Genomic DNA, 57671 nt, shown 5'->3' on the forward strand with positions numbered 1-57671 from the left:
TTTTACATCAGGGTTAACGCTTTTTGCGCCCATGTAAGCTGCGTTGATGTCACGAATAACTTCTGGGATTGGGAAGGAGCCGATATAACCAATGGTGTTGGTTTTTGTCATCATACCTGCAGTGACGCCGGAGATGTATCGACCTTCATAAGTACGAAGAACATAAGTACCTAAGTTTTTATCAAGCTTGTAACCTGTAGCATGTTCAAATTTTACTTTAGGAAAGCGTTTTGCAACTTTCACCGTTGGGTTCATAAAACCAAAAGATGTGGTGAAGATTAGGTCATTACCTGCTTTTGCTAGTTGAGTAATAACTCGCTCAGCATCCGCACCTTCTGGAACGTTCTCAACGTAAGTGGTTTTTACTTTGTCGCCAAAATATTCTTCTAAGCCTTTTCTACCCATATCATGTTCGTAACTCCAGCCTAAATCACCCACGGGTCCAACGTAGACAAAACCCACTTTCAATGGCTCTTCTGCTTGGGCAATACTTGCTCCGGCTAAAAGCCCTAGACTAACCAGTAAACTTTTAAGTTTCATTGCTTGCTCCTTTGTGCCCGAGGGCGTTTCATTTAATGTTTAAATTTTTATTTAAAATCAGGCCATTTGTCTTGGATCAAAAGGTTTTCCTAGCGCTCTAGGAGCCAGTAATTTCTCTTTAAACTTGTCAGCGCTGATAATAACCATAACAACCACCGTTGCAACATACGGCAACATAGCGAGTAAGTTTGGTGAAATAGACCAGCCCAAACCTTGAAGAACTAAATGCATAATACTGGCCAAACCGAAGAGGTAAGCACCTAACATAATTCGACCAACACGCCATGAAGCGAAAACGACCAGAGCAAGTGCGATCCAGCCTCGTCCCGCCGTCATGTTTTCTACCCACATTGGTGTATACACCAAGGACATATAAGCACCAGAAATACCTGCCATTACACCACCAAACATAACGGCTAAGTAGCGAACCCTTAGCACTTTTATGCCAATGGCGTTGGCTGCATGAGGGTTTTCACCAACTGCTTTAAGTGTTAGTCCAATTCGGGTTTTGTTGACCACAAACATAAGTGCAAAGGTCATTGCAAAAGAGGAATACACCAATATGTCATGACTAAACAAAATCTTGCCAATAAACGGGATGTCAGACAGCAATGGAATGGCGATAGGTTGGAAGCCTTGAATGGTTTGACCAACCACACCTGAGCCAATAAAAGCGCTTAACCCTGTGCCAAATATCGTTAAAGCAAGCCCTGTGGCCACCTGATTTGCACCTAGATGCAGAACGAGCACGGCAAAAATCAAGCTCATTACGCAACCCATTATCATGGCGGCTAGAACGCCTAAACCCGCGCTCCCTGTGCCGTAAGCGGCTAAAAATCCAACCACCGCACCCATTAGCATCATGCCTTCTTGGCCTAGGTTTAACACGCCTGATTTTTCACAAATCACCTCGCCTAAGGCGATGAAAAGCAGTGGAGTACCGGTTTTTACAGCGGCAAACAATATTTGTACAATTAGATCTGAGTCCAAAATAATCTCCTAGTTTGTCGCTTGGTTAGAAAAGGCAAGGCGATTGTTAATGAAAAAATCACAAGCCAATAGAAAGAATAATAAAACGCCTTGAAACATACTGACCACTGCAACGGGAATGCCCATTTCAATTTGAGCTAAGTCTCCGCCCATATAAAGTACCGCCATAAAAACTGCCGCTAGGATAGCGCCAAGAGGATGTAGCCTTCCCAAGTAGGCTACAATAATCGCTGAGTAACCGTACCCTGGTGACACATTGGGTACTAATTGTCCTATTGGCCCTGTTGTTTCACTGACACCGGCTAGCCCTGCTAATGCACCTGCAAATAACATAACAAACCAACTCAATTTTTTACTACTAAACCCTGCGTATCTCGCTGCTGGCTCATCGGAACCAAAGACTCTAATTTGAAAACCAAGATGGGATTTGCTCAAAATGAACCAAGCAATAAAAGCAGACACAATAGCGAAAGCAACACCAAGATGAATTCGACTGCTCTCAAATAGGGTTGGTAATAATGTTGAGTCTGCAAACATCGCAGACTCAGGGAAACCAAAGCCTTGAGGGTCTCTTAAAGGTCCGTGTACAGCCCAAATAAGCAGATACAATGCAATGTAGTTAAACATGATGGTGGTTAAAATTAAGTTTGAGTTAAAACGTAACTTTAAAAAAGTGGGAATGGCTGCCCAAATCATGCCAGAAGCTACGCCGGCTAATAGTGTGATGGGTAGGGCGAAAGCGGATTCTGAATCGATAAAGTAAAGCGCCATTGTAGAGCCACCCAATGCGCCAGCAAGTAATTGCCCTTCCGCACCGATATTCCACATGTTGGCCCGATAACATAGAGATAAACCAACGGCACAAAGTAGTAATGGCCCCATTTTGACGAACATTTCACCAATGTTATAACTGTCCGCTAATGGCGCAATCAGCAACACATGTAAGGCTTGTGAAGGTGATTTACCAATGGCCGAAAAAAGAATGCAGCCGAAAATTAACGTTAATGCGATAGCAAGAAGTGGCGAGGCTACTTTCATTAATGAGCTTGGCTCGGTACGAGCTTGAATGCGGATCATGCCTTGGCCTCTTGAGTGTGAAGCGATGAGTTATTAATAAAAGTTCCCGCCATCCATTGTCCGATTTGGTCTATGTTGGTTGCTTCCGTTCTTACCACTGGAGATAAGTGGCCATCGCAAACTGCAGCCATACGATCTGCTAGTAAAAACAATTCGTCTATATCTTCAGAAATGAGCAAAATGGCAGCACCTTGATCACGAAGCTCCAGTAAGGCTTGGTGAATGGCGAGTGCCGCACCAACGTCTACACCCCAGGTCGGATGTGCACAGATAAGCACTTTAGGGTTTTGTCCTATTTCTCGTCCCATAATGAATTTTTGTAAGTTGCCACCACTTAAGCTTTTGGCTTCTGAGAACTCGCCATGGCATTTGACTTTGTATTTAGCGATGAGTGCTGAGGTGTATTCTTTGATGCTTTGCCATTCCACTAGGCCGTTTTTTACAAAGCCATCGCTGTGAGTTAATAAGGTGTTTTCTGTCAGACTCATATCTGGAACAGCTCCTCGACCTAATCGTTCCTCAGGGACGTAGGCCATGCCAAGCTTACGACGTTCTCCGGCATGTAAATGACCAATGTCTAAGCTGTCGAGTGATAAGCTGTTTTTTACATTACGTTCATCTTCACCGCTGATAATCGCCATTAACTCGTCTTGACCATTACCAGCAACACCAGCAATGCCGAGAATTTCGCCAGACTTTAATTCAAAATTGATGTTCTTTAGAGATGTACCAAAAGGTTGCTTGGCTGGGAGAGATAAATTTTCAACATTAAAAGCGCGTTCAGTGCCTTCTTTTTTTGCGTAACCTGCATCTTGCTCAGCAAGATCGCCAACCATCATTTTGGCGATAGAGGCTGGCGTTTCCTCGTTTGGCACGCAAGTGTCGACCACTTTCCCACCACGCAATATGGTTGCTTTGTGGCAAATTTCCGTCACTTCATGAAGTTTGTGGCTAATAAATAGAATGCTGCAACCTTCTTCTGACAGAGTGCGCAAGACGCCAAACAATCCAGAGACTTCTTGTGGTGTGAGAACGGAGGTAGGTTCATCCAATATAAGCAGTTTTACCGATTGAACTAGGCAGCGCATGATTTCAACACGCTGTCTTTCGCCAATGGACAGTGAATGCACGTATCGGCTTGGATTAACGTTTAAACCATATTCTTCAGAAAGTTGAGTAATTCTTGCTGCTAAATCCCCAATTTTATTTAACTGAGTTTTACTTAAACACAATTCTATATTCTGACTAACTGTCAACGTTTCAAATAAAGAAAAGTGCTGAAACACCATGCCAATACCTAAATCACGGGCAATGGATGGAGATTTAATATTCACTTCTTTACCATCCCAAATGATATCGCCCTTATCTGGGGCGACAACACCATAAATGGTTTTTACCAAGGTGCTTTTTCCAGCGCCATTTTCTCCTAACAGGGCATGAATTTCACCTGGCATCAGCGTTATGCTGATGTTGTCGTTGGCAAGGCAGCCAGGATACTGTTTGGTAATGTTTACAAGCTCAAGGCGTGATACCAAATTGTGTTTTGTCAATGTTCCGGCACCTTATTTCTAGAGGTTGAGTGAGTGGAATTGCTCATTTTCTAATTTTTTTTATCTTTGGTTTTTATGTTAGTTCAAAAAAATAAAACAAAACGCTCTTTTTTGGTGCGGTATTTGCACTTTTTTTGGGCGATAATCATGTCTGTTTTTATAAATTTGACCGACTAGTTAATAAAATCGATTGTCTTGTTGATATATTGGTTTATCTAATCAATATTCATGCCAACGAAGTGTACAGTTGTAATGGCTTACAATACGTAAAATTAAAGTGCGTGTCTTTATTTAGAAGGATTTTCTAGGTGGGGTTTGATGTGTTTAATATTTATACTTAAAGGGGCTTTTCCTTGTTTGAATTGTAGGAAAAGTGATTGATATTCTGTAGAATATTGCGTTTAACTTCAGCTTTATAGAAGCCATGTTTTATGGAAAATATAGCGATTCAAGCTTAATTGCTTTTAATGTGACAATAAGTGTAGGGTACTGTGTTTTCATCGATAAAAAAAATCATAGGTAAACTATTAAATATCGGCTTTGAGGATGAGTTTGGAAATGACCTCAATCAGAAACATGTAGTGAATTTTTCCTACATGATGTTCTGTATAAGCTGTTTGTTCATGCTTATTGTGTTCTCGCTGCGTCAAATGTCCTCGGTTGCTATTTTTTCTTTGGTTGGTTTATTAATCGGTTTGGTTGGTTTACGTTACAGCTATATTGGGCATTTTTCTCGTGCTCAATTATTAATCCCCATTCTTAAAATTTCTCAAATATCCATTCTTAGCTTGTTTTACTTCGGCACTAACAGTGGTTTTCATTGGTTTTTTGTCAGTGTCATTGCTTATTCCTTTGTTGTCTTCAGGGCAGATCAGAACTTAGCTAAGTACTGGATAGTTAGCATTTCTATTGTTTTATTTCTGATGTGTGAGCTTTTGAATACGCGAGGGATTTACCTCACTTCGTTTGATCAAAGTGTGGTTGTTATTTTTGTATTTCTTGCACTCTCGTTCAATTTCGCCATGGTCATTAATCTTGTAATAAACCGACTGAAATCGGTTAATAGTCACTTGCGAACCTTAGCAGAAATGGATGAGCTTACTGGTCTTTCAAATCGAAGAAAGGTCTTGGCGGATGCTGTTAATATTTTTGCAGATTCTGTTATCAATAGAGAGTCATGTGTCTTTGCTATTGTTGATTTAGACCACTTTAAAAAGATCAATGATACTTTTGGGCACGAAGCAGGCGATTTGGTTCTGGCAAAAGTATCAGCCATGATGGCGTCTGTTATAAGACCTCAAGATGAAATAGGTCGTTATGGTGGTGAAGAATTTATTGTCATCATGTCAGACACTTCTTTAAAAGACGCAGAGGTTGTTATGGAGCGGATGAGGCAATCGGTCGAAAATATGCTGATAGAAACCGAGCATGGTATTGTTATTCCAGTTACTGTCAGTATTGGTGTTGCTGCTATTGCACCAAGTGTTTCGCGCTATGAAGAAATATTGGCGCAAGCGGATAAAGGTTTGTATGCGGCTAAGCGTAACGGCCGAAATCGAGTTTCTGTACAATCAGACTATCAAAGTTAGAATATATTTACTTATCTGTATTGACATATGAGTTGTCCACTTTCTCTGTGGATAAACTTGTTGGCTAATCTATTTTTCCTTTATTTTTCGTGATGAGGCTCATTTGCTCCAGATACTATTTCGCTCTGTTGATTATTGGATTGTTGAAAAACCTGCAGGTATGAGTTTTCATGCTGAGTCGGAAGAGCTGGGGGTAATGCAAACCCTGGCGATTTCTTATCCAGATCAAAGTTTTTACCCTGTTCATCGTTTGGATAAAATGACATCGGGTCTTCTGATAGTGGCTTGCCATGCAGTAGCTGCTGCAGAATTTGGAAAGATGTTTGAAAACCATGAGATGGAAAAACGCTATTTGGCCTTGTCTGTAAAAAAGCCAAAAAAGAAACAAGGAACGATCTCGGGTGGTATGGCGCCGAGCCGAAGAGGTCAGTGGAAGCTTACACAAGATAATGAAAATTTAGCAGTTACACAGTTTTTTTCTTCAGCATTTCAAGGGCTTAGGGTTTTTATTGTTAGGCCTTTAACAGGTAAAACGCACCAAATTCGTGTGGCATTAAAGAGTTTAGGGTCGCCTATTTTAGGAGATCTTAGGTACAGCGGAGAAGGAGCTGACAGAGGGTATTTACATGCCTACTCTTTGCAGTTTAATTGGCGGGGTGAGATGAAAAGTTATCTCAGCCTTCCTATATCAGGGGAGCATTTTTCGTCTGAGTTGTCTGATTTTGTCACGACTCAATTTGATGAATCTTTATTAAAATGGCCCGGTAAAAAGTAATTAATATAACTCAGCAGAGTTTTGCTTTGGCTGAGAAGGAATTTGAATGAAAAATGTTTTGGTTTACTGTCGTCAAGGCTTCGAAAAAGATTGTGCGGCGGAATTGTCAGAAGTGGCTAGTAGCAAAGGTTTTTATGGCTACGCTAAGGTTGTTCCTGATGCGGGTTACATTGTGTATAACTTTGATCAGGCGGACGCTGGTGAAACATTGATCCAGCAATTAAATTTTAATCGTCTGATTTTTGCTCGCCAGATTATTGCTGTTAATGATGTGATTGAATTAGAGCAAGGTGGTCGAGTTGAATCCTTGCTTGAAGCGGCTCGTGAGTTGCCATTAGCGGAAGAAATTTGGATTGAAACAGCCGATACAAATGACGCTAAAGCCCTGTCTGGTTTAATAAAGAAACTGGAAAAACCTTTGCGTGAAGGTTGGAAAAGGTCAGGCGTTTTGCGTAACAAGGCGGTAGGTGTTCGCCACCATGTATTTATGCTGGATGGTGAGGCTGCTTATTTGGGTGTGTCTTATGCTGCCTGTCGTAGTGAATTTCCTATGGGTATTCGTCGTTTACGTTTTCCAGCAGCAGGTCCGAGTCGTTCAACGCTTAAGCTGGAAGAGGCTTTTCTTCAATTTGTGCCAGAGCAAACGCTAGAAGCGGATTTGACTGAAGGCATGACGGCAGTTGATCTTGGCGCGGCGCCTGGTGGTTGGACTTATCAATTTGTTAAAAAGGGCATTCATGTTATCGCAATCGATAATGGTCCTATGCAAAAAGAATTGATGTCTACTGGGCTGGTTGAGCATGAAAAGGCCGATGGCTTTAAATACGAGCCGCCTTACACAGTGGACTGGTTAGTTTGTGATATGGTCGAGCGCCCAATAAAGGTCGCAGAATTGATGGCTAAATGGCTGGCGAGCGGTTGGACTAGAAGGGCTATTTTTAACCTGAAGCTACCAATGAAAAAGCGTTATCAAGAAGTAACTTTATGCTTGCAGACCATGGAGGGCTTGCTGAGAAAAGCTGGGGTAAGCTATCAGTATCAAGTTAAGCATCTTTATCATGATAGAGAAGAAGTGACTGTTTGCATTATGGTTAAATAATTTTAAGTTAAATCTGATTTTGAATCACTAAAAAGCCCCATATACAAATTTTGTATATGGGGCTTTTTAGTGATTTGGAGAAACTTAAAACAACAATTAAAGAAGTGATGCTTTCTATTAAATGGAGTCTCTGGAGCCGAAAGCAGAATATCCCATTGCTTCTTCCATAAGAGCATCTCTTTCGTAAATGTCGTTACGGAATTCCAGCATGCCATTAGCATTCGGAACAACGGTGAAATAGACCAAATAAACAGGAATGTAGGTTGGTAAGGTGATAACGGTATTACTTCCTGTTTTTAAGGAGTTATTCATATCATTGAACTGTTTGCTGCCTTTGGTTATTTCTTTGGCAAACTCTGTTGGGTTTTCTAGGCGAACGCAACCAGAACTAAAGGCTCTATCTTCTTCACGAAATAGATGTTTTGCAGGTGTGTCATGCAAATAAATCTCGTTTTTATTAGGGAACATAAACTTGAATTGGCCAAGTGCGTTGCCTTCATCTGGTTCTTGTTCGAAACGAAAAGCCAGCTTGTCTTCACTAATCGCTTTCCAATTGATTTTGGTTGAATCCAGTTCTTTTGCGCCAATGCTCCAACTTGAATACACCTTGTAGCCGTGCTTAACCAGATAATTTGGATCAGCTTGTAGCTTAGGCAATAGGTTCTCTCTGGCTATGCGATGTGGCACGCGCCATGTAGGGTTGGTTACCATGTAAGTCATCAAGCCTTTGAATACAGGTGTTTTTCTATCGGGCTTGCCGATGACGGCTTTCATTGAGGTAAGCTCACCGTTTAGGTACATGTCTACCGTGTAATTTGTTAGGTCAACCCAGACGCGGTTAGCTTCTAGTTCGCTTGGCAACCAGCGCCATCTTTCTAGGTTGTAAACTATTTGTTTTGCGCGTGTTTTTAGTGGCACATTGAGCATTTCAATGGTTTTAGAGCCTGCAGCGCCATCGGCTGTAATGTGATGGCGTTGTTGGAAGCGAATGAGGGCTTCTTTTAGGGGGGCATCGAATTGCTCTTCATTCACCTTACGAGTTGAAAAACGAATATCCCCAAGCTGAACTAGTCTTGCTCTAAGTTGTGCAACTCGTGGACCTTCATCGCCTGCTGATAAGGGGACGCCAGCGTTAACAAAAATATCTTTTTCTTTCGCTGCGAGGTCTTGGTAATACACTAACCATTTTTGCAGGACTTGATATTGTGGGCTGCGAGGAGCTAGTAATGGTAGGGAGTTTACCATGTCTGTTGCTGAATCAAGATACAGTAAGTCTTTCCAATTATTATTGGGTGCATCCAGCTGCCAATTTGGGTCAATTAGCTGCGGCTCGTAGCGACCGTTGCTTAGGTCATGGGCGTAACTGGTTAAAGCGATTGTGCTAATAACGTCCATTTCAGCCAGTTGTTGTGGTGTTGGTTGTTTAAGGGCTAAATATTCTTTAATAGTGCCAGTATGGTAGTGAATTGGATTCAGACCATGAGTATAAGACTGCTCAAGTATGTCGACCAACTTGTATATAGACATGTTTATTTTTTTGTCTTTTATCCAAATTGGGTCGTAACCGCGGTTTTCGTAAGCCTCAAGTACAGTGTGATTAGGCAGGGCCTGGCCAGCTACCGGAGTGAATGCGTTTAGTGTTAATGACACCTGATCTTTCACGCTATTTTTTATTTGAGATTCACTGGGCGGAACGACAACAAACTGTTTGTTTGAGCCAGATGATGAGCAAGCGCTAAGCAACAAGCTGACGCAGAGTAGAGAGAGTAGTTGTTTCGCGGATGTCATTGATATTTCCTTTTTAATGAACTGGTATTTTGGGGGCTAGTTGCATCTTCTAATTGGGATAATATGTTGATGGCTTCTTCTCTACTGTTGCCACAGGCATATTCTTCAGCAGAGAAATCTGCGCATACTTTTGGTCTTGAGGGATCTCCAAATATAGCGCAGCGATAGTCATCTAGCAGTTGTATGCAAGGTTCTCCTGCCGCTTTTCCATTGGGCATTCCTGGGATTGGAGACGTGATGGAGGGTGCTGTGCAACATGCACCACAACCTGACCGACATTGCATAATAAACAACCTTGCTTGAAATAGGTGAGCGTAATCTTTATGTTATTAACTTTGCTGTTTATTTACAAAACAGCAATTTGAGAGTCATTTTAGAGTATCGTAATCGTGGGTCATAGGGGATAATTGAAAAATATAGTCAAAAAAAGCACTGATATCGCTTTTTAGGATAGGATTTTACAAATTATGGTAGAGAAAAAAATATTGGTGGTTGAAGACAGTCCTGTTGTGTTGAAGGTTCTTCATCATCTATTGTCTCAAAACCCTATTTTTACGCCGGTATTGTGTGCCAGTTATAAAGAGGCGGAAGATAAACTAAAAACTTCAAGAGATGCTTTTTTTGCTGCCATTGTCGATCTGAATTTACCAGATGCTGAAAATGGTGAAATTGTTGATCTTGTGTTATCGACAAAAATTCCATGTGTTGTTTTGACGGCAAACTTTGATGATAAGTTGCGACTTAGTCTTTTAAATAAAGGCGTTTTGGATTACATCACCAAAGATAGTCGATATTCGTTTAACCATGTTATTAAAGTGATTGAACGTTTAAATAGGAACCAAGGTATCAAGGTTTTGGTGGCGGAAGATTCCTCAACGAGTCGCTTGTTTATTCGGATTTTACTTGAACAATATCGCTTTAACGTTATAGAAGCTGAAAATGGTCAAGAAGCTTTAGCTAAGTTGGAGGAAGACTCGGAAATTAGGATGCTGATTACTGATCATAATATGCCTTTGGTAAGTGGTTATGATTTAGTGCGCATGCTTAGGTTTAATTCCCGTTTTCAGGATTTGGTAATTATAGGTTTGTCGGCAGAAGGGGATAATGCTTTGTCGGCGAAATTTATTAAGGCTGGCGCTAACGATTTTCTGAAAAAGCCGTTTTACCATGAAGAGTTTCATTGTCGCGTAGTTCATAGCTTGGAAGCGCAAGAAATGCTTGAGACTATTCGCGATCTAGCAAATGTTGACCCGCTAACTAAGCTTAAAAATAGGCGTTACTTATTTGATAAAGGTGAGCAGCTGCTTCGCCATAATCCATCTGGTGTTGTGTTGGCTATATTGAATCTCGATCATTTTAAGAGTGTAAATGATATATATGGTCATATTGTTGGTGATAGCTTGTTGGAAGTCATAGGGCGAGAAATTCAGAACGCCTTTCAAAATATGCTGGTGTGTCGTTTTGGTGGTGATGAGTTTTGTATTATTGCTAAATTGGATGGGCAAAATCTAATTAATAGGCTAAATGCTTTTTTAAAGTTTCTTCACCAGAAAGAATTTACAGAAGCTAAAATATCGTTAACGTGTAGTGCAGGAATATGCTGCCAACCTATGAATTCGCTTGAAGAGTTGATTCGAAAGGCTGATAGTAATTTGCAAGAGGCAAAGCTATTGGGTCGAGATAGGATGGTTACTGATCTATAATGTTCTTATTCTTAATAAAAAAATCCCGCAGCAAAGTGCGGGATTTTTTGGTTTCTGGTTAAAGTGCTATATCTAATCGATTAGCCTTTCAGCATTTTTACCAGGATTGGATTGACTAAGCCTGGGTTGGCTTTACCTTGTGATGCTTTCATTACTTGCCCAACAAAGAAGCCTATCATTTTCTTCTGCTTATCTTCGTCTGCGGCCCGGTATTGTTCAACCTGAGCTGCGTTAGCATCCAAGATAGTCTGGATCATAGTTTCAATCGCACCGGTATCTGTTACTTGTTTCAGGCCTTTTGCTTCGATAATTTTATCTGCTGAACCTTCGCCATCCCACATTGCTTGGAAAACATCTTTCGCTGTTTTGCCATTGATGGTGTCGTCTTTGATTCGAACCAATAATTCACCAAATGCCTGAGCACTAACTGGAGAGTTTTCTATGTCTAGCTGATCTTGGTTTAGAAGCTTGCTTAGCTCACCCATTACCCAGTTTGCAGTCAACTTTGCATCGCTAACGACAGTATTAGCTGTTTCAAAATAGTCTGCCATGGCACGAGAAGACGACAGTACGTTTGCGTCATATTCGCTTAGCATATGCTCGCTTTGGAAACGCGCTGCTTTTTGGCTTGGTAGCTCAGGTAAGGTTGCCTTGATACCGTCAACATATTCTTGTGTTAACACAATAGGAAGTAGGTCTGGGCATGGGAAGTAGCGATAGTCGTTTGCGTCTTCTTTAGAACGCATGCTGCGAGTTTCGTTCTTCTCTGGATCGTAAAGGCGAGTTTCCTGAATGATGCGTCCACCGTCTTCTAAAATGTCTGCTTGACGCTCGATCTCCGTGTAGATTGCTTTTTCGATAAAGCGGAACGAGTTGACGTTTTTGATTTCGGTGCGTGTACCGTATTCTTTTTGGCCTTTAGGGCGCAGTGACAAGTTGATGTCACAACGCATTGAGCCTTCTGCCATGTTGCCATCGCAAATGCCAAGGTAAGTCACAATAGAGTGAATCATCTTTACGTAAGCTACGGCTTCTTTTGCAGAGCGAATGTCTGGCTCAGACACAATTTCTAGCAATGGTGTGCTGGAGCGGTTTAAATCTATGCCTGTCATGCCTTGGAAATCTTCATGCAAAGATTTGCCGGCGTCTTCTTCAAGGTGGGCGCGAGTGATGCCAACACGAGAAGTGGTGCCGTCTTCTAGCATTACGTCTAGGTAGCCTTTACCAACAATAGGATGATCCATTTGGCTGGTTTGGTAGCCTTTTGGAAGATCTGGATAAAAGTAGTTTTTGCGAGCAAAAATCGATGTCATGCCAATTTCAGCATTGATAGCGTGGCCAAACATCACGGCCATGCGCAAGGCTTCCTTGTTGAAAACAGGTAATGCGCCAGGCATTCCTAAATCGACAAGTGTGGTTTGAGTGTTTGGCTCAGCACCAAAGCCAACCGCTGCGCCAGAAAACAATTTTGATTTTGTAGAGAGCTGAGTATGAATCTCAAGGCCAATAACAACTTCCCAATTCATGCTTATGCTCCTTTTGCCATAGTTGGTGTTTGTAAATGCCAATCAGTGTGTTGTTGATACTGATGCGCTATGTTTAATAGCTTGGCTTCGGCAAAATAGTTACCCATTACTTGAAGTCCGACAGGCATGCCATCAGCAAAGCCTGCAGGAACAGACATGGCAGGGATGCCAGCAAGGTTAACGGATAAGGTGTAGATGTCTTCTAGATACATAGCGACAGGATCGCTGGTTTTGCTGCCAAGACTAAACGCGGTGGTTGGTGCAACAGGGCCCATGATGACATCCACTTCTTCAAATGCTTTGACAAAGTCTTCTTTAATAAGGCGACGAATTTTTTGTGCTTTCAAGTAATAAGCGTCGTAGTAGCCTTCTGATAATGCGTAAGTACCAACCATGATGCGCTTTTGTACTTCTGTACCGAAGCCTTCAGCGCGAGAGCGCGTGTACATATCGAGCAAATCTTTTGGGTCGTCACAGCGATGGCCAAATCGAACACCGTCAAAGCGGGATAAATTTGAAGAGGCTTCAGAAGGTGCAATGACATAGTAAGATGGAATGCTAAGCTGTAGATTTGGTAGTGAAATCTCTTTTACTGTCGCGCCTAGTTTTTCAAACTCTTTGACGGCCGCCATAATGACGTCAGCAACCTTAGAGTCTAGTCCTTCACCGAAGTATTCTTTTGGAAGACCGATTTTCAAGCCAGTCAACGGGGTATTCAAATTCGCTACATAATCATCGACTTGTTGATCGGCAGATGTAGAGTCTTTTTCGTCAAATCCTGCCATAGCTTGCATTAAATGTGCGCAATTTTCGGCGCTTTTTGCCATTGGGCCGCCTTGGTCGAGGCTTGATGCGTACGCAATCATACCAAAACGAGAAACACGACCGTAAGTCGGTTTAAGGCCTGTGATACCACAGAAAGAAGCTGGTTGGCGAATTGATCCGCCAGTGTCGGTACCTGTTGCGGCAACAGCCAATCCCGCGGCAATAGCTGCAGCTGAGCCGCCAGATGACCCACCAGGAACCATGTCTAAGTTCCAAGGGTTTTTCACCGCACCGTAAAAGCTGTTTTCGTTAGAAGAGCCCATAGCGAACTCATCCATGTTGGTTTTACCCAACATGACGGCGCCAGCTTGTTGAATGCGGCTGGTGACAGTGGATTCATAAGGTGGAATGAAGTTATGCAGCATCTTGGAGCCGCAAGTTGTTAACGTGTCTTCCGTACAGAATAGATCTTTATGGGCAACAGGGATGCCTGTCAAACTGGTGCCTTTTCCGCTTTGAAGAAGTATGTCGGCCGCTGCTGCTTGTTCTAAGGCGCGTTGTTCGCTGACGGTGATGAAACTATTTAGTTGTGGGTCAAGTTTGGCTATACGCGCTAAGAAAAGGCGGGTTAGCTCAACACTGGAAATATCTTTGTTGCGTAATTTTTGTGCTAATGTCGAGATGCTTTGTTCGAACATGCTTGTCTCTCTTAATCGATCACTTTTGGTACAAGGAAAAGGCCGGCTTCAGTCTGCGGTGCGTTCGCTAGGAATGCGTCACGGCGGTTTTCTTCGGTGACTATGTCCTCTCTCAATCTTTGGGTCATTTCAAGCGGATTGGAAAGTGGTTCAACGCCATCGGTATTAACAGATTGCATTTGTTCAACAAGTGATAAAACGCTAGAAAGCGATTGCTGGTATTGATCGGCATCAGCCTCAGTAAGAGCGAGGCGTGCCAAGTGTGCAATTTTTTGCACGTCTTGTTTGTCTATGGACATGTTCCACCTGATATTTTGATTATCGTAAATGGCCGCCATTGTATCTCTTAGTTGTATTGCTATAAAGCGAAGAGGGGGAAAAACAGGGCTTATTTTTTATTTATTAAATTTTTTTTAGTAAACAATGAAATACATAGGAACTTTTTTAAGTTTTACACTGAATCAACTTGCCCATTGGCCCCGTGGTTGTTACATTTTGACGCTGTTCGTATCGTATTATCAGGGTGTAAGAATTCATGTTTAAGAAAATCAGGGGAATGTTTTCAAGCGATTTGTCCATTGACTTAGGAACGGCAAATACCCTTATTTACGTTCGTGGCCGTGGGATTGTGCTTGATGAGCCATCAGTAGTTGCCATTCGTCATAATGGAAATCAGAAAACAGTAGCATCAGTTGGTACCGATGCGAAGCGTATGCTAGGCCGTACTCCAGGTAACATTACGGCTATTCGCCCGATGAAAGATGGCGTTATCGCTGATTTTCATGTCACAGAAAAAATGTTGCAGTATTTTATTTCCAAAGTTCACGAAAATAGTTTTTTGAAACCAAGCCCGCGTGTTTTGGTTTGTGTACCTTGCAAATCTACACAGGTTGAGCGTCGAGCCATCAAAGAATCTGCGTTGGGCGCAGGCGCTCGTGAAGTTTATATTATTGAAGAACCAATGGCTGCGGCGATTGGTGCTGGCCTTCCTGTTGCGGAAGCATCAGGTTCTATGGTGATTGATATCGGTGGTGGTACTACTGAAATCGCTATTATTTCCTTGAATGGCATCGTGACATCTGAATCCATTCGTGTTGGTGGTGATCGCTTTGATGAAGCAATTACAACTTATGTTCGTCGTCAATATGGCAGTTTGATTGGTGATGCAACTGCAGAACGAATCAAGACTGAAATCGGTATGGCTTACCACACTGGTGAAGAGTTACAGATCGATGTTCGTGGTCGTAACTTGGCCGAAGGGATTCCACGCTCTTTTGTTTTGAGCAGTACTGAAATTCTAGAAGCACTACAAGAACCTTTGGCGCAAATTGTTCAGGCTATTAAAGGTGTTCTTGAGCAGTCTCCACCAGAATTGGCTGCAGATATCGGTGAAACTGGTTTGGTGTTAACTGGCGGTGGTGCGTTGTTACGTGAAATCGACCGTTTAATCAGCGAAGAAACTGGCTTGCCAGTTATTATTGCTGATGATCCACTAACTTGTGTTGCTCGTGGTGGCGGTATGGCCCTAGAGTTAATGGATAAGCACGCATCTGAGCTTTTTACTGCAGACAATGAGTAAAAGTTAGGAGCGCACCATTAAAAATTCGCTTCAGTATAGTGGCAAGGTGTCTAGCACTCGTTTTGTTGTGCTGGTTATTTTGTCTATGGCGATGATCATTGCAGATGTTCGTTACTCTGTTTTCTCACAAGCAAGGCCTTATTTGACCTTGCTTGTGACTCCTATCCAGGTTGTGGTGAATACGCCTCAGAAAATGCTTAATTGGGCTGGTGAGCATCTTGCAAGTAGAGAAGGATTGGTAAAAGAGAATCAATCCCTGCAATCAGAAATTTTGTTACTGCGCAGTCGCCAGCAGCGTCTCGATTCCCTCCAAGCAGAAAACGTTCGTTTGCGCGAGTTGCTAGATGCTTCTCAACGTGTAGATGAAAAGATTGTTATGGCGGAAGTTATTGGTTTTGATCAGAATGCGTACAGCCATAAATTAATGATAGATAAAGGCTTTTCCTCTGGTGCCTACGTTGGTCAGCCTGTTTTAGACGCAACTGGTGTATTGGGACAGGTTGTAGAAACAGCGGCATACAGTAGTCGAGTATTATTGATTGCCGATGCGAGCCATTTTGTTCCTGTACAGCTTACTAGAACAGGGTTTAGAGGCATTTTGAGAGGCACAGGAAGCTTGAAACGTTTAGAGCTAATGAGTGTTCCTCGATCTGTTGATATAAAGAAGGGCGATATTTTAACCACTTCAGGGTTAGATAAACGTTTTCCGAGTGGCTACCCTGTAGGTGTGGTTAGAAGTGTTAAGTACACGCAAGGTAAGGCTTATGCAGATGTTGACGTCGTTCCTTTAGCTCAGTTGGGACGTAGCCGTCATGTCATGCTCATTGAAAAGCCGAAGGCAGGGCGATAATGAAACCGATTTTTGTTTTTTGTATTACTCTGTTGACGGCTTTAATGCTTGAAGCTATGCCTTTTCCTGAAGAGCTTGTTTGGTTCCGCCCTGAATGGGCATTGCTGGTTATTCTTTATTGGGTTATTGCTTTGCCATTCCGCGTAGGTGTTGGCTTGGCTTGGTTTCTGGGTTTAATGGTCGATTTATTGCAGGGCGGCATAATAGGTCAACACTCGTTGACGTATGTCATTATTGCCTATACATGCGCTGTGTTTTACAAGCGATTGCGAATGTATCATCGTTGGCAACAGGGCTTTTTTATCTGCTTGCTAGTCAGTATTAATCAGCTTGTTGATTTCTGGATCGATCACTATCTTGGTCATGCTGAGCCGACCTTAATGATCTTTATGCCTGCGGTTATTACTGGGCTATTGTGGCCTTGGTCATTTATTATTTTGCGTAGCGTACGGCGCATTTATGCTATCCGTTAGGCCGTTTTTAGGGAAAGTTTATGCTTGTTTTGGCTTCAGCTTCGCCAAGAAGAAAAGAGCTACTTAGCCTCTTGGTGAAAGAGTTTGAGGTTTTGCCTGCCGATATAGATGAAACTCCAAATCATCAAGAAAAGGCTGAAGAATATGTTGTGCGTATGGCGATTGAAAAAGCGAAAGCGGCATCATTGACATATCAGCAGCAAGCAGACGTTAACACGTCAGCTATTTTTATAGCCTCAGACACAAGTGTTGTGGTTGATGGTTGTATCTTAGGTAAACCCGCGTCTCTTGAAGACTCCAGATCGATGTTAAGGCTGCTTTCCGGCCGCTCTCACCAAGTTATTACCTCTCTTTGTCTTTGTAATTTAGAACATGAGCATGTCGCAACAAAATGTGTTACCAGCGACGTGCTTTTTCGTGAAATCTCAGATGTTGAAATAGATCAATATTGGAAAACTAACGAACCTAAAGATAAAGCTGGCTCTTATGGCATCCAAGGGCTAGGGTCAGTGTTTGTTCGCTCTATTTCAGGATCTTACTCTGCAGTCGTTGGGCTACCACTTTATGAAACGGCGCAATTATTAACCCAATTTGGAATTCATTCACTAGAGGAAATGTCTCATGAGTGAAGATGTACTCATTAATGTTACTCCTATGGAGATTCGGGTTGCTCTAGTTGAAAACGGTGTATTGCAAGAAGTTTACATTGAGCGCTCAAGTCGTAAAGGAATTGTCGGTAATATTTATCAAGGTAAGGTGGTTCGTGTCCTACCTGGTATGCAGGCAGCTTTTGTAGACATTGGTCTTGAAAGAGCGGCGTTTATCCATGTATCAGAAGTCGTAAATCGTGATGCTGTTAACCCAAGTGATCAGATAGGTGATTATTTGCGTGAAGGGCAATCGCTTGTGGTTCAAGTGACAAAAGACCCTATTAGTTCTAAGGGGGCGCGTTTAACCACTCATCTGTCTATCCCTTCTCGTTACCTAGTTTATATGCCAGATCAAGCGCATGTCGGTGTAAGCCAAAGAATAGAAGACGAAGTTGAGCGCGAACGTCTTAAGTCACTAGTATCAGAAGCTCTAACGGATGCTGATGAAAACAGTGGCTATATATTGCGAACCGCTGCCGAACGAGCCGGCGAAGAAGAGATTCTTGCTGATATCAAATTTCTAACACGATTATGGCAGTCTGTTAAACGCCGCATGCAAAATGCAAAAGCGCCTTCTATTATTTATGAAGATCTACCTCTGCATTTGCGTACTATGCGAGATTTGGTGGGATTAACAACGGAAAAAATCCGCATAGATTCTAAAGAAAACTACGCCAAGCTTCGGGCATTTGCCGAAGACTTTATACCTGAGTTGAGAGATCGTATTGAGTACTATCCAGGTGAACGGCCGATTTTCGATTTATACAGTGTAGAAGATGAAATTCATAAAGCGTTAGACCGTAAAGTACAGTTGAAATCAGGTGGTTATTTGTTGGTTGAGCAAACCGAATCAATGACCACTATAGATGTGAATACCGGTGCTTTTGTGGGTAGTCGTAATCTTGAAGAGACTATCTACAAAACCAATCTTGAAGCTGCGACAGCAATAGGGCGACAGCTCAGATTAAGAAACCTTGGTGGCATTATCATCATCGACTTTATTGATATGGAAGATGAAGAACATAAACGTCAAGTGCTGCGTATGCTCGAAAAAATATTAGACGCGGATCATGCCAAAACCAAAATCACTGGTGTCTCGGAACTTGGTTTAGTAGAAATGACAAGGAAAAGAACTCGCGAGAGTCTTGGTCAGACTTTGTGTGAGCCTTGTCGGTCTTGTCGTGGCAGTGGTTTGGTAAAAACGCCTGAAACCGTTTGTTATGAAGTATTTCGTGAAATTTTAAGAGCAGATCGTGCTTATAATTCTCAAACCTATACCGTTTTGGCGGCAAGTACAGTAGTTGAACGTTTCCTTGACGAGGAAAGTGCTGCCGTTGCTGAATTGGAAGCTTTTATTGGTAAGACGATTCGTTTTCAAGTGGACTCTGTCTACACGCAAGATCAATATGATGTTGTTTTGCGCTAGCAAAAAAAGGCCTTAAGATGCGTTGGTTGTTGCGTAAACTGATCCTTTTTATTTTTTGGGGAGCAATTGCTTTATCGGCATTGCTTGCTATTTTTGCCGTCAGTGTTGGGCAGTTGCTGCCTTATCTAGACCATTATCGTCCTCAAATAGAGCATAATCTTCAACAAATTATGGGCTATCCCGTTACGCTAGAAGAAATTGGTGGTCGCCTTGAAGGTGTTGATCCAACGGTTTCTATTAGTGGATTTCATTTGCAAGCAAATGGCCAATCTGCGATCACTGTTAATGAAATGCGAGTGCGATTAGATACGGTTAAGTCACTTCTTACTTTGAGTCCTCAGTTCACCTACATTCGATTTGTACGGCCTAAAGTTGGTTTGCAGGAAAGCGATGGTCAGTGGCGACTAAATGGCGCGACACCTTCGCGTAATGTCGGCAATGAAGTAGGTGTTGAACGTGTTTTAGATTATTTATCCGCACAAAGAAATTTTTCTATTTATGACGCTGAATTGGAAATTGACAGTGATCAATTTGGTCAGCATTCAGTACGCATTCCGCATGTATATATATTTCAAAAGTCGTTTGAATCGTTATTAACGTCAGAGCTCTATTTAGACGACTATCAATCACCTTTTCATTTAGACGCTCGCATTGATCAGACTCGTAGTTTACTGGGTAATTATCGAGTTAAAGCATCGATTAAAGCACCATTATTTTCCATTCCTTTAAATGATATGTTACCAGATAATCCTTATTCGCTATCTTCTATAGAGTTTGGTGGTGATATTTGGTTGGATGCGTTAGTTGGCAAGGAACTAGAAGTAAGAACTGAGGCAACGCAGTTAAATGTGGCGTTTGATGATGGCCAGAAATATGAGGTGACATCCTCTATTAAGCTTCGATATTCTCAAAAGCATCCGAGTGTACGGATGGATGTTCACGACATGCTCGTCAAAGATAAAGATGGCTTAAATTATCCGACAACGGATCTATTATTTGACTGGTCGTCGGTGACTAATCGCTCGAATATCAGCTTTGCGCGAGCGGATTTAGGTTTAGCATATAAAATCGCGGCTCATTTTTTGCCTGAAGATACAAATGCATCAAAAATTTTGAACGGACTTGAACCAAGTGGAATGGCCAAAAATGGTTCTGTTAGCTTATGGCGTGAAAATGATGAATTGTCTTTTCAATTTTTAAGTAATCTACAGTCCGCTTCTATCAAAGGTTATAACGGTATTCCCAAGGCAAGTAATATTAATGCTGTGCTTAGCCTTTCTGATGAAAGCGGCTATGTCGATTTTCGCGGCAGAGACAGTGAAATAGCTTTCGACACTATATATGACGAGTCTTGGCGTACCAGCTTTTTGTCAGGTTATGTTAGCTGGCAGCAACAGCAAGATGTTTTCTTGGTCGAAGGTCGTGATTTAGTCGTCCAACGTAATGGCGCGAATGTAAGTGGTGGTTTTCGATTAGAAGTGCGTGACACTGAACCTGATTGGATTGCATTGGATTTACATGGCAGTAATCTCTCGGTTACGGATCGTTTAACGTATCTTCCTCCAAAAGCTCTTAGTGATGATGTCATGTCATGGATAAAAGGGGCATTTGCAGATACAGGTAAAGTAGACAATGTTGATGTCTTAGTTCAAAGCGAATTATCTGATGATGCTGAACCACATGTTCGTGTACAGTTAGATGTAAGTAATGCAGATGTGACGTTTGATGAAAATTGGCCTACAGCAACTAACGTAAATGGCTTTTTTGAATTTGATGAAGTTGGTGTTTCGGTTCAGGTCAAATCAGGTAATTTACTTGATTTACCTGTCAACAATTTATTATTAACGGTTCCTATTTCGAATGGCTCTGCTGATTGGTTAAACCTTAAAGGGAAGGTTAGTAATAACGCGCCGCTTATATTAGCAACCTTGAGGGCAACTCCACTGGCAGACTCAGTTTTACAGCCATTTGCCAATTGGCAATTGGACGGTAAAGTCAAAGGTAGTTTTGATGTTGCCGTTCCCTTTAAAGAAGGCGCTGAACCAAAAGTGCAATTGGATCTTGATTTCAAAGACAACCTTTTAGCGATCAATGATATTGACCTTTCTACCCACGTTACAAATGGGCAATTAAGCTATAGTTCAGAGCAAGGTATAACCAATTCAGAATTTGATTCTCAGGTCTTGGGCGGCTCATCACATCTTATACTATCGTCGGCTGTAGCATCTAACGGTGGGCTTGCTGTCTTCGGCGATTTTTCAGGTGACGTTGATGTAAAGCAGGTAGCAGCTTGGCAGAAATTACCAGAAGCAGCACTCAAAAAAGTATCTGGTAAGGCAGCTTATACTGGGCGCTTATCGGTTAATCAGTCGCAAGATGGTCAAGTTGATTTAGTGATTGATAGTGATTTGCTTGGTGCAAACATTAACTTGCCTGAGCCTGTTGGTAAAAATGCAGTAGAAGCCAAAGCATTGCATATAAAAGTGATGCAGCACGAAAAAGATATTGTTATTGATGCGGATTATGCGACCTTATCCAAGGCAAGAATTTTGCTGCAAGATAGTGAATTTGCGGGTGGAGAGGTGATTTTAAATGGCGGAAAAGACCAAACTTTAAATGCCAAAATTCCGAAAGGATTGGTTCTAACCGGTGACTTTGATCGATTCTATGTTCAAGATTGGCAATCCGCTTTTACTGATTTATCCAGTGATGTATCAACGTCTTCGGAGGGCGCTGAGGTTCCAGATGTCCCTGAATGGCTAAGTAAAGTAGACCTAATTGTTGATGAAGTAATCGTTAATCCTAGTAACACTTGGCACAACTTTAAAGTAGCTTATAACTCGGCGACAAATAAGTCGTTATTTGTTAGTTCTGATGAAATGAACTTTTCTTTACTTAATAAAGATGGAACTCCAGATCTGCATTTTGGATTTTTAAGTTGGAACACTTCACCAGCTGACCCTTCTGAGCCTGAATCTAAGTCATCGCCGATTTCAGCAAAACAAATACCTAATATGACCTTGTCAGTTGATCAGCTATATTTTAATGAAAATCCTTATGGTGATTGGCAATTAGCTATTTTCAGAGAGGGCGATGTTGTTCGCATAGATCCTATTTCGTCTAAATTACAAACAGGTAGTCTTAAAGGTAGTTTATTTTGGCAAGACAAAGGAGACAATTCCAGTGTCGAGCTAGCAATGGCGGCAAGTGGTGCTGACCTAGCAGAATTGACGAAAAAGTTTTCGAATGATGCATTTGTATCCTCTAAAAAATACAAATTTGATGTCGGTTTGAGCTGGAAAGGGCATCCGTTCTACTTTGATCGTGAGTCTGTTTCGGGCCGTATTAGCTTCTCGGCTGAAGATGGTAATTTTAGTAAAGTAGATGAGTTACCGGCATTCTTAAAAGCATTAGGTATCTTTAATATTGGCGCGCTTAGTCGACGTTTATTATTAGACTTCTCTGATGTGTACGAACCAGGTTTAACTTATGACAAATTTAGTGGCGCACTTTCTCTTGATAAGGGAATTTTAAAAACCACATCACCTATTTCAATTATTGCTCCTTCAGCTGAGTTGGTTGTTACTGGGGAAGCTAATATTGTGACTGAAACATTAAATGAAAAGCTGACCGCAACTTTTCCTTTAACAGGAACTCTTCCATTGGCTGGATTGTTATGGGGCACACCACAATTAGCTGGATTACTATTTATTACTGACAAATTAATCGGTGATCAGTTGTCAAAAGTAACCAGTGTGCAATACAAAGTAGAAGGCTCATTTAATGACCCTGTTATGACGCCGATCCGCTATCAACCATTAGAGAAAACGAAATAATGAGTACTTTATGTGTTGCTGCTATTCAATTAACTAGCACGATAAGTTGGCAAGACAACTTACATGAAGTGAAGCATATTGTTGCTTCTGCAGCAAGAGACGGTGCTCGATTGGTTGTATTACCAGAAAACGTATTTTTGTTTCATGGTAAAGGAATGCGAAGCCTAGCTGAATCTGATGATCAGAGCGTCATATTCAAAGAAATATCAGCACTTGCTCAAGAACACTCAATCTATCTTGTGGTTGGATCACATCCTTCGCTATTAAGACCTAGCGGCAATCTGGTTGCAGATGAACGAGTAAGACAAACATGTTGGGTTATTGGGCCTGACGGTCTCTTACATGAGCGCTATGATAAAATTCATTTGTTTGATGTAACCGTTGATGATAAAGCGACGTCTTACAAAGAGTCCGGAGTTATTGAACCGGGAGAGTTGGCTTTAAAAGTAATTGACGTAGATGGTTTTAAAGTAGGTCTGAGCATTTGTTACGACCTGCGCTTTCCGGAGCTCTACCGAGAATTGACTAAGTTAGGCGCTGAAGTATTGTTAGTACCAGCAGCATTTACTTATGTAACTGGAAAAGCCCACTGGGATATTCTTTTGGCCGCACGAGCGATCGAGAATCAGTGTTACGTTCTTGGCGTTGGTCAATGTGGTTGGCATAACGAAACCAGACAAACCTATGGTCACAGTGTTCTGTACTCTCCATTCGGCGAACGTCTAGCCTCTTTAGAAGAAGAGCCTGGGTATTTCGTTTTTAATATGACAAAGACGGCATTAAGTAATTGTAGACAAAAAATGCCTTGTCTTTCACACCGTAGACTCCCATAACAAGCCTTCCCCTAAGCCTTCTTAAGACCTTTGAGAGGGCATCAATTTTAAAATAATCACTATAGATTATAGAAATATTAATTCAGATTATTTGCTTTTACCAAATCAGATATTCCCTGCTAAGCTTAGTATTCCTGCTTGATTAGCCTGAGAATGGAGGGCTGTCTGATGTATCTACAAACTACACAAACCATAACACTACCAAGTACTATTTTTATCTCAGAGTCAGCCATGGCTAGCCATTATTCTCTTAGTGATGAATACAGCGAATATGATGAATACGACGACGAAGGTGATGATGAACCATATTATGGTGACCCAAGTGATAGCGATGATGACTTCTGGGATGACTCAAACGACGATTGATTATTAAAGAACTGTCGATAAGTATTTTTTAGTTCTGACAGGGTATTGCTGTCGCGCAACTTATTATACTAAGAGCCTCTGTTGAGGCTCTTTTTTTACCTTTTTAGCCGGTTTTTCGTTGATCGATAAGCGTAGATTTATTGGAGTAACATCTAATAATCATTAGACGTTACTCTTTGGAAAATGTTATCTGTACATTTCTCCGCCCCAATTCTTGTGGTAGATCGGCAGCCTCTTCTATATGCCCAATACGTGTGTATGAGTATGAAGTATTAAACGTTTTATAGAAGACAACCATAGTGCGCGAACCCCATAACATTAGATCCCCGTTATTAATTGTGCCAGGTTGATAGGTATCAGTTGACAGTGCTTTTGGTAAATCGGCTTCCTTCTCGTTACCGTTAAGATCAGCCATGTCTAGTGTCAGTGGTAACATAGCTAAAAATTCACGTGCGGCCTCGGTGTCGGCTAAGACAGCGGCGAAACGATGTTCTCCAATGGTTATCCACATCTGTGATTCTTCCAAGTTTATGGATGCTGGTTGAGCAGTGACAGGTTTTGTTGTTGACTGCGCTGTATAGCCTTTACCGATCGTCAGTAAAAGCAGCAATGAAAGGCCAACTCGCTTCAGAATTCTTACATGCTGACGGCCCGCAATTAAGATTGAAATGTTTGCTTTATCCGAATAGGTTTGAAAGGATTTATTCATAATAGGGTCCTCATTATTTTATTTTTGTATATAGATAGGTACGTTACTGTATTGGCATGCGAGATGCGTGAAACGTCAGAAAGGCGCTAATGAGTAAGACAGCAGCACTGGCAATAAAGGTGCTTTGGTAGCCGTCTGCGTCGAAGAGTATGCCGCCTATTGTCGAACCCAATGCAATGGATAATTGAACCACTGCAACCATCAGACCGCCGCCAGCTTCTGCGTTATGTGGCATTGCTTTCGCCAGCCAAGTCCACCAAGCGACAGGTGCAGCAGTTGCGACTAGCCCCCACATTGCCAGTAGTAAAGCGACAGGTGCAACATCGCTTCCAGCAGGAATCAGCATTACAGCAATTGCTGCCATAAAAACGGGAATGCCAATAAGCAGACCATATAAAGTACGTTTTAGTATTGAGCTGATGATTAACGTACCGATAAACCCTGAAAATCCAATAGTGAGTAATAGAAGCGATAGTGTTGATACGCTGGTTTGTGTGACGGTTTCAAGGAAAGGGCGTAGATAAGTGAAGAGGGCAAACTGACCCATAAAGAAGGCGCCACATCCAGCCATACCATAGGCAACCGCGCGGCTTTTTAGTGCCTTGAGAATATTGCCGGAACCCGGTGTACTTGCTTTCCCTTTCCCTTTCCCTTTCATAGAAGGTAATGCCATCCACTGCCAGATTAAGGTGATCAGTGCGATGGGAATGATAGCTAAAAATGCGCCTCGCCATCCTACTATAGAGCCCAAATAACTCCCCAATGGTGCGGCAATTACTGTTGCCAGTGCATTGCCACCATTAAAAATGGCCAGAGCTTTAGGTACTTTATTAGATGGAACTAATCGAATCGCCATGGCGGCGGACATCGACCAAAATCCACCGATGACTACACCGATGAGCGCACGACCAAGCATATAGGTCGGATAATTTGGCGCTAGCGCGACAATGCTTCCAGAGATCCCCATCAAGACTGTTAGCATCAGCATTAACTTTTTGCGGTCCATAGTGCCAATTAGCATAGGCAGTAAAAGGCTGGTTAGTACGGCAAAGGCGCCAGAAATCGCAATACCTTGGCCAGCCATTCCTTCCGTAATTTGTAAGTCGCTGGCAATGGGTGTTAGCAGACTAACAGGCATAAATTCGGACGCTATCAGCGTGAATACGCATAGCGACATGGCAAAAACGCCACTCCAATGAGCCGTGTTATCAGTCTTGTCTATTGATGTTCCATCATGAATATCAGATGTGGTGAGTGCCATAGTTTTTTGTTACGCCTCGGTTTTTACAAAAAAAGCACCACGCGAGCTCAAAGAGCCGCATGGTGCAGAAGTTACTTCAACTATTTTGATGCCGATTAGGCTAGGTGTTGCTTAAAGAAGCTTGTTAGCTTGTCGAATGGGATGACATCTACTTGATCATATAAATCAACATGGCTTGCCCCAGGAATGATCATCATCTCTTTTGGTTCAGCCGCATTTTCATAGGCTGTTTTGCCCATATAAAGCGAGTGCGCCTTTTCGCCATGGATGAACAAAACCGGGCGAGGAGAAATCTCAGATATATAGGTTAGTAACGGCATATTCATAAAGGATAATGGCGTCGTCTGTGACCAAGCGTTACCAGAATTCACCGCACGTGGGTGATAGCCACGAGGTGTCATGTAGTAATCATGATAGTCGACCATGAATTGCGGCTCGCCACCTTTTAATACGTTGTAGGGTGCTTGGTAAGCTGGAGCTGCTTTACCTGCATCTTCCCAACGTTGTTGGCTTAATTGTTTCAGTCCTTGGGTACGCTGTTCTACGGTAACACTGTCGTTATAGCCTTTTGACATAACACGAGTCATGTCATACATAGTGCTGGCGACTACTGCTTTGACACGTTTATCGACAGCAACGGCATTCAATGCCATACCACCCCAACCACAGATGCCGATTATTCCGATACGTTCACGATCCACATTGGCTTGCATCCCAATACAATCAACTGCCGCGCTAAAGTCTTCTGTATTGATGTCTGGCGAAGCAATGTTACGAGGCTCACCACCACTTTCACCTGTATAAGATGGATCAAAAGCAAGAGTGACGAAGCCACGCTCTGCCATTATTTGAGCATAAAGACCAGAAGATTGTTCTTTCACCGCACCGAAAGGGCCACCAACGACAATGGCTGGTAATTTGCCAGACGCATTTTTTGGTTGGTAAAGATCAGCGGCAAGGGTAATACCATAGCGGTTCTTGAACGTAATTTTTTTATGGTCAACCTTGTCACTTTTGGCGAATTTTTTATCCCATTCATCGCTTAGTTTTATTGATGACTGAGCAAAGGTTTTGCCAGTAGTTAGCGAGGCAACGCCTAGTGCAACCATACCGGCACCAGTCAATTTCATCATATTGCGACGTCCCTCATCAGGAACATCCTGTTGAGTAATATCATTTGTAATTTCAGTATGTTTATCCATGGTAATTCTCCAGATAAGTGAGTTAGGCAAGAACTGTTGTCGATCACAAAGAGGCATTGAACATCGTCTTTCTGAAAGCATTTATAGGCATCTAGTTTTACAGCTCTGGATATTTTGGGGTTAGCAGGATTCTGCTTGATTCTTGCCTGATACTCCTGAATGGCAGAATTTCACGTGACCTAGGGTAGTGCTCTAATTATTATGGAAAGATCATATTTTGAAGATATTCAATGCGACTCAACGCACTCCAAAGACTAGAAGTAAATACATGAATAGAGATATCAGCAGCATACAAAAAGACTTGGCTAAGGCTATCGAAGAAAAAACAATAGGGCAGGAAGATTGCGCTACGTTAATCGAAAATCTATCTTTTTTTCGCCGAGAAGTAATAACGGAACCTTGTCCTTGCACGATTGAAGCAAGTGTTCTTTTTGTCGTTCAAGGCACTAAGCAGTTGTTGGTCGGGGAGCAAAACTTCATTTATGACACTCAGCATTTTTTATTGAACTCACTCGATTTGCCTGCAAGTTCACAAGTGCTCGATGCCAGTTCAGATCTTCCTTGCTTAGGGCTAATGCTCAAGCTAGATATGCTACTTATGGCAGATATTATTGCGCAAAATGGCATGCCTCCTCCTTATGAAAGTTCTATTAGTGGAAGCTCGGCAATAGGAACGGTTACTTCATCGTTATTGGAGCCTTTTACTCGTTTATTGGCTTTACTTGATGAGCCTGATGCCATAGCCACGTTATCTCCTCTCATTGTGAGAGAGATTCATTATCGACTGTTGAATAGTGATCTAGCGGGTCGGCTTTGGCAGATTGCCTCGACAGGTAGTCAGGCCCACAGAATTTCACGAGCCGTCACTTGGCTTAGAACACATTATGCAAAATCCTTTCAGATTGAAGAGTTGGCTTCTTATGTTCAAATGAGTAGCACCACTTTGTACCATCATTTTCGTGAACACACAGCGATGAGTCCTTTGCAGTATCAGAAATGGTTACGCCTGAACGAAGCGAAGCGCTTGATGCTAAATGACAGTCTTGATGCTTCAAGTGCAGCATTCAAAGTAGGTTACGAAAGTCCTTCTCATTTCAGCCGCGAATATGCTCGCCTCTTTGGGCAATCGCCAAAGCGACATATCGAAGCATTACGAAAAGGGGCTGAGTCTAATATTTGACGAATCGCCACGAATGTAAACAAATTTCGTCTGTTTTACCTGATCTTTGTCTAGAACGTCGGTTGGGCTTTTTCTATGAGCGCCGGTGAAACTCTGATTTAGCCCTTCGTTTTATTTGTACAAAGCTATTTCGTTGAGCACTCTTTCCCCCATATTCCATCCACAAACTCTGGATGATCGATAAACGGATTTCGATTTCCTTGTAGTTGTTGTACTCGGTCGTTACGGCGTTTTTCAAAGGCGGTGACGGGGAATTTGTCGTTCCACGCTACGAGTGTACAAAGGTCGCCGATGCTGGGTTGGCCGCTTTGTTTGTCATTGCCTTTGGTTATGATTAAGTCGGGCATGTTTTCTGGTGAGGCGTCGTCGCCAGCTTCGTATCGAGCAGCCATGTAGAAGACCATACGGGCGATTTGGCCCTTGGCGTGGTCAGTTGGTTCGAAGGATTCTTTGTTTTTATCTAGGTAGGCGCCAGACAATACTTTGCTGCCGTTAGCTAGCTCATCGTAAATCGCTTCGCCGCCCATGCCATAGCCATAGTTGCTGTGCGCGCCGTTTAGGTTGCGGTCAGCAGGGCGCAGGTGATGAAGGTCTGTGTAGCCGTCTTGGCTTTGTTTGGCAAAGCCGCGGGATTTTGGCCAAACGTGTTCTCTGTCCCACGCATCGTCTTTGCTTTTGCCTCGGTTTGCTTGGTTGATGTTTCTCACGTCATCTAGGTAAAGCATTTGCACTAGGCCGCATTTGGGTTTGTCATCTGGGCAGGCGGAATCGGTGTAAACCAGTGCTTCCCACACGTCGATATTCTTACCGTCGTACCAATCGGTATTTCCACTTTGTGTGTACTTCAGAGGTTTTTGACCATCAATGATGCTGTGCAGTTTTGCTTTGAGCGCATCGCCTGTTAACTCTTCTGTACCATCGTAATAACCCGCCGACGCATATGCCGAAAAAAACATAAGAAAAACAAACGCTTTGCGCCACATAACAAGACCTCATTTGGATAATGCGAGAATTGTAGGGAAGTGCAGGGTGTTTAGATTCTGGGGATTTGAAAGGATTTGTTAGCGAATGTGTGTTCTACGTAAAGACTTGATCTTGATCATATTAAATGAGCTTTTTCTTCTATCTTTGATGATGAATTTTTAAACGTTCGTTACCGCACAGAATCTCGTCTTTCTATCGTTATAGAGTGAAGTATCGAGTTTGTTTGAAAGTCACCTGATTTTCGACGTTTTGACATGGAGATTGATATGTATAACGAATATTGGAACGGTTGGGGCTGGGTGCTGTGGATTGGTTTTTGGTTTTTGCTGATTTCTAGTTTTGGCCATTGGGGTTACAGCTATCGATCTAATCGACGTTACTTTGCGCAAGCCAATAAAACGGCGCTGGATATATTGAACGAGCGTTATGCTCGCGGTGATATCGAACAAGCAGAGTTTTCTCGCATCAAGAAAGAAATCGCCAGCAAATAATAGGGAGCATCTCACAGTGCCAAAAACTACGATGCAAACCGCAGCACTAGCGCCGGATCAACTGAGCCTAATAGACAGATACTGGCGAGCCAGTAATTACTTGTCGGTTGGGCAAATTTACCTTCACGATAACCCGCTATTGTCGCGGCCTTTGGTCTTGGCTGATATAAAACGTATCTTGCTTGGTCACTGGGGCACGACCCCCGGACAGAATTTTATCTACGTACATTTGAATCGCATTATTAAACAATACGATTTAAGCATGATTTATATCTCTGGCCCCGGTCATGGTGGTCCTGCCGTGGTGTCAAATACGTATTTGGAAGGCAGTTACAGCGAGATTTATCCTGATATAAGTCAAGACACAGTCGGCCTACAAAAGCTGTTCAAACAGTTTTCTTTTCCCGGTGGCATTCCCAGCCATGCGTCACCCGAATGTCCCGGTTCCATCCATGAAGGTGGAGAATTGGGTTATTCATTAAGTCACGCCTTTGGTGCGGTATTTGATAATCCAGAATTAATCGCTGCCTGTGTGGTGGGTGATGGCGAAGCTGAAACTGGGCCTTTGGCGACCGCTTGGCATTCTAATAAGTTTCTAAATCCTAATACCGATGGCGTGGTGTTGCCAATTTTGCATTTGAATGGTTACAAGATTGCGAATCCTACGGTTTTGGCGCGCATCAGTCACCAAGAGCTAGAGCAGCTATTTCGTGGTTATGGATGGCATCCAATTTTTGTCGAAGGCAGTGATCCTGACTATATGCATAAAGCTATGGCGACAGCGCTCGACTTTGCGGTACGGGAAATCAAGGCGATCAAATTGAACGCCCAAGAAAATAGAGTATTTGAACGTCCCCGTTGGCCGATGATTATTCTAAAATCTCCAAAAGGCTGGACGGGCCCTAAGATAGTCGATGGCGTGCAGATCGAAGGCACTTTTCACGCTCATCAAGTGCCAATATCTAATCCAGAATTGAAACCAGAACACCTGCCATTAATCGAGGAATGGTTGCGCAGTTATCGCCCTCAAGAATTATTCGATAGTCTGGGTCGTTTGTTACCAGAGCTAGCCGAACTGGCGCCAAAAGGTGAACGTCGCATGGGAGCGAACCCTCATGCCAACGGTGGTTTGCTACTGAAACCCTTACAAATGCCAGATTTTCGTGATTACGCTTGTGCGGTGCCGAAACACGGCGTGCGCGGTGTTGGTGATACTCATGTGCTCGGGCCATTTGTGCGAGATGTGATTAAGCTTAATCAAGAGAACTTTCGAGTATTTGGCCCAGATGAAACAATTTCTAATGGGCTTGAGGCGGTGTTCGAAACCACTAATCGACAATGGGAAGCGACCACAAAAATTAATGACGAATACCTAGCTCCCAATGGTCGCGTGATGGAAATACTTAGCGAACACCAGTGTCAGGGCTGGCTAGAAGGCTATTTACTGACTGGCCGACACGGCTTATTTAATTGCTACGAAGCTTTTATTCATATCGTTGATTCCATGTTTAACCAGCACGCGAAATGGCTAAAAGTCACCGCTGGTTTGTCTTGGCGACCTAAGATCGCCTCGTTGAATTATCTATTGGCGTCTCATGTTTGGCGTCAGGATCACAATGGCTTTACTCACCAAGATCCGGGTTTTATCGATCATGTGGTGAATAAAAAAGCCGACATAGTCCGAGTCTATTTGCCACCCGATGCCAACTGTTTGCTTTCGGTGATGGATCATTGTTTGCGCAGCAAGCATTACGTCAATGTGGTTGTTGCCGGAAAGCATCCAGCGCCGCAATGGTTGGACATGGACGCCGCAGCGAAACATTGTGCGGCAGGCATTGGCATTTGGGATTGGGCAAGTAACGATACCGAGTTAAGTAATCATGCCGAAACAGATATCGTGATGGCTTGTTGTGGCGATGTACCAACGCTAGAAACCTTAGCGGCTGTATCTATTTTGCGAAAGCATTTACCCACGTTGAATATTCGTGTGGTGAACGTAGTGGATTTAATGAAGCTGCAGCCTCAAACCGAGCATCCACATGGTTTGAATGATGCCGAGTTTGATCTTTTGTTTACCGAAAATAAACCGGTGATTTTTGCCTTTCATGCTTATCCATCGCTCATTCATAAATTAACTTATCGCCGTACCAATCATCGCAATATCCATGTTCGTGGTTACAAAGAAGAAGGCACGATCACTACAGCGTTTGATATGACAGTGCTTAATGACATGGATCGTTTTCATCTCGTGATTGATGTGATTGACCGACTACCGCAAACCGGCGTGAAAGGCGTCGAACTGAAACGCATGTTGAGTGAAAAACTGATTGAGCACCGTCAGTACATCAACCAATACGGTGTCGATATGCCGGAAATTCGTGATTGGCGCTGGCCTTTTTCGGAGTGATTCATTTAAAGCCATAAAACACGTTGGGGAATTTCAATGAAAGACAGCAATCCTTTTGAAGATGACTTTTTATCTGAAAGCATAAGTGCGACCAAGCAATTGCACATGCTAGGTCAAAGTATCTGGCTTGATAACATTACTCGCGAGCTGCTAAACAGCGGCACTTTGCAGCACTATATTGATCATCTGAGTGTGACAGGACTAACATCGAATCCGACCATTTTCGACAAAGCAATAAAAGACGGTGATAACTATAACCAAGCTATCGCAGAAAAAGCTGCCAATGGTCTATCGGGTGAAGCGCTGTTTTTCGAATTAGCGCTGGAAGATTTAACTCGTGCGGCGGATTTATTACGCCCCATCTTTGATAACACCGATGGAATGGACGGTTGGGTCTCGTTAGAAGTCTCACCACTTTTGGTGAACAATACTGCTGGTACAGTTGCGGCGGCGGTGGATTTGCATAAACGCGCTAAACGCTCCAATTTGTTTATCAAAATTCCCGGTACTCCAGCAGGCTTAGCGGCCATTGAAGAAACGATTTTTGCGGGTGTTCCCGTTAACGTGACCTTGCTGTTTTCCAGCGAGCAATATCTCGCCGCGGCCGAGGCTTATATGCGCGGCATCGAGCGCCGAATTGCAAAAGGACTTGATCCAAAAGTTGGCTCGGTTGCTTCGTTGTTTATCAGTCGTTGGGATGTTGCCGTTAATGACAAGGTTTCATCTAATCTGCGTAATCGTCTTGGTATCGCAATCGCCCAACAGGCTTACAAGACCTATTGTGAACTGCTAGCAGCGCCACACTGGCAATCGCTAAAGGCGGCTGGTGCTCAATCACAACGCTTACTTTGGGCCAGCACAGGCAGCAAAGATCCAACGATTTCTGACTCTTATTACGTCTCAGCACTCGCTGCGCCACACACCATTAATACGATTCCAGAAAAGACATTACTAAGCTTCTCGAAAGACGGCGCCTTGTCTAGCGTGATGTCGATTGATGGTGTTGATGCTGAAAGCAAGCTGTTGGAATTCGCCGTAGAAGGCATCGATGTTGGCGCATTGGCTGATCAGCTCCAACAAGATGGCGCAGACGCTTTTACTCAGTCTTGGAACGATTTATTGGCAGTCATAGAGCAAAAAAGTCAGCAAGTAAAAACCAGTACGTCAAAAAATAGCAAATCAGAAAACGACGAAGCGCCTTTTTAACGATTTTTTAGGAGTCAGCCAAAGTGAAACAGTTAATGCTCGACCAGCTTGCTATTAATACGCTGCGTACTCTGTCTATCGATGCCGTGCAAAAAGCCAAATCGGGGCATCCCGGCACGCCAATGGACGCCGCGCCAACGGCGTATTGTTTGTGGCAGCGTTTTCTTCGTTTTGATCCAAAAGATCCTGAGTGGCTGAATCGAGATCGATTTGTGTTGTCATCCGGTCACGCCTGCGCCTTGTTGTATAGTTTATTGCACTTGACCGGAGTGAAAGCAAAGGCAGCGAGTTATCCTGCTGGCGAGCGCTTAGCGGTCACCATGGAAGATCTAAAACAGTTCCGCCAACTTGGCAGTCGTTGTACTGGTCATCCAGAGCATGGCTGGACCAGCGGCGTGGAAACCACCACAGGGCCGCTTGGACAAGGCTTGGCGACAAGTGTTGGTATGTCAATTGCTGAACGCTGGCAGGCGGCGACCTATAATCGCCCCGATTACACCTTGTTCGACCATAATGTGTATGCCTTGTGTGGCGATGGCGACATGATGGAAGGCATCAGCAGTGAAGCCGCTTCCTTGGCTGGGCACTTGAAATTATCGAATTTGTGTTGGATCTACGACGCCAATCACATCAGTATCGAAGGTTCCATTGAGATCACTTTTAGTGAAGATGTGGCGGCACGTTTCAAGGCTTACGGTTGGAATGTGGTGCGGGTGAGCGACGCCAATGATTTAACGCAACTAAGCGCGGCGTATCAGGCGTTTATTGATACAGAAGATCGTCCGACTCTGATCATTGTACAGAGTCATATTGGTTATGGTGCGCCCCATAAACAAGATACGGCGAAGGCCCATGGTGAACCACTTGGGGTAGAAGAAGTACATCTTGCCAAAGAATTTTATGGTGCTGATCCAGAATCCCAATTTGATGTAGCTGCCGGAGTTGTCGATTATTTTGCAGCGAATTTCGGTCAACGTGGTGTGAAAACTCATGCTGAATGGCAAAAAACCTTTGCGGCTTATCATTATCAATACCCCGAATTGGCCGGGCAAATTACTCAGATGCAGCAAACGCATCTTCCTCAAGCTTGGGACTTTGGCTTGCCTACATTCACAGCGGACGGCAAAGACATCTCGACACGTGAATCCTCAGGGCTGGTTCTTAATACCATTGCTCAACGAGTGCCTTGGTTGCTGGGTGGCTCGGCAGATTTGTCGCCTTCTACAAAGACGGAATTGTCTTTTGAATCCAGTAGTAGCTTGAGACAAATTGGAGAATTGAAGGCCGGAAAACCAACCAGTTCTGACTATTTTCAGGTGGACAATTACGCTGGACGAAACTTCCATTTTGGTGTGCGCGAACATGCCATGTGTGCCATTGGTAATGGTCTTGCCTTGTCTAAATTGCGACCTTATGTGGCAAGCTTTTTTGTCTTTACCGATTACTGTCGTGCGGCGCTTCGGCTCAGCGCGATGATGGAGTTGCCGATGATTTCGATCTGGACTCATGATTCAATCAGCATGGGCGAAGATGGCCCAACACATCAGCCCGTTGAACACCTTGCTGCCATGCGAGCTATGCCGGGAATCTTGGTATTGCGGCCAGCAGATGCGAATGAAGTTGTCGAAGCATGGCGCGTTATTATGGCCAATAATCATATGCCAGCGTGTCTGGTGTTAACTCGCCAAGCGTTGCCGACGCTGGATCGCGCTAAATATGGTAGCGCCAGTGGTTTGGCTTTTGGCGCTTATATTGTTGCCGATGCGAAAGATGGCAAGCCAGATGTTTTGTTATTGGCAACCGGCAGTGAAGTGTCGCTCTGTGTTGCTGTGTACGAACAGTTAAAAATCGAAGGCATTAAAGCTCGCGTGGTCAGCATGCCATCGTGGGAATTATTCGAAAGCCAGTTGCAGGAATACAAAGATCAAATTTTGCCGCCAGCGGTTCAAGCACGAGTTGCCGTGGAAGAAGGCTCTACCTTTGGTTGGGAACGTTACACTGGTTATGCAGGAACAATCATTGGCATGCAAACCTTTGGCTTGTCGGCACCGCGTAAGGTGGTTGAACAGCACTTTGGTTTTGATCCTGCTCATATTATTAAGTCCGCAAAGGCACAAATTGCTCGTCATTCTGGTTCATCGAGTCATCATAAAAGCACGTTAACTTCTTTAAAAAACTTGGAATAGAGCATGACCAGTACAAGCGATTCTAAAAATACCAGCGAGCCGGAAGCAGATGGGTCAACTGTCACCTCAAAGATCTTTGGTTTAACTCATAAACATATCGGCATTGTTTTGCTGGTTATCGCTATTTTAGTCTTGGCAATAACGGCAGGAGTACGATTTATGTTGGGGCCAAGAGTCCTGCTTGAAATCGTTGTTCAGCGTGATTTTGTACAAACCGTTGTGGCCAGTGGTCGTGTAGAAGCGCCACATCGCGTTGATATTGGCGTACAAATTACCGGTACAGTGAGAGCTGTTCCTGTTAATGAGGGGCAAAGGGTTGAAGTGAATATGCCACTTGTTGAATTGGAATCTAGTGAGTTGCATGCTGCGGTAAGCCAAGCCAAGGCTGCTGTGCTGTTAGCAAAAGCAGAACTTCGTCAATTACACGAAGTAGAAGCTCCCATGGCAGAGCAAGAAGTAGAAGAAGCCAAAGCCAATCAAATGGCAGCCTTGCAAGATCTGGAACGCAGTCAAAGCTTATTGAAAAAACATTTGATTAGCCAATCCAGTCTGGATGAAGCAGTGCGTGCCGAAAAAGTTACTCGTAGTAAGGTCAGTAGTTTGCAATCAAAAATGATTAGTTTACAAACTAATGGCAGCCAAGTAGCACTAGATGAAGCGAGCCTTGAGCAAGCTCAGGCCGGCCTTGAATTAGCTCAAGCTAAATTGGCTTACACCACATTAAAAGCGCCTGTGGACGGTGTGTTGATTGCACGCAATGTGGAGCCAGGTGATGTAGTTCAACCTGGCGAAACGCTAATGCAGCTTTCTCCATCTGGCGAAACACAAATGGTCGTGCAAATCGAAGAAAAAAATCTTCATCTACTTGCATTAAATCAATCAGCATTAGCTTCTGCTGATGCTTATCCAGATCAGCTTTTTAGTGCCCAACTGGTGTATATCAACCCGGGAATAGACTCTGATCGAGGTTCCGTGGAAGTGAAGCTGCAAGTCCCTGAACCACCAGACTATTTGCGCCAAGACATGACGGTCTCTGTGGACATAAAAGTGGCGAGTCGCAGCGATGCCGTGCTTGTTTCCAGTGCTGCGGTTCATGATGTCAATTCGGTCGCGCCTTGGGTGTTAAAACTGGATGGCAAACAAGTCCATCGACAAGTCGTCACTCTTGGTTTGCGCAGTGATGGCATGAGTGAAGTGTTAACAGGATTAAGCGCTGGTGATCAAGTTGTTCCAGTGAGTTCGGTCACCGTTACCGATGGCGATCGCATTCGTCCATTGCTGCAAGCTGATTCGCTATGAGCGAGAAAGCGTTAGAAGCGAGCGAGTTAAAAACCTTACCCAGTTGGCAGCCGTTTGAATGGATTGTCGCCTTGCGTTTTTTGGGTGAAGGGCGTACTCAAACAGCTTTTATTATCAGTGGCGTTGCCTTAGGTGTGGCGGTGATTGTCTTTATGTCTGCATTGATGGCTGGCTTGCAATCTAATATCACCAAAAGTGTTCTGAGTGGCCAAGCGCATATTCAATTACAGCCTGCTAAAGAAACGGTGCGACCGCTTCGCAGCAGTAACAGCACTTTAGCGGTAGGTGCGGTTGTGGAAGGTGCGATTATTCAGACGCCTTTGCAACGCATTGACAGTATTGATCAATGGCAAAGTATCATGGTGCAAATCTCGGAGATACCTGATGTATTGGTGGTGTCTCCCGCCGCCAAGGGTTCTGCTTTAGTGGTGCGAGGCAATACCAGTCAAGCCATTTCTATTAATGGGGTGAAGCCAGATCTCTATTTCCAGATTATTGATATGACCGACAAAATGGTCAGTGGCACGATGGACTTGACCGGATCAGATATTTTAATCGGCATCGAACTAGCAAGTGATTTGGGCGTCAGTTTAGGCGACAAAATCCGCGTTACCATGGCAACTGGTGCTGACAACACGCTTACCATAACGGGTATTTTTGATTTCGGTAATAAAACGGCCAACTCACAAACCACCTATGTTGCTTTGCGCACAGCACAAAGTTTATTAGGCATGGTTGGCAGTGTTTCTGTGTTGGATGTCAATGTCAAAGACATTTATGCCGCAGAAACGATTGCTCAGCGCATCGAAGCTTCAACTGGTGTGCAAGCCGACAGCTGGATAAAAAACAATGCCCAGTTATTTACTTCGTTGGGCGCACAACAAAGCTCAAACACTGTTATTCGCTTGTTTGTCGCGCTGTCGGTTGCCTTAGGCATTGCTAGCGTTTTGGTTGTGTCGGTAGTGCAAAAATCCCGAGAGATTGGCATTTTGCGTGCCATGGGAATCACTCGAGGACAAATCCTGCGTATCTTTTTACTGCAAGGTGGGCTGTTGGGTTTGTGCGGTTCTATTATTGGTTCTGCGATGGGAGGGGGTGGATTATTGATCTGGATGCAAATGCTAACAGGTGAAGATGGTTCGCCGCTATTTTCCTTGAGTTTAGAGCCTAGCTTATTTATTGGTGCTTTGTTGTTGGCAACCTTAACTGGCTTAATTTCTGCTTTCGTTCCTGCTTTAAGCGCGGCACGACTTGATCCGGTGGTGGCAATTCGTGGATAAATTAGAAGCTAAACACAATACAAATGACGTCGTCCTGAAAATGCAGAATGTTCGTAAGTCGTTTAACACAGGTCTACCGAATGAAGTGGAAATACTGCATGGCATTGATTTAATCCTCAAACGTGGAGAGTTTTGCGCCGTGGTTGGTCCGTCTGGCTCGGGCAAAAGTACCTTGCTCAATATTGTTGGATTATTGGATCGCCCAACCGAAGGAAGCTTGTCAATTTGTGGTGAAGAAACCACGCGCATGGATGATCATGCATTGACTCGCGTGCGCGGTCATAACATAGGGTTTGTGTTTCAATTTCATAATTTATTGAGTGCGTTTAGTGCGCTTGAAAATGTCATGATGCCGTTGTTGGGTGAAGCAGAATTTCCCAATAAAGAGATGACCGAACGTGCTGCTATGTTGCTCGATAGTGTTGGCTTAACACCTTGGCGCGATCAGCCCGCTTATCAATTATCCGGTGGACAACAACAGCGCGTTGCCTTAGCGCGAGCACTTGCAATGAATCCCGCCTTATTACTCGCCGATGAACCCACAGGCAACCTCGACACCAAAAGCGCCGATGCAGTATTTGAACTACTGCGTAAAGTCAGCCGAGAACAAGGTATGACGGTGCTATTTGTGACACATGATCCAAGCTTAGCCGCGCGCTGTGATAAAACCATTAAGGTAGTGGATGGCAAAGTAGTAGATGACAAGGAGGTTGATGACAAAGTTGTTAGCTAAATATGGCGAGTTAAACGACGCATATGTTCGCTAGTGCACAGAGTTTATCGCTTGTTTTTATTACGCTGACAATCGCAATCCTCTATGACCGATTAAGAGAAAGTAAAGTGAAAGTGGAAAAGGCTGTCATAGATCATTGTTAATAGCACTGTGTCGGCTCATCCTTTAGTAGTGCTGAGGTGTCGTGCGCTTATTAAAGTCATTACTGGGAGTAATCGAAGGCTATGGAATCAGGAAGAACATTTCAAAACACAGGCACTGTGATTTCGATTCGGGGCAGTGTTGTGGATATCCGCTTTGACAGTATATCGTCAGACAATCAGTTACCACCGATTCGCTCTTTATTAGTTACTGGCAAAGACAATAGCATTGCCATTGAAGTGTTTTCCCAATTGGATGATCAGCGGGTGCGCGGTATTGCCTTAACGCCAACCCAAGGTCTCGCTCGTGGTATGAAAGTGGAAGATACTGGCAAGCCGTTGCAGACACCAGTAGGCAAGGGGATTTTGTCGCGCATGTTTGATGTGTTCGGCAATGCCATTGACAAAAAAGACGCGCCGATCGACGTCGAATGGCGCTCGGTTCATAATGAACCACCATCGTTAGCACGACGTTCCACCAAAACCGAAGTATTCGAAACCGGCATCAAGGTGATTGATGTCTTAATGCCGCTAGAACGAGGTGGCAAAGCTGGCTTGTTTGGCGGCGCTGGCGTGGGCAAAACTGTCTTGCTGACCGAAATGATTCATAACATGGTCGGCCAACATGCTGGCGTAAGTATCTTTTGCGGTATCGGAGAGCGTTGCCGAGAAGGTGAAGAGCTTTATCGCGAGATGAAAGAAGCAGGTGTGCTGGACAACATGGTGATGATGTTTGGTCAAATGAACGAACCACCGGGCGCACGTTTTCGCGTTGGTCATGCCGCCTTGACCATGGCGGAATATTTCCGTGATGACGAACATCGTGATGTCTTGTTGCTGATGGATAATATTTTTCGTTTTATTCAGGCGGGCATGGAAGTGTCTGGTTTGATGGGGCAAATGCCAGCGCGTTTGGGGTATCAACCAACCATGGGCACTGAGTTGTCTCAACTTGAAGAGCGTATTGCCAATACCGGCAGTGGTGCGATTACCTCGATTCAGGCGGTGTATGTGCCTGCCGATGATTTTACAGATCCTGCCGCCGTGCATACCTTTTCTCACCTTTCTGCTTCCATCGTTTTATCCCGTAAGCGCGCCAGCGAAGGGCTTTATCCCGCTATTGATCCTTTGCAGTCCAGTTCTAAAATGGCGACGCCAAGCATTATTGGCAAACGCCATTACGATCTCGCGCAAGAGATTCGTCGCACCTTGGCGCAATACAGCGAGTTAAAAGACATTATCGCCATGCTCGGCATGGAGCAGCTATCGCCCGAAGACCGCAAAGTTGTCGGACGTGCTCGCCGCTTAGAGCGGTTTCTTACTCAGCCCTTTTTTACCACTGAGCAGTTTACTGGTATGTCTGGCAAATTGGTCAGTCTTGATGATGCTTTAGATGGCTGCGAGCGAATCTTACAGGATGAATTTGAAGACTATCCGGAAAGCGCGCTTTACATGATTGGTGCGATTGACGAAGCCCATGAAAAAAGCAAAAAAGCCGCAGAAGATAAACCAAAAGCCGAGGAGGGCGAAGATGCCACAAGCCTACATGACGCTTAAGGTTTTACTGCCTCATAAAGTATTTAGCGAAGAACAAAAAGTGCTGCGAATCGTGGCGACTACACCACAAGGAGCGTTTGGCATTTTGCCGAATCGATTGGATTGTGTGGCGTCCTTGTCTGCGGGCATTTTAGTAGTGGAAGTTGAAGGCAAGGAAGAAGCTTACATCGCTGTTGATGAAGGCGTATTGGTGAAAACCGGAGCGGAAGTGCGTATTTCCGTGCGCAATGCCATGAGTGGTATGGGCTTAAATGAATTGCGTATTGCAGTAGAAGAAGAGTTTCTGCAGCTTGACGAACAGCAGCAGAAACTACGTTCGGCATTGACTAAGATGGAAAGCGGTTTTGTTCAGCGTTTGGTCGCGTTTAAGCAGGATGCGAGTTTGTCATGAAAGACGATGATGAAGACAAAAGCACGCTCAAAACGGACCGTTATCTAGATCGAAAAGTAGACCGCAAACTAGATCGCTCTTTAGATCGCAAACCGAAAAACAACTACAGCAAGCAAGTTGGCTCAGTCGCCGCTCGCAAGCTAAAAGCTCAGCGACACGTGACTAGAACTGTCTGGTCTGGCTTAGGGATGATGGGATTGGTTGGCTGGTCGATTGCTATTCCTACTGTGCTTGGTGCGGCGCTGGGTATTTGGTTGGATAGTGCTTACCCAAGTGATCGTTCATGGACGCTGGCCTTGCTAGTCGTTGGCCTGTGTTTGGGCTGCTTCAATGCTTGGCATTGGGTGCAAAAAGAAGACAAAGACATTCACCAACCTGAGGACAACGATAATGTTAATTGATTTTGGTGACAACTTTTGGGGTGGCGTTGCCTATGCCGTGTTTGTTGGCATGCTATTAGGGGTTTTTTATTTTGCTGGGTTGTGGTGGACAGTACGCCGACTGGGTTCTAGTCGCGTGGTCGCACCTTTATTCTTGTTCAGTATGCTGTTTCGCATCAGCGTCGTGATGGTTAGTTTTTATGTGTTTCTGGGCAATGACTGGCAAAAATTACTGTTAGGTTTACTTGGCTTCATAATCTTGCGTTTGTTCGCGACGCGACTGGTTCGTTTGAAAGACAACCCAGTCATTATCAAGCCGATTCATACCCTTAAAGAAAAACATTCTCAAGCAGAAGAGCGCTAATGAACCTGACACCAGATCTAATTATTTATTGGCAATTGGGCTTTTTAAAGCTCAATGCCACCATTGTGTTTACTTGGTTGGTAATGTTAGTGCTGGTGGTTGGATCGATTCTGATCACTCGAAACTTATCTAACAATTTGCAGCGCTCCCGCTGGCAAAATGCCCTAGAAGTGGTGGTGATCACCATTAACAAACAAATTGAAGAAGTAGGTTTAAGCCAACCACAAAAATACATCGGTTTTCTGGGAACCTTATTTTTGTTTATCGCCGTGTCTGCTCTTGGCACCATTATTCCTGGTTTTGAACCACCGACAGGTTCGCTTTCCACTACGGCGGCGTTAGCTCTGTGTGTGTTAGTTGCTGTGCCGCTGTTTGGTATTCAGGAAACTGGCTTGGGCGGATATCTGTCTTCCTATACTCAGCCGACTATTATTATGCTGCCGTTCAATATTATTAGCGAAGTGTCGCGGACCTTAGCACTGGCTGTGCGACTATTCGGTAACATGATGAGTGGCGCGATGATCATCGCGATACTGCTCACCATTACCCCGTTCTTATTTCCGATTGTGATGACAGTGCTTGGTTTGCTTACTGGCATTGTTCAGGCTTATATCTTTTTCATTCTAGCCACTGTCTACATCGCAGCGGCTACAAGCTCCTCAAAAACAGAAGTCCAAAGCACTGAGACAAGTTAGCTTTGAGCTTTAATTTTAACTTTTTATTTGATTAAACCTTATGAACATTTACGGAGTAACTATGGACAGCATGACAATGATTGCAATGGTTTCTATCATTACGGCAGGACTAACGATTGCCATCGGTGTTTTAGGGCCTTCACTTGGGGAAGGTAAGGCGGTGGCGACGGCGTTAACGTCATTGGCTCAGCAACCTGATGCCTCTGCGACGATTACGCGAACCCTGTTTGTGGGTTTGGCTATGATCGAATCCACCGCGATTTATTGTTTTGTGGTCTCGATGATTTTGTTGTTTGCTAATCCTTTTTGGAATCATGTCATAGCCCAAACTGCAGGCCAATAAATCATGCTAATCGATTGGTTCACCATCATTGCGCAACTGATTAATTTTCTGGTCCTAGTTTGGTTGCTGAAACACTTCTTGTATCGTCCTATTTTGAACACGATTGACGCTCGTGAAAAACGCATTGCTGATGAGCTAGCCGACGCTGATAGCAAAAGAGCCGAGGCTGATCAGCAGCGCGAGGAATTCCAACAAAAGAACACGGAATTCGACCAACAACGTACTGCGAAGATGAACATAGTAGGCGAAGAAGCGAAAACCGAGCGAGCACGTTTGTTGGAATCGGTTCGACAAGAGTCTGACGCGCTGCGCAGTAAATTGGAATTGGCGCTTAAAAACGAACAACTGAGCTTGAAAGATTCCCTAAGCCAGCGAGCACGAGAAGAAGTGTTTGCCATCGTCCGTAAAGCGCTTAGTGATATGGCTGGCACCAGTTTGGAAGCCAGTATTGCAGATGTTTTTGTGAAGCGTTTAGATGCATTAGCGGACGCTGAAAAGGCCAATTTGCAAGCGGCTTTTCAAGATTCGACCGAAGCATTAATCGTGCATACGGCGTTTGATTTGCCTAAAAAACAAATTACCCAGATTACCAAGGCGTTACATGGCTTATTGGGCGATGGTGTTGTGATTGAATTTGCCACGGATGCTAATTTGATCAGCGGGATTGAGATCGATTCCCACGGTCAGAAAATTGGTTGGAGCATCGCTGATTACCTGACTACGCTGACTAAGCGAGTCAATGACGTGATGCTGTCTCATAATGCTGTTCAAGACGAAAGCCCTGAGCTTGAGAAAAGCCAAGAGCAGGCTTCATGATGTCGATGTTTGACGGGTTATTTGCTGATTTAAAACAGGCTCGGGAATCGTTCGAACCCGCTTTGTCACCACGGGAAATCGGTAAGATTACCAGTGTGGCCACGGGGATTGCCAAGGTATCTGGCTTGCCTAATGTTGGCTACGACGAGTTATTGCTTTTTCCCGGTGATATTTATGGCATCGCGTTTAATGTCGATGAAGACGAAATTGGCGTGGTATTGCTTGGCGAGTACTGGCATTTGCAAGCTGGTGATGAAGTCGAACGACTTGGTCACGTGGTCGATGTGCCGGTTGGCGATGGCTTGGTTGGTCGCATTATCAATCCAATCGGTAAACCTTTGGATGGCAAGGGCAATCTGGCGACTACCGAGCGCTTACCAATCGAACGACCTTCGCCAGCCATTATGAATCGAGCTGGCGTGAGTGTGCCGTTGCAAACGGGCATTAAGGTAATTGATGCCTTGATACCAGTCGGGCGTGGGCAGCGAGAATTGATTCTTGGTGACCGACAAACTGGCAAGACGGCGATTGCCATGGACACGATTCTCAATCAGCGCGGCAAAAACGTCTTGTGTGTCTATTGTGCTATTGGTCAACGCGCGTCTGGAGTTGCCAAGGTTATTGCCACTTTGCGCGAACAAGGTGCGATGGAATACACAGTCGTGGTTGTGACAGAAGGCAACGAGCCACCGGGCTTAGCCTATGTTGCACCTTATGCGGCGACCAGTATCGCGGAATATTTTATGGAACAGGGTCGTGATGTGCTGATTGTCTACGATGATTTGACGCATCACGCTCGTGCGTATCGTGAATTGTCTTTATTGTTGCGTCGTCCACCAGGACGAGAAGCCTTTCCCGGCGACATTTTTTATATTCATTCGCGTTTGTTAGAAAGAGCGACGCATCTGAGCAAGGAACTCGGCGGCGGTTCATTGACGGCGTTGCCAATTATTGAAACCGAAGCGCAGGATATTTCGGCGTACATTCCGACCAATCTTATCTCCATTACCGATGGGCAAATTTACCTTTCGCCTGCCTTATTTGAACTGGGTATTTTGCCTGCGGTTGATGTGGGGAAATCTGTGTCTCGGGTGGGTGGTAAAGCACAAAGAGCCGCGTATCGAGGCGTCACGGTGGATCTTAAATTGGCTTATGCGCAATTTGAAGAATTGGAAACCTTCGCGCGTTTTGGCGCTAGGTTAGACGACGACACGCTGAAAATCATTGAACATGGTCGACGCATTCGAGCCTGCTTGAAACAGCCTGAATTTGCGCCTGTGTCTATGGCAGAACAAATCGCCGTGTTAGTCGCTTTGACCGCAGATTTGTTTGATGACATTGAGTTAGACAATATGCCCGCCGCGGAGCAAGCCGTTCGGGATGCCGCCGCGAGTATTACCGATGATATGGTTGAGCGTTTAGAAAGCACCGACAAATTAAGCAAAGAAGATAAAGCCGTGATTTTAGAACTTGCACGCCAAGCGCTTGAAACCTTCAGCACTGACACAGATTTAGGTGAGCCAAGATGACAGACAGTATCGCAAGTTTGCGTCACAAAATTACCAGCGCCCAAGACTTAGAATCTGTAGTGCGAAGTATGAAAACCATCGCATCGTCGAGCATTGGTCAATATGAAAAGGCCGTGCATTCGCTCGATGATTATTATCGAAACGTGCAATTGGGATTATCGGCGTGTTTGTCGTTATTGCAAAGTACCCAATTAGAACAGCCTGCGGTGGTTGTAAATCGATCTCAGAAAGACGCACCCGCCATCGGCGTGATTGTGTTTGGTTCGGATCAAGGTCTAGTCGGACAGTTTAATGAAGTGATGGTCGAGTTTGTTGTCGACTCCTTGGCAAGATTATCGGGCAATAAAATGGTCTGGGCAGTTGGGGAGCGGGTTGAGTCTCGCTTGTTAGATACGGATTTAAAGACCGAAGCAAGCTTTGAATTACCCCATTCGATCAACACCATTACGGGATTGGTAGGCGAAATTTTAATCGAACTGGAGGCAAAACGAGATCAGGGTCTGATTGATCAAGTGTTTTTGTTTCACCATAAACTAGAAGATAATTCGATTTCTCGACCCGTGAGTCAGCAGCTTTTGCCTTTGGACGCCGCTTGGCAGCGAGAGCTTGTTACTATTGACTGGCCAAGTAATAACCTTGTGGAAGTGATGCCAGATCAAGATCAAACACGTCGTGCTTTTGTGCGTGAATATCTGTTTGTTAGTCTTTTTCGAGCCTGTGCTGAATCGCTTGCCAGTGAGAACGCCAGCCGACTTGCCGCCATGCAACGAGCCGAAAAGAACATTGATGAGATACAAGAAAACCTTAATCAAACCTTTCACCGTCTGCGTCAAAGTGACATCGATGAAGAGTTATCCGATGTGTTATCTGGATTTAATGCTTTAAATTAGAATCTAGATCATGATTTCAGTGAGTAAATCATAAAATAAAGAGTAGTGTGTTCGCTAGCGCACAGAACTTTGAGTAGCAAAAAGATGAATATGCCATTCTATCGCTTTGTTGCGACCTGATTTCTCATTTGAAAAATACCTAAGATCCTTCCTATGCATGATGCAATCGATACGACCTTTTCACCATTACAGAATCATTTATTAGCCGCTTTACCTGAGGAAGTTCAAGTTCGTATCTTTCCTTTTCTTGAGTTGGAAAAACTGGAATTAGGGCAGGTGATGTACGAAGCGGGCGACAAATTGGCTTATGTACACTTTCCTGTTGATGCCATCGTGTCTTTGCTTTACGTGATGGAAAGTGGCGCGTCTGCCGAAATTTCCGTGGTTGGCAATGAAGGTTTGATTGGCGTTGCCTTATTTATGGGTGGTGAAAGTACTTCTAGCCGAGCCGTCGTGCAAAGCGCTGGATATGCGTATCGCCTAAAAGGCAGCATGCTAACGGAAGAGTTTAATCGACACGGTAAGCTACTGGAGTTGATGCTGCGTTATACGCAATCCTTGATCACGCAAATGGCGCAAACCGCTGTATGCAATCGGCACCATTCTATCGACCAACAATTATGCCGCTGGTTGTTATTGTCTTTAGATCGTTTGCCCGATAACCATCTCACCATGACCCAAGAATTGATTGCCAACATGTTAGGCGTACGCCGTGAAGGCGTCACCGAAGCCGCTGGCAAATTACAAAAGCTCGGCGTGATCGATTATCACCGAGGTCATATCACCGTGTTAGACAGATCAAAACTCGAAGAATTGAGCTGCGAATGTTACGCCGTCGTGAAGACAGAGACTGATCGTTTATTGCCCTATGTGTTGCCGAAAAAGTCAGCCTGATTCACTCATCTGAAATGATGTTTTAGTGTGATGACATCATTCATTGACGAGCTTCTGTGAGCTGATTGTTTGTTTGCTGGTTTGAGCGCCGCATAGGCTTCAGTAATTTTTTTGAATATTGGCTCGCAATTTGATTGCTCAGAAATATCTGGATGATATTTATGGGCAAGTTTGCGATAAGACTCTCTGATTTCTCTTGTCGATGCGGTGAGTTCTACTTCTAGCGTTTTGTAATAATCATTGAATTGCATGGTCAGTCTCCGATCAAAATAGATGAATGAAAAGTACAGAGCCGTTCGTTTTTGAGCTGTGCGAATCTGTCTATTTCCCTTAATGAGATGCAGAAAATTCGGTTGTCATTTCTATTTCTGAAAAATGGCGGTCTGTTTGTTTCATCAGCAGGGCCAGTTGTTTAAAGACGGCAGGCAAGCGATAGGGTAAATCTTCCGCGATTAATCCTGGTCCAAAGTTGTTTGCTGCTGCACCTTGCAACCAAACGGCCGCCGCAGCGGCAAGAAAAGGTTCCATGCCTTGTGTAAGTAGACCGAGCGCTATGCCTGCCAACACATCGCCAGATCCTGCGGTTGCCAAAGTTGATGGCGCATTAGCATTGATGATGGCACGTCCATCTGGGGCGGCGATGACGGTATCATTGCCCTTAAGTATGACGATGGCACCACTTGCTTTAGCTGCAGCACGAGCGCGAGATAGCTTGTCGTTATACGAAGAATCAACCACACCTTTGAATAAACGACTGAATTCGCCTTCATGTGGTGTCAGCACGCATGGGCCGGTGATCGCATCAAAAAGATCGGTTGGCGTATGTTGGAATGAAGTAAGCGCATCGGCATCGAGAACGGTTGCCTGTCCAGACTTTAACATGGTCAATACTCGTGCTTGGGTGTCGGGACCAACACCTGCACCGGGACCAATCAGTAAACCTGTAATGCGTTTATCAGCAAGCAGTATAGCCAAGTCTTGATGTCGATGAATTGGCTTGACCATAATGCTGGTCAGTGTTGCAGCATACACAGAAAGGGTAAGGTAACTCTGGCTCATGTCCACCGCGACTGTTGTCAGTCCAGCGCCGACACGAGCCGCTGACAAAGCCGCCATGCGAGCCGCGCCAGTGGCTGGCCAGCCGCCCCAAACCAGCGCATGTCCTCGGCTGTATTTGTTGCTATGTTGATTTAATAATGGCAAATCGTCAGCCCATAACGCGGGGTGATTCTCAAAAGTATCAGGGGGAATGCTGGCAAACACGGAAGCGGGTGTTCCTATATCGGCGACGACCAGTTCACCGCATAAGCTTTTCCCAGGTTGTAACAGATGGCCGGGCTTTTTACGAAAGCAGGTTAGAGTGAGGGCGCAAGGTACCGCGCCCATATTTTCGCCAGTGTCGCCCATTAACCCGCTTGGCACATCAACCGCGATGATGGTCAATTTTTTAGCCGCTGCTGCCGCAAGAGTGTCGGCTGCCGCACCTTCTAAGGGACGAGTTAGACCCGCGCCAAATATCGCATCGACAATCAATTCCGCGCCGTTTAGTGCAGCAGGCGTGAGCGTTTCAACGGGGCCATTCCAAAGAGAAGCATGATGTGCTGCAGAGCCACGAAGCTGATCACGAGTGCCGAGTAACGCGACGCGCACTGGCCAGTTTGCTTCAGCCAAACGCCGAGCGGTGACAAAACCATCACCGCCATTGTTGCCGGGACCGCAAAGTACCAATACCGGCCGCAAGCTCCAGCGATTCATAATCGCGTCTGCCACAGGACGGCCAGCATTTTCCATTAGAGTGATTGCATTGATGCCATAGGCAATAGTTAATCGGTCAGCTTCGGTCATTTGAACTGTACTGAGAAGGGCATGTGGCAGCCGATCAGATTGCCCGCGTTGTGAGTCAACCCCGGATTCCCAGTGGCTTGGTTGAGGAATCGTTAATGGTTTCATTGTGGTACCACTAGATTGGCTTTTGGCGCACGAGCCCAATAACCAGTTAGCCCGTAATGCTCATACATTTCCGCTTCTTGGTGTCGATTAATCTGCTCGGTTGAGTTGTATTCTGGTGAGTCTTTGACCAATTGGCGAGTCAGATCGATAGTGAGAGATTCGTCCAGCCAATCAATGTCTTTGATCCATTCTGGTGAGATCAGTACTTGATGTCCTCCCCACCAATTGCTGGTGTTGATTACCAAATAGCGTACAGCCCAGGTGTTTTCTTCTACTAATATTTCGGCAATATGACCAATATCGCCATCTTTCGCGTGAACGTGATAGTCAATGATGGCTTGGCAACTACGCAAATTAGGGTCTTTGTTTTGATGGTTTTCTTGGTTTGTTGACTCATTGGTGGCTAGATGTTCTTGGTTTACTGCTTCGTAAACGGCTTGATGAGCCACTTCTGCCTTGTGGATCTCTTCGTCTCCATTTAGCGAGTCGATATAGCCTGGATACATCAAATAAGGGTACATGCCTCCGGCCCATAATCCCGTGCCTCCCCAATAACTTGGATAGCCATAAAACCCCAGATAATCCATTTCATGCTGGCGCGAAACAGGTTGGTCTGTGTCAATGTTTGGGCTGTTTTTTACTTGGTCTGTGGTAATTAACACCGGAAGGATATGCTCCCAGCGGTTGGGTTTTTGAATAGAAATCGGAGAGATAAGAACTTTACGATGCATCAGCCAAAGACCTGTTTCCACTACGAAATAGCGGACCACCCACGTTAAGTCATCAAACAAAACGTCCTTTACCATACCCACATGACCGTCGCTGGCAGCAATGGTGTATTTTTCTAAATCGTTCATGCTGCGTAGCATAAGAAGTTATCCCTTTAAATTAGGTAGCTTGTAATAAAGAATCCCTCGGCGTTAACCGAGGGAAGGGTGTTAGTACTTAGCTGTTAATGGACTAACTCAGCTCGATGCGAAATCAATAACCACTCGTGACGGAACATCACCATTTTCCAGACGTTTAAAGACATCGTTAATGGCAGACAATGGCTGTAGCTCAATGTCAGCTTTTACTTTGCCTTCGGCAGCAAAGGCTAATGCTTCGGCCATATCTTGGCGTGTGCCCACGAACGAGCCGCGAATGGTGACGCAGTTAGCAACCACATCGAATAACGGCACTGGGAATTCACCCGGTGGCAAACCAACCAATACACAAATGCCACGTTTACGTGTCATGGCAACCCCTTGATTAAAAGCAATCAGTGAAGGTGCGGTGATTAATACGCCATGACCACCGCCGTTTGTTGCCTTGATTACGGCTTCAATCGCGCCTTCGTGTTTGGCATTGACCACTGCATCCGCGCCAAGTTGGGTGGCGTGTTCGAGCTTTTTATCATCGATATCAACCGCACAAACGTGCAAGCCCATGGCTTTAGCGTATTGAACAGCCAAATGACCAAGGCCACCGATACCAGAAATAACCACCCAGTCACCTGGTTTTGCTTTGGTTTCTTTAAGACCTTTGTAGGTGGTAATGCCCGCGCAGATCAGCGGCGCAGCTTCTGTGGCAGATAAGCCAGCAGGAATGTGAGCCACGTAATTTGGGTTGGCGAGTATGTATTCAGCAAAACCACCATTTTTGGTGTAGCCGCCGAACTCGGCTTCGCCACACACGGTTTCCCAAGCAGCAAGACAATGTTCACAATGACCACAGGCAGAATAGAGCCAAGGCACACCGACACGATCGCCTTCTTTTACCGCTGTAACTCCTTCACCTAGTGCCACCACAATACCGATGCCTTCATGACCGGGAATGAACGGAAGAGAGGGTTTCACCGGCCAGTCGCCAGCTTCAGCATGCAAATCGGTGTGACAAACACCACAGGCTTCGGTTTTAACCAGAATCTGTCCCGGACCTGGAGTCGGAATGTCCATTTCTTTAAGAAGGAGGCCTTCGCCGAATTGTTCGACGACAGCCGCTTGCATTTTTTTAGTCATAACAGGTTCCTATTGAGTTAATGTGCTAAATAAAGAGAGTGTGAATAGGCTCTCTTTAGCGAAGATTCTTTTAGGATGACGCCTTACCCAAACTACGCACGGATTCGATCATTTTGATCAGTACGGCCTGAGCATCACCAAATACCATGTTGCAATTGGGTGAGTAGAACAGGGCATTGACGATGCCCGAATAACCTTTGCCTTGGCCTCGCTTGATGACATAAACCTGTTTGGCTTTGTCAGCGTTCAAGATCGGCATACCGAAAATGGGTGAGGACTTATCTGTTCTTGCTGCAGGGTTGACTACATCATTGGCGCCAATTACTAGCACCACATCCGTTGTGGCGAATTCTTCATTGATGTCATCAAGTTGGAAAATAATATCGTAAGGAACACCAGCTTCGGCCAATAACACGTCCATTTGCCCCGGCATACGGCCAGCAACAGGGTGAATAGCAAACTTGACGGAAACCTTTGCGGCTTGGAGTAATTTGACAAATTCGTAGAGCTTTTGTTGTGCTTGAGCAGCAGCAAGACCGTAGCCTGGCACTATGATAACGCTTGATGCATAGCGCATTTCAATACCAGCATCTGACGCTGCGGTTTCTCGCTCGGTTCCTTTTATCGCGCCATGTTTGGCCTTAACAATGTCACCGAAATTGGTAAACAACACATTAGCGACGGATCGGTTCATGGCTTTTGCCATTAGCAAGGTTAGTAATAGGCCAGCGGCACCAACCACCATGCCGGCAATCATCAAAGCCGGATTGCCTAAAACGAAGCCTTCAAGACCCACTGCCAGACCAGTGAAGGCGTTGTAGATAGAGATCACCACGGGCATGTCTGCACCGCCAATTGGTAGGGTCATTAATATGCCGAATATCAGAGCAATGGCGAAGAAGATGTAAGTCCAGCTTGAAATGGATAGAAGCGGATTAACGCCACTCAGTGTGACAAAGACGATCCAGCCTGCCACAGCGATGGCAGCAAGAAAGACCACTCCATTGATGATTTGTTGGCTCTTTATTCTTAATGGCTTATTGATTACGCCTTGCAGTTTTGCCCAGGCAATCACAGAGCCGGACATAGAAATGGCACCGATTAATGCACCAAGTAAGGTAACAATCAATTGACTAGCGTCATGGGCGTTATTGCCAAATAACTCCACTGCGGCGATGGCACCTGCTGCACCACCGCCCATACCGTTATAAATGGCGACCATTTGCGGCATAGCCGTCATGGCGACCTTACGTCCGGCAAGCCATGCGCCGACACCGCCAATTGCAAGGGCCAGCAAGGCGAGGGTGATATTCATTAGTAGATAAGGCTTTACGCTGTCATCAATGTTCAAAACGTAGAGAAAGCTTGCCAACACAGCGGCGACCATGCCGATGCCAGCCAAACGAATGCCAGACGCGGCGGTGGCTGGTGAGGACATGCGTTTGAGACCAAAGAGAAAAAGAAAAGCGGCCACAAGGTTGGCAGCGCCGATAGTCAGTTGCGCTAAAAGAGTGAGCATGATTGTGTCCTTAGTGTTTCTTTTTCGAAGCGTGGCTGCGATGTGGTTTGCTGGCTGGTTCACTGCTCTTAAACATCGCCAGCATCCGATCTGTCACCGCGTAGCCTCCTGCAGCATTGCCGGCGCCTAGCAGAACAGCAAAAAAGCCAATAACTTGTTCCTGCGTCGTGCTGGCGTTAATGAGTGTGTAAAGCCCACCAACGACCACAATGCCATGTATGAAATTGGAACCGGACATCAGCGGTGTATGCAAAATAGCTGGCACATTGCCGATGATGACCCAGCCTGCGAATCCTGCCAGCATGAATATGTACAGGGCGACAAAGCCCGTAATCGTGAAATCAAAACTCATCACTCACTTCCTATGCTATTCAAACCGTTTTTGCGGTTTGGTTGTCTAATTTGGTTATCGGTTTTTTAGGCTATTTAGATCGAGATTTTGCTTTGGCTTTTTTATCTGTTTTATCTGTTTTATCTGTTTTAGTGGCGTTGCAAAGCTTGCCATCGTGTGTGAGAGCAGTATCGGCAAGCACTTCGTCTTCCCAATCGATAGTGACTATGTTGTTCTTCATCATTAGGGCGAGCAGGTTGAACAGGTTCTTGGCGTAAAGCTCGCTGGCATCCACTGCGAGCATGGATGGCACGTTTAATGGAGCGATTATCGTGACGCCATCAATATGAGTCGTTTCGCCGGGTGTTGATGCGTCGCAATTACCACCACCATCAGCAGACAAATCGACGATCACCGAGCCGCGTTTCATGCCAGAGACTTGTGCTTTGCTAATTAGTTTGGGGGAAGCTTTACCCGGAATAGCGGCAGTGGTGATGATCAAATCGGCTGCTTGAATGTGTTTTGTTAGGGCTTTATTGACGGTGATTTTTTCTTCCGCCGTAAGTTCTCGGGCATAACCGCCTTTGCCTGTGGCATCAACACCTGTGTCGACAAAGGTTGCTGCTAGAGACAATGCTTGTTCTTTGGTTTCTGGGCGAACATCGTAGCCTTCAACGACCGCGCCCAGTCGTTGCGCTGTAGCTATGGCTTCCAGTCCTGCGACACCAAGGCCCATGACTAAGACTTTGGCTGGGCCAATGACGCCTGCCGCCGAGGTGATTTTAGGTAGCACCTTAGTCATATTGCTCATACCAAGGGCGACCGCATAATACCCCGCTAAAGCCGATTGACTTGATAACGCGTCCATTGACTGAGCACGAGAGATACGTGGAATGCGTTCCATAGCAAAACAGGTAATCTTTTTTGTGAGCAGGCATTGAACAAACTCAGGTTCATTCGCCGCATAAACGAAACAAATCAATATTGCGCCCGGTTTCATGGCGTTAATGACCGACATAGCGGGCGGCTGAACCGCTAACACCACATCTGCGTCTTCGACCAAGGCATGGCGGTCATCCATGAAAATGACGTCTTGATAGGCGGAATCTGACAGCTTAGCCGCATCGCCAGCGCCCGATTGCATATGCAACCGAGCGCCAAGTTTGATTAACTTAGCGGTGAGTGATGGCACCAAGGAAACGCGTCTTTCATGGGGATGCGTTTCTTTTAAAATGGCAAGGTTCACATACATGACGAGATCCTTATTCTGGCGCGTCGAGAGTGGCTAGGCGTACCAGTTTTTTGTTAACGAATTCCTGAATCCCCATGTTGCCGAGTTCACGCCCGTACCCCGAATTCTTAATACCACCGAAAGGTAATTCTGCATCCGTCCAGTCGATGTTGTTGATGAACATCATGCCGGTTTCAACTTGGCTGGCGACACGTTTGCCACGTTCGATGTCTTTGGTGTAAACCGAACCGCCAAGACCGAAGTCAGAGTCGTTTGCCAGCGCAATCGCTTCGTTTTCGTTTTTCACGCGGAAAAACATCGCAACTGGGCCAAAGAATTCATCACGGTATGCTGGGTTGTCTGGTGTGATATCGGTGAGAATAGTGGGCTGCATGAAAGCGCCTTTTTGATCGAAGCGTTGGCCACCGATCAGTACTTTTGCACCATGCTCGACTGCGGCATCCACTTGCTTGAGCAAACCGATTAACGCGGATTCAGTAGACAAAGGGCCAAGGGTGGTTTTGGGGTCCATTGGGTCGCCAGGTTTGAGTGCGCTAAGTGCAGCCTGAAATTTATCCAGAAATTTGTCGGCTAATTCTTCGATAACGATAAAGCGTTTTGCTGCGCAACAGGTTTGGCCTGCGTTGTACATGCGCCCCCATACTGCCCATTTGACGGCTTTTTCTAGATCGGCATCTTCAAGGACGATAAACGCATCACTGCCACCTAATTCCATGGACGATACTTTAAGGTGATGACCTGCACTAGATGCAACCGCGCTGCCAGCTGGGACGCTACCGGTTAGCGCGACGCCTTTTATACGAGGATCACCAATTAGATTGTTGGCTTGTTCGTGAGAGATAAATAAATTGGTATACAAGCCTGCAGGAGCGCCAGCTTCTGTCAATAATTCATCAAAGGCAACGGCGCATTGTGGTACGCAGGCCGCATGTTTGATCAAGATGACGTTGCCAGCCATGAGATGCGGGCCAGCGACTCGCGCTAATTGATAGTAAGGAAAGTTCCAAGGTTCAACACAAAGGATCAAGCCAATCGGGCTGCTTTCCATGTACGCTTCGCCGCGAGTTGGGTCGAGTTTGACTGGGGCAAGAAAGCGTTCTGCGTTTTCTGCGTAATACGCCATGATTCGGGCGCTGAATTCGACCTCGCCACGGGCTTCGTCGATTCGTTTACCCATCTCAAGTGTTGCTTTTTTGGCGAATTCATCCGCACGGGCATGCAGTATCTCTCCCGCTTTGGCGATGATAACGGCACGCTCGTCGTAGCTTTTATTACGCCAGATTTGATAACACTCAGCGGCGGTTGCCATTTTATCTTCAAGTTCTTTATCGCTGATATTCTCAAAGGATTTTTGAATCTTGCCATCGTAAGGGTTAACACTTTGGTAATTCATGGTGAAGCATTCCTTATGTTTGATTTAGTCAGCTGATGCTGGTGGTCAAATGATTTGTTGCTAGAGCCTATTCTTCTTAATTTATTTCGTCAGTGCGTTTGCGTACACAGTGCATTTATATGCACTTTGTTTTTTATAGAGTGGGTTATTGTGTAAATATTTTAGTGGGAATATTTTGATGCTCTATTAGTTATTAATATTTTTTATTAATTTAATTTTTATGAGGTATTTTCTATCGGATGATTTTTTCTTTGTGTGTTGGCGTACATACAGGGGGCAAAAAATTGATGTAAATTGATTGAGTTGTATTTAATTTTTTAAAAAGAGATTTTTAATAATTAAAGTATGTGCCTGAGTTCTAGTTCGAAGTTCGACAGTTTTTAATTGTTTTTATTTCAACACCCTCATAGCTCATCAGAGCATGCTTAAGGGATTTAAGAGGACATAATTTATGAGTCAAATTATGAAAGGATTGTTTTTTTCATCGTGTCGTCATGCGCTGAAAAGCTCATCTGTGGTGGCGGTAGTTGTCTTACTGACAGCCTGTTCGAATAATCCACAGCCCAAGATGTACGGCGCTTTACAAGCCGCAGAAACGGCCATTGCCGATGCAGATAGGAATGGCGTTAACGGTTATCCATCACCTGAACTAGTTGAAGCACGAAATAAGCTACAGCAAGCACGGGCAGCAATAGAAATGGAGCAAATGCCTTTAGCCGTTTACTTAGCGCAAGAGTCTCAAGTAAATGCCGAGTTAGCATCCGCCAAAGCGACCTTGATTAAAGAGCAGCAGGTGAATGATGAAATAAAAGAGGGCATTGAGGTCTTGAAACAAGAAATGGATCGCAATATGGGAGCGGGCTCATGAGTGCATTAAATATTCGATTTTATCAAGTGGCTGGTATGGCATCCTTGCTTGTACTGTCTGGTTGTTCTGCGCCAGCATCTAAGCCAGAGGGCGCGGATAACGTACGTGCCAAGTTAATTCATTTGCAAATAGATTCTCAGCTGACTCAATCTGCGCCGTTAGAATTTAACGACGCTGAACAAGCATTGCTGTCTGCAGAACAGCCAAGAAAGGATGAAGTACTAGGTCGTCATCTTGTAATGGTTGCAGATCGTAAGGTCGATATTGCTGAAGCACGGGCAAAAAGTCGCCTGTTGGTTTTAGAACGCAAGCAGCTTAGTCAGCAGCGTAACGAGGCCAAATTAGCGGCAAGAGATCGCGAAGTGAATATGGCGCGTAGTGATGCTATGCAGTCTAAAGCCGATGCGGAAAAGCTGCGTATGGAAGCCAATGCAGAGCACAATCGTAGTCAAGAATTCCAGCGACAACTTGGAATGCTAAATGCAAAAGCGACCAATCGCGGCATGATTATGACTCTGGGTGATTTGTCTTTTGCAACAGGGAAGGCCCAGCTTCAACCTAATGTGTTGACTGATTTAGATAAGCTAGTTGTCTTTCTGAATAAGTATGCTGACCGCAGCATTGTGATAGAAGGCAACACTGATAGCGTGGGTAGTAAAGCTCTTAATCTTAAATTATCTCAGCACCGAGCTTCAGCAGTCAGAGAGTATTTAGTTGGTAAAGGTATCAATTCTGGTCGCTTAACGGTGGTTGCAAATGGGGAGAGTAATCCATTAGATACCAATGAATCTAAACTTGGTCGTCAGCATAATCGTCGAGTAGATATTGTCATTTCGAATACCGAAATGTCTAGACCTGCTGCTATTCTAAATGGTTTAACTATTAATTCAGTAGAATTTCCAGCGGATATATTAAAAGAAAATAAAGAATAGTAATTTCAAAGGTAAGCATCTTGATAATGGGAAATATTGTCAAGGTGCTTTTTTGTTATCTAATAAAAATGTGACCACCATCAGTTTTTTAGAATGTTTTAATTGTCTTTTTAATTTAATAAAAGCATGGTTTGTATCGTGTTTTTGAATGTTCAATTTGTGGTTTTTATTTTTTAAAAAGTACCCGTATTTTCACAGGATGTTAATGATGACATTTAAATTTCCAACAGCTTATACTATTTTGTTTTTGCTGATTGCCTTGGTGGCAGCAGGCACTTGGGTTGTGCCCGCAGGCCAATACGAACGTGTTGAAAATGTAACGCTAGGTAAGGAAGTGCCTGTGCCGGGTACGTATCAGCAAGTGGACTCTGACCCA

At 44.5% G+C, this 57671-nt stretch carries 54 protein-coding genes (2 of these 54 cut by a window edge); 33 read left to right on the top strand and 21 right to left on the bottom strand.

The genetic code is table 11. The annotated features are described in order from the left end of the window. The 4 genes in view from TY87_RS15595 to TY87_RS15610 are tightly spaced (at most 57 nt apart) and all read right to left on the bottom strand, a layout consistent with a single transcriptional unit that may run on beyond the window. Nucleotides 1–540, bottom strand: partial view of a BMP family ABC transporter substrate-binding protein gene (locus TY87_RS15595; protein ID WP_072840911.1) — the 5' portion only. 528 nt of this gene lie to the left of the window's left edge; the window shows 540 of its 1068 coding nt (coding positions 1–540); the start codon lies at nucleotides 538–540; its stop codon lies off the left edge, out of view. A gap of 57 nt (nucleotides 541–597) precedes the next feature. Then, on the bottom strand, nucleotides 598–1530 hold the full coding sequence (locus TY87_RS15600) for an ABC transporter permease (RefSeq protein ID WP_100187777.1): 933 nt from the start codon (nucleotides 1528–1530) through the stop codon (nucleotides 598–600). Between the two features lie 9 nt (nucleotides 1531–1539). Then, a complete protein-coding gene (locus TY87_RS15605; RefSeq protein WP_100187778.1) occupies nucleotides 1540–2607 on the bottom strand; it encodes an ABC transporter permease in 1068 nt (355 codons plus the stop codon). Further along, nucleotides 2604–4157, bottom strand: coding sequence for an ABC transporter ATP-binding protein (locus TY87_RS15610; RefSeq protein WP_100187779.1), 1554 nt, complete (start codon nucleotides 4155–4157; stop codon nucleotides 2604–2606). The genes TY87_RS15605 and TY87_RS15610 overlap by 4 nt, the downstream gene beginning before the upstream one ends. A 623-nt stretch (nucleotides 4158–4780) precedes the next feature. Between TY87_RS15610 and TY87_RS15615 the strand changes: the two genes are divergently transcribed. From TY87_RS15615 to rlmM, 3 genes are all read left to right on the top strand, one after another. Continuing rightward, nucleotides 4781–5746, top strand: coding sequence for a GGDEF domain-containing protein (locus TY87_RS15615; RefSeq protein ID WP_232617154.1), 966 nt, complete (start codon nucleotides 4781–4783; stop codon nucleotides 5744–5746). A 103-nt stretch (nucleotides 5747–5849) separates the two neighbouring features. After that, a complete protein-coding gene (locus tag TY87_RS15620; RefSeq protein ID WP_100187781.1) occupies nucleotides 5850–6521 on the top strand; it encodes a TIGR01621 family pseudouridine synthase in 672 nt (223 codons plus the stop codon). A gap of 46 nt (nucleotides 6522–6567) precedes the next feature. Next, nucleotides 6568–7620 (top strand): 23S rRNA (cytidine(2498)-2'-O)-methyltransferase RlmM, encoded by a 1053-nt coding sequence (gene rlmM, locus TY87_RS15625; RefSeq protein WP_100187782.1) that lies wholly within the window; start codon nucleotides 6568–6570, stop codon nucleotides 7618–7620. A 117-nt stretch (nucleotides 7621–7737) separates the two neighbouring features. Here the strand turns inward: rlmM and TY87_RS15630 are convergent, their stop codons facing one another. Together TY87_RS15630 and TY87_RS15635 are read right to left on the bottom strand one after the other, a co-directional pair. Continuing rightward, on the bottom strand, nucleotides 7738–9408 hold the full coding sequence (locus tag TY87_RS15630) for a L,D-transpeptidase family protein (RefSeq protein ID WP_100187783.1): 1671 nt from the start codon (nucleotides 9406–9408) through the stop codon (nucleotides 7738–7740). Then, on the bottom strand, nucleotides 9405–9692 hold the full coding sequence (locus TY87_RS15635; RefSeq protein WP_100187784.1) for a YkgJ family cysteine cluster protein: 288 nt from the start codon (nucleotides 9690–9692) through the stop codon (nucleotides 9405–9407). The genes TY87_RS15630 and TY87_RS15635 overlap by 4 nt, the downstream gene beginning before the upstream one ends. Nucleotides 9693–9875: 183 nt before the next feature. Between TY87_RS15635 and TY87_RS15640 the strand changes: the two genes are divergently transcribed. Continuing rightward, nucleotides 9876–11111 carry a GGDEF domain-containing response regulator gene (locus tag TY87_RS15640; protein WP_100187785.1) on the top strand — a complete coding sequence of 412 codons (1236 nt, stop codon included), beginning with the start codon at nucleotides 9876–9878 and terminating at the stop codon, nucleotides 11109–11111. A gap of 80 nt (nucleotides 11112–11191) precedes the next feature. Here the strand turns inward: TY87_RS15640 and gatB are convergent, their stop codons facing one another. The 3 genes from gatB to gatC are packed head-to-tail and all read right to left on the bottom strand — an operon-like array spanning nucleotide 11192 to nucleotide 14399. Beyond that, the gene (gene gatB, locus TY87_RS15645) at nucleotides 11192–12637 is read right to left on the bottom strand and encodes an Asp-tRNA(Asn)/Glu-tRNA(Gln) amidotransferase subunit GatB (protein ID WP_100187786.1); all 1446 of its coding nucleotides are present in this window, start codon (nucleotides 12635–12637) and stop codon (nucleotides 11192–11194) included. A gap of 2 nt (nucleotides 12638–12639) precedes the next feature. Further along, nucleotides 12640–14100: an Asp-tRNA(Asn)/Glu-tRNA(Gln) amidotransferase subunit GatA gene (gatA, locus tag TY87_RS15650; protein ID WP_100187787.1), complete on the bottom strand. Its 1461-nt coding sequence runs from the start codon at nucleotides 14098–14100 to the stop codon at nucleotides 12640–12642. An 11-nt stretch (nucleotides 14101–14111) separates the two neighbouring features. Continuing rightward, nucleotides 14112–14399, bottom strand: a complete 288-nt coding sequence (gene gatC, locus TY87_RS15655; protein ID WP_072840935.1) for an Asp-tRNA(Asn)/Glu-tRNA(Gln) amidotransferase subunit GatC — start codon at nucleotides 14397–14399, stop codon at nucleotides 14112–14114. Between the two features lie 236 nt (nucleotides 14400–14635). On the opposite strand from gatC, the gene TY87_RS15660 reads away from it, so the two are divergent. From TY87_RS15660 to TY87_RS15695, 8 genes are all read left to right on the top strand, one after another. Further along, nucleotides 14636–15679 (top strand): rod shape-determining protein, encoded by a 1044-nt coding sequence (locus tag TY87_RS15660; protein WP_012069640.1) that lies wholly within the window; start codon nucleotides 14636–14638, stop codon nucleotides 15677–15679. Between the two features lie 46 nt (nucleotides 15680–15725). Next, nucleotides 15726–16529: a rod shape-determining protein MreC gene (gene mreC / locus TY87_RS15665; RefSeq protein WP_072840921.1), complete on the top strand. Its 804-nt coding sequence runs from the start codon at nucleotides 15726–15728 to the stop codon at nucleotides 16527–16529. Continuing rightward, nucleotides 16529–17002 (top strand): rod shape-determining protein MreD, encoded by a 474-nt coding sequence (gene mreD / locus TY87_RS15670; RefSeq protein WP_072840922.1) that lies wholly within the window; start codon nucleotides 16529–16531, stop codon nucleotides 17000–17002. Before mreC ends, mreD begins: the two co-directional genes overlap by 1 nt. A gap of 20 nt (nucleotides 17003–17022) precedes the next feature. Then, nucleotides 17023–17631 (top strand): Maf family protein, encoded by a 609-nt coding sequence (locus tag TY87_RS15675; protein ID WP_100187788.1) that lies wholly within the window; start codon nucleotides 17023–17025, stop codon nucleotides 17629–17631. Continuing rightward, nucleotides 17624–19078 (top strand): ribonuclease G, encoded by a 1455-nt coding sequence (rng, locus tag TY87_RS15680; RefSeq protein ID WP_072840924.1) that lies wholly within the window; start codon nucleotides 17624–17626, stop codon nucleotides 19076–19078. Before TY87_RS15675 ends, rng begins: the two co-directional genes overlap by 8 nt. 17 nt (nucleotides 19079–19095) lie before the next feature. Next, nucleotides 19096–22914: a YhdP family protein gene (locus tag TY87_RS15685; RefSeq protein WP_100187789.1), complete on the top strand. Its 3819-nt coding sequence runs from the start codon at nucleotides 19096–19098 to the stop codon at nucleotides 22912–22914. Beyond that, nucleotides 22914–23747, top strand: a complete 834-nt coding sequence (locus tag TY87_RS15690) for a carbon-nitrogen hydrolase family protein (protein ID WP_100187790.1) — start codon at nucleotides 22914–22916, stop codon at nucleotides 23745–23747. Before TY87_RS15685 ends, TY87_RS15690 begins: the two co-directional genes overlap by 1 nt. A gap of 168 nt (nucleotides 23748–23915) precedes the next feature. Then, a complete protein-coding gene (locus tag TY87_RS15695) occupies nucleotides 23916–24113 on the top strand; it encodes a hypothetical protein (protein ID WP_100187791.1) in 198 nt (65 codons plus the stop codon). A gap of 169 nt (nucleotides 24114–24282) precedes the next feature. Here TY87_RS15695 and TY87_RS15700 read toward each other — a convergent pair whose 3' ends face one another. The 3 genes from TY87_RS15700 to TY87_RS15710 form a co-directional block, all read right to left on the bottom strand. Continuing rightward, entirely contained in the window at nucleotides 24283–24822 is a 540-nt protein-coding gene (locus TY87_RS15700) for a cyclophilin-like fold protein (RefSeq protein WP_100187792.1), read from the bottom strand. Nucleotides 24823–24865: 43 nt separating this feature from the next. After that, nucleotides 24866–26083: an MFS transporter gene (locus TY87_RS15705; protein WP_100187793.1), complete on the bottom strand. Its 1218-nt coding sequence runs from the start codon at nucleotides 26081–26083 to the stop codon at nucleotides 24866–24868. Nucleotides 26084–26178: 95 nt separating this feature from the next. Then, entirely contained in the window at nucleotides 26179–27285 is a 1107-nt protein-coding gene (locus TY87_RS15710; protein WP_100187794.1) for an alpha/beta hydrolase, read from the bottom strand. Between the two features lie 268 nt (nucleotides 27286–27553). Between TY87_RS15710 and TY87_RS15715 the strand changes: the two genes are divergently transcribed. Continuing rightward, nucleotides 27554–28465 (top strand): AraC family transcriptional regulator, encoded by a 912-nt coding sequence (locus TY87_RS15715; protein WP_100187795.1) that lies wholly within the window; start codon nucleotides 27554–27556, stop codon nucleotides 28463–28465. Nucleotides 28466–28590: 125 nt separating this feature from the next. On the opposite strand, the gene TY87_RS15720 is transcribed toward TY87_RS15715, so the two are convergent. Continuing rightward, on the bottom strand, nucleotides 28591–29448 hold the full coding sequence (locus TY87_RS15720; protein ID WP_012069651.1) for an endonuclease I family protein: 858 nt from the start codon (nucleotides 29446–29448) through the stop codon (nucleotides 28591–28593). Between the two features lie 267 nt (nucleotides 29449–29715). Between TY87_RS15720 and TY87_RS15725 the strand changes: the two genes are divergently transcribed. From TY87_RS15725 to TY87_RS15805, 17 genes are all read left to right on the top strand, one after another. Further along, nucleotides 29716–29940 carry an SHOCT domain-containing protein gene (locus tag TY87_RS15725; RefSeq protein ID WP_012069652.1) on the top strand — a complete coding sequence of 75 codons (225 nt, stop codon included), beginning with the start codon at nucleotides 29716–29718 and terminating at the stop codon, nucleotides 29938–29940. Between the two features lie 16 nt (nucleotides 29941–29956). Further along, nucleotides 29957–32347, top strand: a complete 2391-nt coding sequence (locus TY87_RS15730) for a phosphoketolase family protein (protein ID WP_198432111.1) — start codon at nucleotides 29957–29959, stop codon at nucleotides 32345–32347. Nucleotides 32348–32383: 36 nt separating this feature from the next. Continuing rightward, nucleotides 32384–33553, top strand: coding sequence for a transaldolase (gene tal, locus TY87_RS15735; RefSeq protein WP_198432112.1), 1170 nt, complete (start codon nucleotides 32384–32386; stop codon nucleotides 33551–33553). A 23-nt stretch (nucleotides 33554–33576) separates the two neighbouring features. Further along, nucleotides 33577–35739, top strand: a complete 2163-nt coding sequence (gene tkt / locus TY87_RS15740) for a transketolase (RefSeq protein WP_232617156.1) — start codon at nucleotides 33577–33579, stop codon at nucleotides 35737–35739. A 3-nt stretch (nucleotides 35740–35742) separates the two neighbouring features. Next, nucleotides 35743–37038, top strand: a complete 1296-nt coding sequence (locus TY87_RS15745) for an efflux RND transporter periplasmic adaptor subunit (RefSeq protein ID WP_072842217.1) — start codon at nucleotides 35743–35745, stop codon at nucleotides 37036–37038. Then, a complete protein-coding gene (locus tag TY87_RS15750) occupies nucleotides 37035–38318 on the top strand; it encodes an ABC transporter permease (protein WP_100187796.1) in 1284 nt (427 codons plus the stop codon). Before TY87_RS15745 ends, TY87_RS15750 begins: the two co-directional genes overlap by 4 nt. After that, complete coding sequence (locus TY87_RS15755) at nucleotides 38311–39051, top strand: ABC transporter ATP-binding protein (RefSeq protein ID WP_198432113.1); 741 nt, start codon at nucleotides 38311–38313, stop codon at nucleotides 39049–39051. The genes TY87_RS15750 and TY87_RS15755 overlap by 8 nt, the downstream gene beginning before the upstream one ends. Nucleotides 39052–39275: 224 nt before the next feature. Further along, the gene (gene atpD, locus TY87_RS15760) at nucleotides 39276–40748 is read left to right on the top strand and encodes a F0F1 ATP synthase subunit beta (protein ID WP_100187797.1); all 1473 of its coding nucleotides are present in this window, start codon (nucleotides 39276–39278) and stop codon (nucleotides 40746–40748) included. Next, entirely contained in the window at nucleotides 40723–41139 is a 417-nt protein-coding gene (locus TY87_RS15765; protein ID WP_072842221.1) for a F0F1 ATP synthase subunit epsilon, read from the top strand. The genes atpD and TY87_RS15765 overlap by 26 nt, the downstream gene beginning before the upstream one ends. Next, nucleotides 41136–41540, top strand: a complete 405-nt coding sequence (locus TY87_RS15770) for an AtpZ/AtpI family protein (protein WP_072842223.1) — start codon at nucleotides 41136–41138, stop codon at nucleotides 41538–41540. Before TY87_RS15765 ends, TY87_RS15770 begins: the two co-directional genes overlap by 4 nt. Beyond that, nucleotides 41530–41883, top strand: a complete 354-nt coding sequence (locus TY87_RS15775) for an ATP synthase subunit I (protein WP_072842225.1) — start codon at nucleotides 41530–41532, stop codon at nucleotides 41881–41883. The genes TY87_RS15770 and TY87_RS15775 overlap by 11 nt, the downstream gene beginning before the upstream one ends. Continuing rightward, nucleotides 41883–42578 carry a F0F1 ATP synthase subunit A gene (locus TY87_RS15780; RefSeq protein ID WP_072842227.1) on the top strand — a complete coding sequence of 232 codons (696 nt, stop codon included), beginning with the start codon at nucleotides 41883–41885 and terminating at the stop codon, nucleotides 42576–42578. The genes TY87_RS15775 and TY87_RS15780 overlap by 1 nt, the downstream gene beginning before the upstream one ends. A gap of 61 nt (nucleotides 42579–42639) precedes the next feature. Then, nucleotides 42640–42921 (top strand): F0F1 ATP synthase subunit C, encoded by a 282-nt coding sequence (locus TY87_RS15785; protein ID WP_072842229.1) that lies wholly within the window; start codon nucleotides 42640–42642, stop codon nucleotides 42919–42921. 3 nt (nucleotides 42922–42924) lie between these two features. Next, nucleotides 42925–43737, top strand: a complete 813-nt coding sequence (locus tag TY87_RS15790) for a F0F1 ATP synthase subunit B family protein (protein ID WP_100187798.1) — start codon at nucleotides 42925–42927, stop codon at nucleotides 43735–43737. Then, the gene (locus TY87_RS15795; RefSeq protein ID WP_100187799.1) at nucleotides 43734–45266 is read left to right on the top strand and encodes an alternate F1F0 ATPase, F1 subunit alpha; all 1533 of its coding nucleotides are present in this window, start codon (nucleotides 43734–43736) and stop codon (nucleotides 45264–45266) included. Before TY87_RS15790 ends, TY87_RS15795 begins: the two co-directional genes overlap by 4 nt. Then, nucleotides 45263–46156, top strand: coding sequence for a F0F1 ATP synthase subunit gamma (locus TY87_RS15800; protein WP_100187800.1), 894 nt, complete (start codon nucleotides 45263–45265; stop codon nucleotides 46154–46156). Before TY87_RS15795 ends, TY87_RS15800 begins: the two co-directional genes overlap by 4 nt. Before the next feature lie 153 nt (nucleotides 46157–46309). Then, nucleotides 46310–47050: a Crp/Fnr family transcriptional regulator gene (locus TY87_RS15805; protein ID WP_100187801.1), complete on the top strand. Its 741-nt coding sequence runs from the start codon at nucleotides 46310–46312 to the stop codon at nucleotides 47048–47050. Nucleotides 47051–47055: 5 nt separating this feature from the next. Here the strand turns inward: TY87_RS15805 and TY87_RS15810 are convergent, their stop codons facing one another. The 8 genes from TY87_RS15810 to TY87_RS15845 all read right to left on the bottom strand — a co-directional run bounded on the left by TY87_RS15810 (nucleotide 47056) and on the right by TY87_RS15845 (nucleotide 55495). After that, complete coding sequence (locus TY87_RS15810) at nucleotides 47056–47301, bottom strand: DnaJ domain-containing protein (protein WP_100187802.1); 246 nt, start codon at nucleotides 47299–47301, stop codon at nucleotides 47056–47058. A 79-nt stretch (nucleotides 47302–47380) separates the two neighbouring features. Continuing rightward, nucleotides 47381–49000, bottom strand: coding sequence for an NAD(P)H-hydrate dehydratase (locus tag TY87_RS15815; RefSeq protein ID WP_100187803.1), 1620 nt, complete (start codon nucleotides 48998–49000; stop codon nucleotides 47381–47383). Further along, entirely contained in the window at nucleotides 48997–49869 is an 873-nt protein-coding gene (locus tag TY87_RS15820; protein ID WP_100187804.1) for a PRC-barrel domain-containing protein, read from the bottom strand. Before TY87_RS15820 ends, TY87_RS15815 begins: the two co-directional genes overlap by 4 nt. 96 nt (nucleotides 49870–49965) lie before the next feature. Further along, nucleotides 49966–51000, bottom strand: a complete 1035-nt coding sequence (gene adhP, locus TY87_RS15825) for an alcohol dehydrogenase AdhP (RefSeq protein WP_100187805.1) — start codon at nucleotides 50998–51000, stop codon at nucleotides 49966–49968. A gap of 70 nt (nucleotides 51001–51070) precedes the next feature. Then, entirely contained in the window at nucleotides 51071–52519 is a 1449-nt protein-coding gene (locus tag TY87_RS15830) for an NAD(P)(+) transhydrogenase (Re/Si-specific) subunit beta (protein ID WP_100187806.1), read from the bottom strand. Nucleotides 52520–52529: 10 nt separating this feature from the next. Next, on the bottom strand, nucleotides 52530–52871 hold the full coding sequence (locus TY87_RS15835) for an NAD(P) transhydrogenase subunit alpha part 2 (RefSeq protein ID WP_012069672.1): 342 nt from the start codon (nucleotides 52869–52871) through the stop codon (nucleotides 52530–52532). A 70-nt stretch (nucleotides 52872–52941) separates the two neighbouring features. Continuing rightward, a complete protein-coding gene (locus TY87_RS15840; protein WP_100187807.1) occupies nucleotides 52942–54102 on the bottom strand; it encodes an NAD(P) transhydrogenase subunit alpha in 1161 nt (386 codons plus the stop codon). A 10-nt stretch (nucleotides 54103–54112) separates the two neighbouring features. Next, the gene (locus TY87_RS15845; RefSeq protein WP_100187808.1) at nucleotides 54113–55495 is read right to left on the bottom strand and encodes an NAD-dependent succinate-semialdehyde dehydrogenase; all 1383 of its coding nucleotides are present in this window, start codon (nucleotides 55493–55495) and stop codon (nucleotides 54113–54115) included. 451 nt (nucleotides 55496–55946) lie between these two features. Here TY87_RS15845 and TY87_RS15850 point away from each other — a divergent pair, with 451 nt between their 5' ends. From TY87_RS15850 to TY87_RS15860, 3 genes are all read left to right on the top strand, one after another. Further along, a complete protein-coding gene (locus TY87_RS15850; RefSeq protein ID WP_100187809.1) occupies nucleotides 55947–56363 on the top strand; it encodes a DUF4398 domain-containing protein in 417 nt (138 codons plus the stop codon). Next, nucleotides 56360–57295 carry an OmpA family protein gene (locus tag TY87_RS15855; RefSeq protein ID WP_100187810.1) on the top strand — a complete coding sequence of 312 codons (936 nt, stop codon included), beginning with the start codon at nucleotides 56360–56362 and terminating at the stop codon, nucleotides 57293–57295. Before TY87_RS15850 ends, TY87_RS15855 begins: the two co-directional genes overlap by 4 nt. Nucleotides 57296–57503: 208 nt before the next feature. Continuing rightward, on the top strand, nucleotides 57504–57671 hold the 5' portion of the coding sequence (locus TY87_RS15860) for a YfcC family protein (RefSeq protein ID WP_072842262.1). Its footprint extends 1239 nt past the window's final position; the window shows 168 of its 1407 coding nt (coding positions 1–168); the start codon lies at nucleotides 57504–57506; its stop codon lies beyond the right edge, outside the window.

The sequence above is a fragment of the Marinomonas sp. BSi20584 genome (genome assembly GCF_002792415.1).
GTDB classification, from domain to species: Bacteria; Pseudomonadota; Gammaproteobacteria; order Pseudomonadales; family Marinomonadaceae; genus Marinomonas; species Marinomonas polaris.

Coding starts and splice junctions, on each gene's coding strand:
- TY87_RS15605 (WP_100187778.1), bottom strand. CDS start 2,607: ATGATCCGCATTCAAGCTCGTACCGAGCCAAGCTCATTAATGAAAGTA.
- TY87_RS15615 (WP_232617154.1), top strand. CDS start 4,781: ATGCTTATTGTGTTCTCGCTGCGTCAAATGTCCTCGGTTGCTATTTTT.
- rlmM (WP_100187782.1), top strand. CDS start 6,568: ATGAAAAATGTTTTGGTTTACTGTCGTCAAGGCTTCGAAAAAGATTGT.
- TY87_RS15630 (WP_100187783.1), bottom strand. CDS start 9,408: ATGACATCCGCGAAACAACTACTCTCTCTACTCTGCGTCAGCTTGTTG.
- TY87_RS15635 (WP_100187784.1), bottom strand. CDS start 9,692: ATGCAATGTCGGTCAGGTTGTGGTGCATGTTGCACAGCACCCTCCATC.
- TY87_RS15640 (WP_100187785.1), top strand. CDS start 9,876: ATGGTAGAGAAAAAAATATTGGTGGTTGAAGACAGTCCTGTTGTGTTG.
- gatB (WP_100187786.1), bottom strand. CDS start 12,637: ATGAATTGGGAAGTTGTTATTGGCCTTGAGATTCATACTCAGCTCTCT.
- gatA (WP_100187787.1), bottom strand. CDS start 14,100: ATGTTCGAACAAAGCATCTCGACATTAGCACAAAAATTACGCAACAAA.
- gatC (WP_072840935.1), bottom strand. CDS start 14,399: ATGTCCATAGACAAACAAGACGTGCAAAAAATTGCACACTTGGCACGC.
- TY87_RS15660 (WP_012069640.1), top strand. CDS start 14,636: ATGTTTAAGAAAATCAGGGGAATGTTTTCAAGCGATTTGTCCATTGAC.
- mreD (WP_072840922.1), top strand. CDS start 16,529: ATGAAACCGATTTTTGTTTTTTGTATTACTCTGTTGACGGCTTTAATG.
- TY87_RS15675 (WP_100187788.1), top strand. CDS start 17,023: ATGCTTGTTTTGGCTTCAGCTTCGCCAAGAAGAAAAGAGCTACTTAGC.
- rng (WP_072840924.1), top strand. CDS start 17,624: ATGAGTGAAGATGTACTCATTAATGTTACTCCTATGGAGATTCGGGTT.
- TY87_RS15685 (WP_100187789.1), top strand. CDS start 19,096: ATGCGTTGGTTGTTGCGTAAACTGATCCTTTTTATTTTTTGGGGAGCA.
- TY87_RS15690 (WP_100187790.1), top strand. CDS start 22,914: ATGAGTACTTTATGTGTTGCTGCTATTCAATTAACTAGCACGATAAGT.
- TY87_RS15695 (WP_100187791.1), top strand. CDS start 23,916: ATGTATCTACAAACTACACAAACCATAACACTACCAAGTACTATTTTT.
- TY87_RS15700 (WP_100187792.1), bottom strand. CDS start 24,822: ATGAATAAATCCTTTCAAACCTATTCGGATAAAGCAAACATTTCAATC.
- TY87_RS15705 (WP_100187793.1), bottom strand. CDS start 26,083: ATGGCACTCACCACATCTGATATTCATGATGGAACATCAATAGACAAG.
- TY87_RS15710 (WP_100187794.1), bottom strand. CDS start 27,285: ATGGATAAACATACTGAAATTACAAATGATATTACTCAACAGGATGTT.
- TY87_RS15715 (WP_100187795.1), top strand. CDS start 27,554: ATGAATAGAGATATCAGCAGCATACAAAAAGACTTGGCTAAGGCTATC.
- TY87_RS15720 (WP_012069651.1), bottom strand. CDS start 29,448: ATGTGGCGCAAAGCGTTTGTTTTTCTTATGTTTTTTTCGGCATATGCG.
- TY87_RS15725 (WP_012069652.1), top strand. CDS start 29,716: ATGTATAACGAATATTGGAACGGTTGGGGCTGGGTGCTGTGGATTGGT.
- tal (WP_198432112.1), top strand. CDS start 32,384: ATGAAAGACAGCAATCCTTTTGAAGATGACTTTTTATCTGAAAGCATA.
- TY87_RS15745 (WP_072842217.1), top strand. CDS start 35,743: ATGACCAGTACAAGCGATTCTAAAAATACCAGCGAGCCGGAAGCAGAT.
- TY87_RS15750 (WP_100187796.1), top strand. CDS start 37,035: ATGAGCGAGAAAGCGTTAGAAGCGAGCGAGTTAAAAACCTTACCCAGT.
- atpD (WP_100187797.1), top strand. CDS start 39,276: ATGGAATCAGGAAGAACATTTCAAAACACAGGCACTGTGATTTCGATT.
- TY87_RS15765 (WP_072842221.1), top strand. CDS start 40,723: ATGCCACAAGCCTACATGACGCTTAAGGTTTTACTGCCTCATAAAGTA.
- TY87_RS15770 (WP_072842223.1), top strand. CDS start 41,136: ATGAAAGACGATGATGAAGACAAAAGCACGCTCAAAACGGACCGTTAT.
- TY87_RS15775 (WP_072842225.1), top strand. CDS start 41,530: ATGTTAATTGATTTTGGTGACAACTTTTGGGGTGGCGTTGCCTATGCC.
- TY87_RS15780 (WP_072842227.1), top strand. CDS start 41,883: ATGAACCTGACACCAGATCTAATTATTTATTGGCAATTGGGCTTTTTA.
- TY87_RS15785 (WP_072842229.1), top strand. CDS start 42,640: ATGGACAGCATGACAATGATTGCAATGGTTTCTATCATTACGGCAGGA.
- TY87_RS15790 (WP_100187798.1), top strand. CDS start 42,925: ATGCTAATCGATTGGTTCACCATCATTGCGCAACTGATTAATTTTCTG.
- TY87_RS15795 (WP_100187799.1), top strand. CDS start 43,734: ATGATGTCGATGTTTGACGGGTTATTTGCTGATTTAAAACAGGCTCGG.
- TY87_RS15800 (WP_100187800.1), top strand. CDS start 45,263: ATGACAGACAGTATCGCAAGTTTGCGTCACAAAATTACCAGCGCCCAA.
- TY87_RS15805 (WP_100187801.1), top strand. CDS start 46,310: ATGCATGATGCAATCGATACGACCTTTTCACCATTACAGAATCATTTA.
- TY87_RS15810 (WP_100187802.1), bottom strand. CDS start 47,301: ATGCAATTCAATGATTATTACAAAACGCTAGAAGTAGAACTCACCGCA.
- TY87_RS15815 (WP_100187803.1), bottom strand. CDS start 49,000: ATGAAACCATTAACGATTCCTCAACCAAGCCACTGGGAATCCGGGGTT.
- TY87_RS15820 (WP_100187804.1), bottom strand. CDS start 49,869: ATGCTACGCAGCATGAACGATTTAGAAAAATACACCATTGCTGCCAGC.
- adhP (WP_100187805.1), bottom strand. CDS start 51,000: ATGACTAAAAAAATGCAAGCGGCTGTCGTCGAACAATTCGGCGAAGGC.
- TY87_RS15830 (WP_100187806.1), bottom strand. CDS start 52,519: ATGCTCACTCTTTTAGCGCAACTGACTATCGGCGCTGCCAACCTTGTG.
- TY87_RS15835 (WP_012069672.1), bottom strand. CDS start 52,871: ATGAGTTTTGATTTCACGATTACGGGCTTTGTCGCCCTGTACATATTC.
- TY87_RS15840 (WP_100187807.1), bottom strand. CDS start 54,102: ATGTATGTGAACCTTGCCATTTTAAAAGAAACGCATCCCCATGAAAGA.
- TY87_RS15845 (WP_100187808.1), bottom strand. CDS start 55,495: ATGAATTACCAAAGTGTTAACCCTTACGATGGCAAGATTCAAAAATCC.
- TY87_RS15850 (WP_100187809.1), top strand. CDS start 55,947: ATGAGTCAAATTATGAAAGGATTGTTTTTTTCATCGTGTCGTCATGCG.
- TY87_RS15855 (WP_100187810.1), top strand. CDS start 56,360: ATGAGTGCATTAAATATTCGATTTTATCAAGTGGCTGGTATGGCATCC.